Annotated in this window: 50 protein-coding genes, 1 pseudogene and 1 riboswitch (1 of these 52 running past the window's edge); of the genes and pseudogenes, 35 read left to right on the top strand and 16 right to left on the bottom strand. The window is 41.6% G+C overall.

Translation table 11 applies throughout. The features are described 5' to 3' along the window. Positions 1–715: the start of an MFS transporter gene (locus IEW69_RS13515; protein WP_188627402.1), read on the bottom strand. The gene continues 770 nt to the left of window position 1, outside the view; the window shows 715 of its 1,485 coding nt (coding positions 1–715); the start codon lies at positions 713–715; the stop codon falls past the left edge of the window. A gap of 248 nt (positions 716–963) precedes the next feature. Next, the gene (locus tag IEW69_RS13510; protein ID WP_188627401.1) at positions 964–2,205 is read right to left on the bottom strand and encodes a glycosyltransferase; all 1,242 of its coding nucleotides are present in this window, start codon (positions 2,203–2,205) and stop codon (positions 964–966) included. Between the two features lie 110 nt (positions 2,206–2,315). Here IEW69_RS13510 and IEW69_RS13505 point away from each other — a divergent pair, with 110 nt between their 5' ends. Beyond that, positions 2,316–2,897: a MiaE family protein gene (locus IEW69_RS13505; protein ID WP_188627400.1), complete on the top strand. Its 582-nt coding sequence runs from the start codon at positions 2,316–2,318 to the stop codon at positions 2,895–2,897. Positions 2,898–2,976: 79 nt separating this feature from the next. Continuing rightward, positions 2,977–4,659, top strand: a complete 1,683-nt coding sequence (locus IEW69_RS13500) for a patatin-like phospholipase family protein (RefSeq protein ID WP_188627399.1) — start codon at positions 2,977–2,979, stop codon at positions 4,657–4,659. Positions 4,660–4,681: 22 nt separating this feature from the next. Here IEW69_RS13500 and IEW69_RS13495 read toward each other — a convergent pair whose 3' ends face one another. The 4 genes from IEW69_RS13495 to IEW69_RS13480 form a co-directional block, all read right to left on the bottom strand. Next, complete coding sequence (locus tag IEW69_RS13495) at positions 4,682–5,053, bottom strand: hypothetical protein (protein WP_188627398.1); 372 nt, start codon at positions 5,051–5,053, stop codon at positions 4,682–4,684. Further along, positions 5,050–5,691: a SatD family protein gene (locus IEW69_RS13490; protein WP_188627397.1), complete on the bottom strand. Its 642-nt coding sequence runs from the start codon at positions 5,689–5,691 to the stop codon at positions 5,050–5,052. The genes IEW69_RS13495 and IEW69_RS13490 overlap by 4 nt, the downstream gene beginning before the upstream one ends. A gap of 93 nt (positions 5,692–5,784) precedes the next feature. Further along, entirely contained in the window at positions 5,785–6,207 is a 423-nt protein-coding gene (locus IEW69_RS13485; RefSeq protein WP_188627396.1) for a secondary thiamine-phosphate synthase enzyme YjbQ, read from the bottom strand. A 60-nt stretch (positions 6,208–6,267) separates the two neighbouring features. Beyond that, entirely contained in the window at positions 6,268–9,519 is a 3,252-nt protein-coding gene (locus IEW69_RS13480; protein ID WP_188627395.1) for an amidohydrolase family protein, read from the bottom strand. 70 nt (positions 9,520–9,589) lie between these two features. On the opposite strand from IEW69_RS13480, the gene IEW69_RS13475 reads away from it, so the two are divergent. The 8 genes from IEW69_RS13475 to rplT all read left to right on the top strand — a co-directional run bounded on the left by IEW69_RS13475 (position 9,590) and on the right by rplT (position 17,834). Then, complete coding sequence (locus IEW69_RS13475) at positions 9,590–11,482, top strand: RecQ family ATP-dependent DNA helicase (RefSeq protein WP_188627394.1); 1,893 nt, start codon at positions 9,590–9,592, stop codon at positions 11,480–11,482. Between the two features lie 49 nt (positions 11,483–11,531). After that, positions 11,532–12,263 (top strand): head GIN domain-containing protein, encoded by a 732-nt coding sequence (locus IEW69_RS13470; protein ID WP_229663625.1) that lies wholly within the window; start codon positions 11,532–11,534, stop codon positions 12,261–12,263. Beyond that, complete coding sequence (locus IEW69_RS13465; RefSeq protein WP_188627393.1) at positions 12,264–13,571, top strand: MFS transporter; 1,308 nt, start codon at positions 12,264–12,266, stop codon at positions 13,569–13,571. Beyond that, on the top strand, positions 13,568–14,305 hold the full coding sequence (locus IEW69_RS13460) for a (Fe-S)-binding protein (RefSeq protein ID WP_188627392.1): 738 nt from the start codon (positions 13,568–13,570) through the stop codon (positions 14,303–14,305). Before IEW69_RS13465 ends, IEW69_RS13460 begins: the two co-directional genes overlap by 4 nt. Before the next feature lie 372 nt (positions 14,306–14,677). Beyond that, positions 14,678–16,603: a threonine--tRNA ligase gene (gene thrS, locus IEW69_RS13455; RefSeq protein ID WP_188627391.1), complete on the top strand. Its 1,926-nt coding sequence runs from the start codon at positions 14,678–14,680 to the stop codon at positions 16,601–16,603. Positions 16,604–16,616: 13 nt separating this feature from the next. Further along, positions 16,617–17,186, top strand: a complete 570-nt coding sequence (gene infC, locus IEW69_RS13450) for a translation initiation factor IF-3 (protein WP_188627390.1) — start codon at positions 16,617–16,619, stop codon at positions 17,184–17,186. A 26-nt stretch (positions 17,187–17,212) separates the two neighbouring features. Further along, on the top strand, positions 17,213–17,413 hold the full coding sequence (rpmI, locus tag IEW69_RS13445; RefSeq protein ID WP_188627389.1) for a 50S ribosomal protein L35: 201 nt from the start codon (positions 17,213–17,215) through the stop codon (positions 17,411–17,413). A 76-nt stretch (positions 17,414–17,489) separates the two neighbouring features. Then, entirely contained in the window at positions 17,490–17,834 is a 345-nt protein-coding gene (gene rplT / locus IEW69_RS13440; protein WP_073229174.1) for a 50S ribosomal protein L20, read from the top strand. A 60-nt stretch (positions 17,835–17,894) separates the two neighbouring features. Here rplT and IEW69_RS13435 read toward each other — a convergent pair whose 3' ends face one another. Both IEW69_RS13435 and IEW69_RS13430 read right to left on the bottom strand, forming a co-directional pair. Continuing rightward, positions 17,895–18,317 carry a DUF4890 domain-containing protein gene (locus IEW69_RS13435; protein WP_188627388.1) on the bottom strand — a complete coding sequence of 141 codons (423 nt, stop codon included), beginning with the start codon at positions 18,315–18,317 and terminating at the stop codon, positions 17,895–17,897. Positions 18,318–18,400: 83 nt separating this feature from the next. Continuing rightward, positions 18,401–19,180: an XRE family transcriptional regulator gene (locus IEW69_RS13430; RefSeq protein WP_188627387.1), complete on the bottom strand. Its 780-nt coding sequence runs from the start codon at positions 19,178–19,180 to the stop codon at positions 18,401–18,403. Between the two features lie 134 nt (positions 19,181–19,314). On the opposite strand from IEW69_RS13430, the gene IEW69_RS13425 reads away from it, so the two are divergent. Next, complete coding sequence (locus IEW69_RS13425; protein WP_188627386.1) at positions 19,315–19,665, top strand: GIY-YIG nuclease family protein; 351 nt, start codon at positions 19,315–19,317, stop codon at positions 19,663–19,665. Between the two features lie 64 nt (positions 19,666–19,729). On the opposite strand, the gene IEW69_RS13420 is transcribed toward IEW69_RS13425, so the two are convergent. Continuing rightward, positions 19,730–22,861: a peptidase MA family metallohydrolase gene (locus tag IEW69_RS13420; RefSeq protein WP_188627385.1), complete on the bottom strand. Its 3,132-nt coding sequence runs from the start codon at positions 22,859–22,861 to the stop codon at positions 19,730–19,732. 13 nt (positions 22,862–22,874) lie between these two features. Continuing rightward, complete coding sequence (locus tag IEW69_RS13415; protein ID WP_188627384.1) at positions 22,875–25,331, bottom strand: penicillin-binding protein 1A; 2,457 nt, start codon at positions 25,329–25,331, stop codon at positions 22,875–22,877. 191 nt (positions 25,332–25,522) lie between these two features. After that, a riboswitch (cobalamin riboswitch) is annotated at positions 25,523–25,718 on the top strand. A 91-nt stretch (positions 25,719–25,809) separates the two neighbouring features. On the opposite strand from IEW69_RS13415, the gene IEW69_RS13410 reads away from it, so the two are divergent. From IEW69_RS13410 to IEW69_RS13400, 3 genes and pseudogenes are all read left to right on the top strand, one after another. Beyond that, positions 25,810–27,681: a TonB-dependent receptor plug domain-containing protein gene (locus IEW69_RS13410; RefSeq protein WP_188627383.1), complete on the top strand. Its 1,872-nt coding sequence runs from the start codon at positions 25,810–25,812 to the stop codon at positions 27,679–27,681. A 32-nt stretch (positions 27,682–27,713) separates the two neighbouring features. Then, positions 27,714–28,316 carry a DUF6580 family putative transport protein gene (locus tag IEW69_RS13405; RefSeq protein ID WP_188627382.1) on the top strand — a complete coding sequence of 201 codons (603 nt, stop codon included), beginning with the start codon at positions 27,714–27,716 and terminating at the stop codon, positions 28,314–28,316. A gap of 77 nt (positions 28,317–28,393) precedes the next feature. Then, positions 28,394–28,486: pseudogene (locus tag IEW69_RS13400) on the top strand (NAD-dependent deacylase); the annotation flags it as partial. A gap of 35 nt (positions 28,487–28,521) precedes the next feature. Here IEW69_RS13400 and IEW69_RS13395 read toward each other — a convergent pair. Beyond that, complete coding sequence (locus IEW69_RS13395; RefSeq protein WP_188627381.1) at positions 28,522–28,809, bottom strand: hypothetical protein; 288 nt, start codon at positions 28,807–28,809, stop codon at positions 28,522–28,524. Between the two features lie 111 nt (positions 28,810–28,920). Here IEW69_RS13395 and IEW69_RS13390 point away from each other — a divergent pair, with 111 nt between their 5' ends. The 4 genes from IEW69_RS13390 to IEW69_RS13375 all read left to right on the top strand — a co-directional run bounded on the left by IEW69_RS13390 (position 28,921) and on the right by IEW69_RS13375 (position 32,829). Further along, positions 28,921–29,481 (top strand): pyridoxamine 5'-phosphate oxidase family protein, encoded by a 561-nt coding sequence (locus tag IEW69_RS13390; protein ID WP_188627380.1) that lies wholly within the window; start codon positions 28,921–28,923, stop codon positions 29,479–29,481. 90 nt (positions 29,482–29,571) lie between these two features. Then, positions 29,572–30,732, top strand: a complete 1,161-nt coding sequence (gene egtB, locus IEW69_RS13385) for an ergothioneine biosynthesis protein EgtB (RefSeq protein WP_188627379.1) — start codon at positions 29,572–29,574, stop codon at positions 30,730–30,732. Next, on the top strand, positions 30,725–31,666 hold the full coding sequence (locus IEW69_RS13380) for an L-histidine N(alpha)-methyltransferase (protein WP_188627378.1): 942 nt from the start codon (positions 30,725–30,727) through the stop codon (positions 31,664–31,666). The genes egtB and IEW69_RS13380 overlap by 8 nt, the downstream gene beginning before the upstream one ends. Beyond that, a complete protein-coding gene (locus IEW69_RS13375; RefSeq protein ID WP_188627377.1) occupies positions 31,651–32,829 on the top strand; it encodes a lycopene cyclase family protein in 1,179 nt (392 codons plus the stop codon). Before IEW69_RS13380 ends, IEW69_RS13375 begins: the two co-directional genes overlap by 16 nt. 78 nt (positions 32,830–32,907) lie before the next feature. Here the strand turns inward: IEW69_RS13375 and IEW69_RS13370 are convergent, their stop codons facing one another. From IEW69_RS13370 to IEW69_RS13360, 3 genes are all read right to left on the bottom strand, one after another. Then, positions 32,908–34,239 carry an OmpA family protein gene (locus tag IEW69_RS13370; protein ID WP_188627376.1) on the bottom strand — a complete coding sequence of 444 codons (1,332 nt, stop codon included), beginning with the start codon at positions 34,237–34,239 and terminating at the stop codon, positions 32,908–32,910. A gap of 258 nt (positions 34,240–34,497) precedes the next feature. Beyond that, positions 34,498–35,892: an MBL fold metallo-hydrolase gene (locus tag IEW69_RS13365; RefSeq protein ID WP_188627375.1), complete on the bottom strand. Its 1,395-nt coding sequence runs from the start codon at positions 35,890–35,892 to the stop codon at positions 34,498–34,500. A gap of 147 nt (positions 35,893–36,039) precedes the next feature. Continuing rightward, positions 36,040–36,246, bottom strand: a complete 207-nt coding sequence (locus IEW69_RS13360; protein ID WP_188627374.1) for a cold-shock protein — start codon at positions 36,244–36,246, stop codon at positions 36,040–36,042. 96 nt (positions 36,247–36,342) lie between these two features. Here IEW69_RS13360 and IEW69_RS13355 point away from each other — a divergent pair, with 96 nt between their 5' ends. The 12 genes from IEW69_RS13355 (at position 36,343) to IEW69_RS13300 (ending at position 49,186) form a co-directional block, all read left to right on the top strand. Beyond that, the gene (locus IEW69_RS13355; RefSeq protein WP_188627373.1) at positions 36,343–36,600 is read left to right on the top strand and encodes a hypothetical protein; all 258 of its coding nucleotides are present in this window, start codon (positions 36,343–36,345) and stop codon (positions 36,598–36,600) included. A 57-nt stretch (positions 36,601–36,657) separates the two neighbouring features. Further along, a complete protein-coding gene (locus tag IEW69_RS13350; RefSeq protein ID WP_188627372.1) occupies positions 36,658–37,143 on the top strand; it encodes a YMGG-like glycine zipper-containing protein in 486 nt (161 codons plus the stop codon). A 703-nt stretch (positions 37,144–37,846) separates the two neighbouring features. Beyond that, complete coding sequence (locus tag IEW69_RS13345) at positions 37,847–38,233, top strand: response regulator (RefSeq protein WP_188627371.1); 387 nt, start codon at positions 37,847–37,849, stop codon at positions 38,231–38,233. Then, positions 38,230–39,300 (top strand): sugar transferase, encoded by a 1,071-nt coding sequence (locus IEW69_RS13340; RefSeq protein WP_188627370.1) that lies wholly within the window; start codon positions 38,230–38,232, stop codon positions 39,298–39,300. The genes IEW69_RS13345 and IEW69_RS13340 overlap by 4 nt, the downstream gene beginning before the upstream one ends. Before the next feature lie 46 nt (positions 39,301–39,346). After that, positions 39,347–40,027, top strand: a complete 681-nt coding sequence (locus tag IEW69_RS13335; protein ID WP_188627369.1) for a TolC family protein — start codon at positions 39,347–39,349, stop codon at positions 40,025–40,027. Positions 40,028–40,039: 12 nt separating this feature from the next. After that, the gene (locus IEW69_RS13330) at positions 40,040–42,184 is read left to right on the top strand and encodes an exopolysaccharide transport family protein (RefSeq protein ID WP_188627368.1); all 2,145 of its coding nucleotides are present in this window, start codon (positions 40,040–40,042) and stop codon (positions 42,182–42,184) included. A gap of 8 nt (positions 42,185–42,192) precedes the next feature. Further along, on the top strand, positions 42,193–43,455 hold the full coding sequence (locus tag IEW69_RS13325; RefSeq protein WP_188627367.1) for an O-antigen ligase family protein: 1,263 nt from the start codon (positions 42,193–42,195) through the stop codon (positions 43,453–43,455). 110 nt (positions 43,456–43,565) lie between these two features. Then, positions 43,566–44,180 (top strand): acyltransferase, encoded by a 615-nt coding sequence (locus tag IEW69_RS13320; protein ID WP_188627366.1) that lies wholly within the window; start codon positions 43,566–43,568, stop codon positions 44,178–44,180. Positions 44,181–44,253: 73 nt separating this feature from the next. Continuing rightward, positions 44,254–45,459 carry a glycosyltransferase gene (locus tag IEW69_RS13315; RefSeq protein WP_229663624.1) on the top strand — a complete coding sequence of 402 codons (1,206 nt, stop codon included), beginning with the start codon at positions 44,254–44,256 and terminating at the stop codon, positions 45,457–45,459. Positions 45,460–45,484: 25 nt separating this feature from the next. Beyond that, entirely contained in the window at positions 45,485–46,675 is a 1,191-nt protein-coding gene (locus IEW69_RS13310) for a glycosyltransferase (RefSeq protein ID WP_188627365.1), read from the top strand. Beyond that, positions 46,665–47,801, top strand: a complete 1,137-nt coding sequence (locus tag IEW69_RS13305; RefSeq protein ID WP_188627364.1) for a glycosyltransferase family 4 protein — start codon at positions 46,665–46,667, stop codon at positions 47,799–47,801. Before IEW69_RS13310 ends, IEW69_RS13305 begins: the two co-directional genes overlap by 11 nt. A 38-nt stretch (positions 47,802–47,839) precedes the next feature. After that, entirely contained in the window at positions 47,840–49,186 is a 1,347-nt protein-coding gene (locus IEW69_RS13300; RefSeq protein WP_262890783.1) for an oligosaccharide flippase family protein, read from the top strand. Positions 49,187–49,378: 192 nt separating this feature from the next. Here IEW69_RS13300 and IEW69_RS13295 read toward each other — a convergent pair whose 3' ends face one another. Continuing rightward, positions 49,379–50,692 carry a hypothetical protein gene (locus IEW69_RS13295; RefSeq protein WP_188627362.1) on the bottom strand — a complete coding sequence of 438 codons (1,314 nt, stop codon included), beginning with the start codon at positions 50,690–50,692 and terminating at the stop codon, positions 49,379–49,381. Between the two features lie 172 nt (positions 50,693–50,864). Between IEW69_RS13295 and IEW69_RS13290 the strand changes: the two genes are divergently transcribed. The 4 genes from IEW69_RS13290 to IEW69_RS13275 are packed head-to-tail and all read left to right on the top strand — an operon-like array spanning position 50,865 to position 55,250. Next, the gene (locus IEW69_RS13290; protein ID WP_188627361.1) at positions 50,865–51,449 is read left to right on the top strand and encodes a gluconate 2-dehydrogenase subunit 3 family protein; all 585 of its coding nucleotides are present in this window, start codon (positions 50,865–50,867) and stop codon (positions 51,447–51,449) included. Position 51,450: 1 nt separating this feature from the next. Continuing rightward, the gene (locus IEW69_RS13285) at positions 51,451–53,145 is read left to right on the top strand and encodes a GMC oxidoreductase (protein WP_188627360.1); all 1,695 of its coding nucleotides are present in this window, start codon (positions 51,451–51,453) and stop codon (positions 53,143–53,145) included. Positions 53,146–53,160: 15 nt separating this feature from the next. Further along, positions 53,161–54,075, top strand: coding sequence for a glycosyltransferase family 2 protein (locus IEW69_RS13280; RefSeq protein WP_188627359.1), 915 nt, complete (start codon positions 53,161–53,163; stop codon positions 54,073–54,075). A 2-nt stretch (positions 54,076–54,077) separates the two neighbouring features. After that, on the top strand, positions 54,078–55,250 hold the full coding sequence (locus tag IEW69_RS13275) for a glycosyltransferase family 2 protein (protein WP_188627358.1): 1,173 nt from the start codon (positions 54,078–54,080) through the stop codon (positions 55,248–55,250). Positions 55,251–55,266: 16 nt separating this feature from the next. Here IEW69_RS13275 and IEW69_RS13270 read toward each other — a convergent pair whose 3' ends face one another. Then, positions 55,267–56,466 carry a glycosyltransferase gene (locus tag IEW69_RS13270; protein WP_188627357.1) on the bottom strand — a complete coding sequence of 400 codons (1,200 nt, stop codon included), beginning with the start codon at positions 56,464–56,466 and terminating at the stop codon, positions 55,267–55,269. Between the two features lie 173 nt (positions 56,467–56,639). Here IEW69_RS13270 and IEW69_RS13265 point away from each other — a divergent pair, with 173 nt between their 5' ends. Then, complete coding sequence (locus tag IEW69_RS13265; RefSeq protein WP_188627356.1) at positions 56,640–57,599, top strand: hypothetical protein; 960 nt, start codon at positions 56,640–56,642, stop codon at positions 57,597–57,599. Positions 57,600–57,671 lie beyond the last annotated feature (72 nt).

Genomic DNA, 57,671 nt, shown 5'->3' with positions numbered 1-57,671 from the left:
ATACAAGAAGGTTCTTGAAGTTTTTATCTTTCAATGGCTTCTTGAATTGTTCAAGCACACTGTCTTGATTGGTAATCGGCGTGGGCTCTGGTGCCTTTGCAAGCCAATACACGCCAACCAGGCCAATGATTCCACCAAGTACAAATATGCTGTAATACATCAGCGTTAGAAATTCCGTGTAATTTCCTTTTACGTAATCAATTGAAATCGACATGGCCAGTCCTAGTGCAGCACTTAAGATGGTTATCAGTTTTGTGCGCTTTGAGAAAAAGCTTCCTAGTCTGTTTTCCGGGATTAAGTCCTTTACCCAGGAGTTCCAACTTGCACCTGCAATGGATCCGAAAACATAGTGGATGAAGAGGATGACCAACAACAACTGAAGGCTGACCTCTTTCGAAAAGAAGAAGGGAAGACATGCGGCGAACAACATCGGGAAGCGTCCTAGAATCGCACTAACGACTGTTATTGCACGACGATTATTGTACCGTTGTACCAGCCATATTGAAAATAGCTGGAAAATATTCGTCAGAATAGGGAGGCTTGCAAGTAGCCCGATCTGAAAGTTAGAGGCACCTAGATGTAGTGCCATAGCTGTAATGAATGCGCCTCCGGATAGATTTACCATAGCTTCACCGGCCAGGCTGTCTTTAAGAATTGATTTTTGCCCAGCATTGATTTGGCTATCGTTTAATGTTGGTGTGGTGTTTAAGTTCATTTTGCGTTTTTCTGTAGATCGTCTTTTGTAGTGTGGTTTATACGGGGTGGCGTATATTCCTCTAAAAGACGGGCGCAAAAGTACTGGTTTATCTGACTATTTTCATGAGGAGGAACAGAAAAGCAATAAGGGAATTGTCATATTTTAATGATGCAAGTGGCTTGTTCTGAGTAATATAGCACGTATTTAACGTGAACGATTTGCTTGGCTTGCCCTTACGCAAAGGAATTTCGCTAATGTTTATGGTCTTATTTAAGCTTGTTCTTTTCAGAGATCCACAGGGACATGTATTTGTTGCTATTCAGGCTGTGATGCTGAAGGATTTGGCCCATGAAATTTTTTCTGCGATGCTGAGAGAGATTGCCTTTTAAATACTGGAGCCTTTGCATAAAGCCTGGTATAAACAAGCCTTTGTCGTACTTTTCATTTAGTATTCGCAGGCCATTTTGCTGTGCCTGTAGCCATTTCCCACAATCTGCATATAAACGCGCCGCTGTGGATACGAATTCTGTAAGATCATCACATATCGCGCCGCCCCATAGGAGGTTGTCGTTCATGGCCTCGGCCCCGATGTTTGTTGTAATGCTTGGGGTACCGGTCTGCATGGCATCAATAAATTTCCCCTTTAATCCTGCGCCAAACTTTATGGGCGCTAGTAGAAGTCGGTGTTTGGACATGACTTCAGTGGCACTATCTGCTCTGCCGTGTACCAGAAAGTGCTCCGCTACATTCTGGAGTTGGGAAACCTTTGCGCTTGCGTAAGCACCATAGATGTGCATCTTAACGCCGGGCAGTCGCTTTCTTAAAAGTGGCCAAATGGTGGTTTTTAAAGTCTGCAGTGTATTCCAATTGGGTTCATGCAGGTAATTTCCAATGAACATAAATCCTTCACGTGCGTCATAAGGCTGCCAGCTATCCACCGCAGCCGGTGTGAGCGGCGTTTCTAAAAAGGGCAGGAAATATAGAAGATCCCGGTTCACACCGTATTCCTGAACAAGGAGCTCTACTTCAGCTTGTGAAATAATCAAGGAAAGATCCGAGCGTAGAATGGCGGCTATTTCCCGCTTGGCGATGTCGTTGAACAAATCCAGCTGGCTCAGCTCGGTATGGTTTTTAATTGCAGCTTGCCTTGCCGCCCTCAGGCAATGTAGGTCTTCCGTATCCAATAGGGTAAGCGCTGTTGGACATTCTTGTCTTACCCGCCAGCCGTACTGCTCTTCTATCATGTACCGATCGAACATCACCATTTCAGGCTGTAGGCTGCGCACGAACACATTAAAACTGTCGACGTTAAGCTTTATGGGAACTTCATTTACGCCCAGGCTTGTCAGGTCTGCACTGAACTCTCCTTTGGCTGCAGCAGAAGCAAAAACAACGGTATACTGCTCTTCTAGAAACATATTCAGGAGTTGTACCATCCTGGTACCTGCCGCAGAGGATTTGGGTTCTGGCCAGACCAGTCCTATAATTAAGATTGTTTTTTCTTGCATCACTTCGTTGTGCAAAGTAAGCAGTTTTCAGGCATCCGTACCGTAGTTTTCTGCCATGCGCTTTAAAAGGAGCTTATTATACTTACTTTTGTTGCGCTAAATAAATACAAATGCTGGGATTAAAATTACTTACCGACCCTCGATGGGCGAATATTGCGGAGTCTAACCTGGAGGAGATCTTAACGGATCATGCCTGGTGTGAGCAGAAAGCTGCCAGCAATGCCATCAGCTTAATAGCGAACAATTCCGAACACATGGATCTTGTTGAAGAATTAACTGCAATCGCCATCGAAGAGATGCAACATTTCCAGATGGTGATCGAAATCATCAAGCAGCGTGGTTATACTTTAGGCCGTGAACGCAAGGATGACTATGTGGGCAAGCTTATAAAGTTTAGCAAGAAGGATGGAAGTAGAAATACCGCTTTCATTGACAGGCTCTTATTTGCTGCAATGATTGAAGCGCGTAGCTGTGAACGTTTTCGCGTGCTTTCTCAGAATATTAAAGATCCGGATCTGGCCAAGTTCTACTATGATCTGATGGTTTCTGAGGCCAACCATTATACAACCTTCCTCAACTTCGCCCGCAAGTATACCATCGATGTGGACGTAGACAAGCGTTGGAAGCAATGGCTCGAGTTTGAAGGTGAGCTCATCCAGAGTTTTGGTACAAAAGAAGCCATCCACGGCTAATATTTCAACCCGGCTTTTACCGGGTTTTTTTATTTCCTAAATTAGGGATGGTTACCCTGCCCAATGTGACCACGCTCCTATGGAAAAGACACCGATACCCGCAGAACCTTTTGGAAAGATTGCTTTGAGTTGTTCTGGCGGAGGATACCGCGCCGCCTCTTTCCACCTGGGGTCTATGTCGTACCTCCATAGACTTGATTTCGGTGGAACACCGCTTATGGAGCATGTAAAGCTTATCTCTACAGTTTCCGGCGGATCCATCACGGGGGTGGTCTACGCTATGATGAAGCAGCAAGAGCATACCTTCAAAGAGATCTATGATTTTCTGCTGCAGACCTTACTCAATACTGATCTTCTGAAGTCTGGTATTGAAAACCTGAATCCTGATGCGCCCTGGCCGCATACACATAAACGGAAAAACCTGATTAACGTCTTCGCCGCTCAGTATGATGCGCAGTTTACCCGCGGTGCGCTGATGAACGTCTTTGATAAGATGACCTGTCATTTGGAAGCGGTTGTATTTAATTGCACAGACTTTCAGCATGCCCTGAACTTTCGTTTTCGCAACCCGGGCAGTAGCTATGCGGGAAACTACTACAACCGCATTCCGCTGAAGCAACTCCGTGAAGTGAAGTTGGCAGATGTTATGGCGGCATCCTCCTGTTTCCCTGGCGGCTTTGAGCCGATGTGCTGGCCCGATGATTTCGTGCATGAACAATCACCCAACCTACTGGATTTGGCAACTCAGAATGCCGCTGCTGCGATAAACCCGCTGGGGATTATGGATGGTGGCATTTACGACAACCAGGGGGTTGACAGCATCCTGCGCTACAAGGAAGGATCAGCGCTGCCGTATTTCGATCTGATTATCCTCTCTGATGTAGCCTCACCCGATATGAAGGCCTTCGTGCCCTTCAAAGAACAGCCAAAGAAAGGCTTTCGTGCACTTACAATTAAGGCCGTGAAAACCCGCATTGCTACTGTAGACAAAGCAGTGGGTTGGGGGCTGTGGTTAATAGCAGCATTAGGGGTTCTGCTCCCTTTTATCTTCAACATGCAGGCAAACTGGTTGGCAGGCATATGTTGGACCTTTACCGGCTTTGCACTTGCATCCTTAGGGGTGCGCTTTTGGGTGAAGCAGCAGCTTCATCTGTTGCTTTTTCGGATGTTTTTAAAAGTCCGTGATAATCTGGCACCCTTCTACCTTCGAAGACTTTCGCTGTTTGATATCGAAGAACTTTCCGTCCACAGAGCCGAGCCATTGATTATGGATCGGATCAATTCATTGATGATACTCCTTACCAGTGTATTCCTGAAGGTTGTGCGTCGGCTGAACTACAATCGCCTGTATGAGGATGACGTTTACCAGTTCCGACGACTTTCCACATTAATTAAGTGCCTTAGCCGCGACAACCTCGTGAAGGCGACCAGCGATAGAAAAAAGCCTGGGTTCTTCAGCGGAGACTATGATACTGATATTGGTCCAGCCATTCAGGGGGTTGTGGAGCAAGCGGTCGCCTTTGGGACAACTTTATGGTTCACCGAACAGCAGCTGCTAGATGATGTGTTGAAGAAGTTAGTGGCTACAGGGCAGGTTACCATGTGCTACAATATGATTCTTTACATAGAGCAATTGAAGAACAGTAGTGGTGATCAGTATGATAAGCTTGATGCGCAAGTGCGTGCGAAAGTAGATGCCTTATATGCGCAGTGTACATCCGATTGGGTATTGTTCCGCCAGGATCCGATGCATCTGGTTTAATGGCTAGCCCTCCCTAATAGCCCTATCTAGAAAATAATCTCTCCAGTGCAGCATCAATGTCGCTCGCATGGTTCCAGAGATACAAATAAAATAAAGACATGCTCACAGAGATCAGGTTCCCGATTAAGTAGTAGTTGTTGAAACGCTGTGTTTCTCCCTGTCGTTCTTCATGCTTCAGGCGCGTGGCGATCTTCAGCGCACTGAAGACAGTTAAAGCATGTGGCAGGTCATTATATAGAAACAATGCCAGGAAGAGGCGCTCCAGGCAACCTTTGAACAAGGATTCTAAGTCTATCTCTGTCTTTTTGTAGTAGAACTTTGCGACCACAGAGAAGATGAACCAAAGCAGAATTTCACTAACAACCATAATGGCTATTGTAATTAATAATCTCATACCTGATCAGCTATGTATTGCGTTACCTGTTTTATCGCAAAGTACGGTTCTATTTTTAAATTCTTGTGCCTTTTCCAAATTTGAGATCTCGTTTTCCCTAAAGCTTCTGCAACTTGCTTATAGTCCTTTAAATCAAGAAACTTGCAAATAAGCGCATGGTCTTTTTCTAATTTCCAGTCGTCTGTTATGTTCTGGTAAATACTCATGCTGGCGGTCAATGCCGCAGCCGCTTCTTGCTTATGTATGTGTATGGCGTACCTGCTGTTCGTTGCCTTGCTGCTTTCCAGCGCTTCACGCGCTTTTGTAAGGCCTTCACCGAGCATGCCATATGCAATCTCTTCATTTATGGGCGTATCGATTGGCCCTTGATACACAACATACCTTAACTTAAATCCTGCATTCTCCACGATTAACCTTTCTTCAAGCTGTAGAATGATGGATATTGCTTTTGAGGTATTTTTAACCACGCACTGGAATTCATCTCCCAGGGTGATGGTTATCGGGGATCGTAGCCAACGTTTATTTCGCTTATTTACATCTTCTGTTAACCGCTTAAAGGTTCTCATCAGTGCATTCTGATCGCTTTTACGGCTATCTATGATGTCTGCCATTAAGATGATGGGGTCTTTTCTGGTCATGTTCCTGAGATCTTTATGTCAAAAATAGTGAAATAAAGTAGTTTATGTCATTAAAAGTGAAACAAAAGGTTTTATGTCATTAAAAGTGAAACGCTATATGCCCCATGCGGTGATTACAAGATTGCGGCGGCCACCTTGATTTCGATGTTCACAGAGGTAAATACCCTGCCAGATGCCTAATGCGAGCCGACCTCGGGTTATGGGAATGGTTAAGCTGATGTCTAGTAATGCACTTTTTAGGTGTGCTGGCATGTCATCTGCGCCTTCGTCATCGTGCTTGTAATCGGGGTCTTCTTCCGGTACAACCTTATCAAAGTACATCTTGAAATCCGTTCTTACAGTTGGATCAGCGTTTTCATTGATGGTTAGGGAGGCGGAGGTATGCTGTATAAAAACCTGGCAAATACCGGTTTGTATTTCTTTCAGCTGGGGCAGTGCCTGTAATACCTCGGCTGTAATCAGGTGAAAACCGCGAGGATAGGAGCGCAGCGTAATGGTGTTCTGGAACATCTTCATATAAAACAAAATTGGCTTTAAGAACAATTCTTAAAGCCAATTCGTTTGATCGTTATTTGCTTAATCGCAATGTGGTACCGTATAGGTCCAGGTTTCAGACGTTCCGGTAGGGAGGGAGTAGCTGCTGCCACTACCCATTTCAAACCACATCTTACCGCGGATTTTTTCTCTTGAAATCAACTCATTCATGGTCATGCTGTCATAAAGCCTTCCATTGATCATCACGTACTTGATTTTCTCTGAGTTACGGATGTCTTCAAGTGGGTTGGCATCCATAATGACAAGATCTGCAAGTTTACCCACTTCAAGGGAACCGATTTCCTTATCCATACCCAGGTAGTTTGCACCATTGAGGGTCGCTGCGCGAATTGCTTGCAATGGCGACATACCGCCTTGTGCAAGCATCCACAACTCCCAGTGTGCACCAAGTCCTTGGATCTGCCCGTGTGCGCCAAGATTCACCTTTACGCCTGCATCTGCAAGTTGCTTCGCAGCTTTAGAAACATCAATATGGTTGTAATCTCCGTACTCTGAAGTGGTCCTTCTTCTGGCACGCTCATCAATGATAGATCGTGGGGTAAAGGCTAGTAGTCTTTCATTTTCCCAAACATTGGTACGGTCGTACCAGTAGTTCTCACCCCACTGACCGCCATAAGCAACAATCAGGGTAGGTGTATAGCCCACCTGTGTATTTTTCCACAGGCTTACAACATCTTTGTAAACTGGTGAAACCGGTAAGCTGTGTTCAAGGCCCGTATGTCCATCTATAACCATGTTCAGGTTCGTGTAAAAGGTGGAACCACCTTCAGGCACTACTTCCATTTTAAGTTGCCTTGCAGCCTCCAGAATTTGCTGGCGCTGTTCACGTCGTGGCTGATTGTAAGACTTCACGGAGAAAGCACCTACCGCTTTCAGCCTGCGCAAGCTGGAAAGTGCATCATCCAGGCTGTTCACCACGACTTTCATGTCTGCATCGGCGCCGTATAAGATGGAACCCGTAGAGTAGAGTCTAGGGCCAATCATTCTGCCAGCTTTCAACATTTCCGCCTGACTGAAAACCATCTCTGTGTTACTTGATGGATCATGTGCGGTTGTGACGCCAAAAGACAAATTGGCAAGATATGACCAATCTGTTTGCGGACTAATACCATCCGGGCTGGTCCGCAAATGCGCATGCACATCGACCATTCCAGGCATAATGGTTTTACCATTCAGATCCACAACTTTCGCCTGTTCCGGCACTTTCACATCGGCAGCTTTGCCGATGCTTACAATTTTGTTGTTCTCTATAAGTACAGATCCATTTTCAATTACCTCATCACCCTTCATGGTAATGATGCGGGCACCAGTTAGTGCAATAATGCCAGATGGTGCATCAGCCTTAAGTTTAAGCCCAATAGACAAACTGTCGGGCGCAACTTCGCGACTGCTTTGTGCAGCACCATCAACAAATGGGAAAGCATTTTTTACATCCTGAGCGTAGTACTGCTCACCAAGCGTCCAGAAAAGACGTTTGCTATCGTTGCTCCAATGGATGTAAGATCCCGCATCTTTCGTAAGGCGGGTAAGGGGGATAGATTTATTACCTGATGATAGATCCTGTGCAGAACCGGTCAGCATCATCGGTGTAATATAAACATTGAAAAACTCCGTGAAAGCCATCCATCGGCCATCCGGGCTCGGTTCAAACTGTGTAGCATAGCCAGATGTATAGTGCGTTACTTCTCCGCCACCATTCACATTAACGCTTTTGTAAGCTTTCTTTCCATTCTCCGAAGACTGGAAGAAAATACGACTGTCATCGGCATTAAACTTCGGCTTGATGCCATTATCTGTAACCAAGGTTTTAGAACCGCCGTTTGCCGACATCACGTAAATGCCACCGCCTTTTCCATATGTCTGCCCAAGCACGTCATTTCCACGACCTTTTCTAAAGACAATACGATCGCCTTTGCTGGAATATGAAGGTGAGTAATAAAACCCTTTCTCATCGGTTAGCGTCGAAAATCTGCCCGAACGCACATCCGCTCTTTTGACAGAGCCTTTAAACTCATCACTCCAGGTAGTATAAACCACGTATTTACCGTCAGGACTAAAAGAAGGCTCAAACTCGAAATCCATACCGTTAGTCAGACGTTCCGGTGTACCGTTCGGCAGTTCTTTTTTATACAAGAATCCCGCAGTGTTGAAAACCACCATCTTCCCATCAGGGGATGTGGTTAGCTGGCGAATCATCTTAGCATTAAAATCAGGCGTGAAGACCTGCTGTGGAAAATGTAAGGATTGCTGCACCGTCTGGTTGGTTGTAACCTGGAACGGGATTTCAGCGACCGACAAAGATGCCAGATCCACCTTCTTAATTTTACCTTTTGCATAAAATACAAGGCCTCTTGAATCCGGTGTCCATGCAAAGTTTGGATACACGCCGAATATTGCCCATGTTTCCTGTTGGTCTTTGCTTAAATCATCAAAAACCGGCGACTCTTCACCAGTCTGCAGGTTCTGAATGTAAAGCACAGATTTCAATCTAACCCTTTTCACAAAGGCCATCAACTTGCCATCAGGTGAAATTTGCGGCCTTGCAGCACCACCTTGTTGGCGGATCAGGTCTGTCGTTTTACCAGTACTTAAATCCAGTTGCTTAATCGCGTAAATGGTGCCATTTGGATCTTTACTGTATTCGAAAGTCGGACCAGGGGTCACATCTTCGCTGTAGTATAAGAATTTGCCATTGGGCGATATGTTGGGCTCGCCAGAATCCTGCTGGTCATTTTTCCTTTTGGTGAGCTGAACACCGTCACCACCATTGATGTTATACATCCACATTTCACCTGCACCCAATGAGCGTGTGCCCGTGAAATGCTTCCTGGCAACAATATATTCACTGTTCGGCATCCAGGTTGCGTTATTCAGCAGTCTAAAATTCTCTTTTGTAATCTGGCGTTTGCCAGACCCATCGCGGTTCATCATCCAGATGTTATCGCCTCCGGATTTGTCGCTCGTGTAGGAAATGTATTTTCCATTGGGACTGAATCGGGGTTGCACATCGAATGCTGCACCGCCAGTAAGCAGCTTAGCCGTACCGCCAGAAATTGGCATAATGTATATGTCGCCCAAGATATCAAACACAATGTCTTTACCATCTGGGCTAACATCCAGGTTCATCCAGGTGCCTTCATCAGTGTTAATCGTGAAATTCTTTGTGGTTCCCCGGAACTTTTCAACGTCCCACTTCGGCGCATCTTTCTTGTCCTGCGAAAATACAGGCTGAGCAGCAGCTAAAATTAAAACACTTAGTAAGGTCTTACGCATATTTAAAACGATTTATGAACCGGCAATTTAATAATATCGGAACGTTTTTATAGTTTTGATCGGGACCTTTATGAATAAAACCGAGCTTTTAAAGCAATATTGGGGCTTCGATACCTTCAGACCACTTCAGGAAGACATTATCGACGCTGTATTGAACGGACAAGATGCATTGGCGCTACTGCCAACCGGCGGAGGAAAGTCCTTATGCTTTCAACTGCCAGCATTGCTGCAAGAAGGAATATGCATCGTCGTTTCTCCACTTATTGCCTTAATGAAGGATCAGGTTGAAAACCTTAAAGCCAAGGGGATCCAAGCCATCGCCATCTACGCGGGGATGGGTAAACGCGAGATCGACATTCTGCTCGACAACTGCATCTATGGGAACATCAAGTTCCTTTATCTATCTCCAGAAAGATTGCTCTCGCCCCTGGTAAAGGAACGTTTAGCCTACATGAAGGTTAACCTCTTTGCCATTGACGAGGCACACTGTATTTCGCAGTGGGGTTACGATTTCAGACCACCTTACCTGTTGCTGAAAGATTTACGTGAAATACACCCCGAAGTACCAATCATCGCGCTTACCGCAACCGCAACTAAATTTGTTCGGCAGGACATCGTTGAAAAATTAGAGCTCAAAGCGCCTAAGATTTTTGTAAAAAGCTTTGCCAGAAGAAATCTAAGCTATGTGGTGATGGATCTGGAGGATAAATATGGAAAACTGCTGGATGTACTGAAGAACGTTAAGGGCAGCGGTTTGATTTACGTTCGCAATCGCAGGGAAACGACAGAAGTTGCACTCTTCTTGAAACGCAACCGTATTGCCGCTGATTTTTATCATGCAGGTTTGGAAAAAAACGAAAGGAGCCTTAAACAGGAATCCTGGAAGCAAAACAAAATCAGGGTAATGGTTGCCACAAATGCTTTTGGGATGGGTATTGACAAACCTGATGTTCGATTTGTCATTCACCTTGATCTTCCTGAAAGCCTGGAAGCATACTACCAGGAAGCCGGGCGCGCAGGTCGCGATGAACTAAAAGCCTTCGCCGTGCTACTCGCGAACAAGTCAGACCGACTGGCGTTAGAAGTTAAATACAAGGACAATTTCCCCAATGTAGAAGAGATCAAAAAGACTTACCATTATCTCGGTAGCTATTATCAACTTGCGTATGGAGCGGGCCAGGGGATAAGCTTTCCTTTTGATCTGGCCGACTTCTGTAAACGTTTTAAACTGAGTGTTCTCAAAACCATTGCTGCGCTAAAGTTTTTGGAACATGATGGCTACCTGACTTTATCCGAGAACATCTTCCTGCAATCCAGGTTGATGTTTATGCAAAGCCATGAGGATGTTTACCGCTTTCAGATTGAAAACTCAGGCTACGATGCCCTTATCAAAACTGTGCTACGTGCTTATGGGGGCTCATTCGATCAATATGTTAAAGTGAATGAGAACGAGATCGCCGGCCGCCTGAAAATATCTTATCAAACGGTAGTGGATATGCTGCGGAAGCTGGAAGCACAGGAAATTATATCTTATCTGCCACAGACCGACAAGCCCCAACTACAATTTGTTGTTCCACGTGTTGACCAACTGCACATGGATATTGATGTGCGCTATATTGAACTAAGAAAGAAAATTCAGGAAGAACAGGTTGCAGCAGTGCTGGCCTATGCCGCTACACCCATTTGTCGCAGCATACAATTACTTGCTTACTTTGATGAGCCTGCAGCAGATAAATGCGGACTTTGCGATATCTGTGTTGCCGAGAAAAAACAAGCTGATCTTGATGAACTGGATGAGAAAGTCTCATTTGAAATCGCAACTTTGCTGCAGTCGGCACCACATACATTGGACGAGCTGGTGCTTGCCGTAAAAACCGGAACAGAGGTGCAGCGGGTGGCTCAACTCCGATTGCTCCTGGATGCCGGAAAAATCAAAACTGACGGCAAGAACTATTACTTATAACCATTCGATTGAAACTGTTGTTAATAGTGAAAGACCCATTAAACATAAAATGATGATTAAACATTTTCTCCTAAATCACAAGCTGACTTTGATCCTGGTGGCCGCGATTTCTTTCGCGGGATGTTCCACAAAATGTATAGAGGATTCTGGCAACCACATTGTAAAAGATTTGACAGTGACGCCCTTTGACGAGATAGAAATTACCGGCCCGGTGAAACTGGTACTTCGCCAGGATAGCTCATTTAAGATCAGCCTTTCTGCCGATTCAAGTATCATAGACAAGATCAAAACTTCTGTTAGTGGAGACAAGTTCAAGGTCTCATTAGACCCAATGCAGTACTGCGGTACAGATTCCATCGTGATCCATGCGGGTATTGGTGCATTAACAGAAATTAAGGCCGCAGGAGCAAGTAAAGTTTACAGCGAAGGTGCCCTGCATGTAGGGGACATTGCTATGGAGCTTTCGGGTGCTACTGAACTTAACCTGAATCTTTTTGCCGGCAAGGTAAAGACCAACAGTGATGGCGCTGCAAGATTAACATTGAGCGGTCAGGCCGGTACACATGATCTGAATAGTAAAGGGGTACTGGAGCTGAACGCGTTCGACTTTGTTGTTGCAGAGTATGATATCGACATTCAGGGCACTGGTAAATCGAATATTAATGTGCTTAATGATCTTGATGTAAAATCTACCGGATCGAGCGCTATTTATTATAAAGGCAATCCCAAGAAAGTTTCTGATAAAAAATCAGGCACCTCCAAACTGGAAAAAGTAAACTAGGTGGTTATAAAGAATAACAAAAAGGTTATACGGGCATGGGCAATGTTCGATTGGGCAAATTCTGCTTATAACCTGGTGATTACTTCAACGATTTTCCCCGCGTATTTTACCGCGATTACAACGACCGAGGCAAACGGCGATAAGGTTACTTTCTTCGGAAGGAGCTTCGTCAACACGGCCCTAAGCAATTATGCACTTGCTTTTGCTTATCTGGTGATCGTGCTAATCTCACCCTTACTGAGTTCCATTGCGGATTATCGTGGAAACAAGAAGATATACATGCAGTTGTTTACCTGGCTGGGGGCAATTGCATGTTGTCTGCTCTTTTTCTTTAAGCCGGAAACGCTTGAACTTGGCATCATCTGTTTCGCACTGGCGGCTATCGGCTATGCCGGTGGTTTCGTATTCTACAATTCCTACTTGCCGGAAATTGCGACAGAAGACCAGCAAGATGCAGTAAGCGCAAAAGGCTTTTCTTACGGCTACGTGGGTAGTGTGCTTTTACAGATCATCTGCCTGCTGTTTGTCCTTAAACCAGATTGGTTCGGCATCGCCGACGAGAGCTTTCCGCCACGGTTGTCCTTTTTACTCGTAGGACTCTGGTGGATTGTTTTTGCACAAATACCTTTTTATATACTACCAAAAGGCAGTCCGAATTTTAAGGTAGATGTACAACGGAAAGTATCCAGCGGCTTTGCGGAGCTCGGAAAAGTATGGCAACAACTTAAGCAGATGGCACAACTGAAGAAGTTCCTTATCGCCTTTTTTTTCTACTCCATGGGCGTGCAAACGACCATGCTTGCTGCTGCTGGCTTTGGTGCTAAAGTATTACAACTGCCAACCTCAAGTTTGATCATTACCATCCTGATCATTCAGCTGGTTGCTATTGCAGGTGCGAATCTGATGTCGCGGTTGTCTCGTGTATACGGCAATGTGCAGGTACTGCTGTTCGTGGTTGCGGTATGGATCGGCATCTGCATTGCAGCATATTATGTGCATACCATTACAATGTTTTATCTACTCGCTGCGGTAGTCGGCCTGGTAATGGGGGGCATCCAATCGCTCTCACGCTCAACGTATTCGAAGTTTCTACCTGAAAATACGCCAGACACCGCATCCTTTTTCAGCTTTTACGACGTTACTGAAAAGCTGGCTATTGTTGCAGGATTGGCATCTTTCGCTTACATTGAACAGCTAACCGGTAACATGCGGAACTCAATAATTGCATTAACCCTGTTTTTTGCTTTGGGACTAATATTTTTGTTCTCCCTTAAAAAAGCATCAGAACATTTACATACATCGAAATGAAAGTAGAATTATTTGTGCCCTGTTTTATTGACCAACTATATCCGGAAACGGCCTTTAACACGGTTAAAGTTCTGGAGAAAGCAGGGTGTGAAGTGAGCTATAACGCCAATCAGACCTGCTGCGGGCAGCCTGCATATAACGCGGGCTACTGGGAAGAGGCCAAGGTAATTGGGAACAAGTTTTTAAACGATTTCTCGGATACGAAATATATCGTATCTCCATCTGCGTCTTGCGTGGGTATGGTGAAGACCGGGTTTAATGATCTTTTTACGAATTCAAACGTACACAACAGGTGTAGAAATATACAGGGTAACATCTTCGAACTATCGGACTTCCTGATCAATGTAGCGAAACGCGACTACTTCGGGGCAGAACTGGAAGGCAGAGCGGTTTACCATGACTCTTGTAGCGGCTTAAGAGAGTGCAAGATTAAAGAGGAACCACGCCGATTGCTATCCAAAGTAATTGGACTTGAAATGGTGGAAATGCGTGACACGGATATGTGTTGCGGTTTCGGTGGAACATTCTCGGTAAAGTTCGATGCTATTTCTTCGGCCATGGCCGAACAGAAGGTTAACAATGCCCTGGAGCAGGATGTGGATTACATCATCTCCACAGATCATTCCTGTTTGCTTCACCTGAAAAGCTATATTGAAAAGCACAATATTCCATTGAAGACCATGCATCTGGCAGACGTGCTTGCCAATGGTTGGTTGGAAAGCACAGAATACTAGTCTACAACATTCTTATTTCTAAAGCCCCGGTTTCTTAGCCGGGGCTTTATTGTTTCGGAGCAGGGTTTCTAGCCTTTAACTGTACCCGGCCAATACGCCAGAAACTGGAGAACAAGTACCCAGTTTACAAGGGGTCGACAGGGGGTTTACAGGGGGCATACAGGGGGTTAACAGGGCTTTGGCCCTGTAAGGGGCTTGTAGGGTCCTTGTGGCCTGCGCGTGGCCCCTTTGTTATCGGATAAATTGCCTCCGCTGTGCTGGAAATTTGGATCGGTGGAGACAGATATTAAATAATAAGCTAACTTTGTTATTCAAAATCACGGCGTAGGTGATTTAATAAATACATTTTAAACCTTAAAATCATAGTTGTAGATGATTAACATTACACTCCCGGATGGTTCTGTCCGGTTTTATGAAAGTGGCGTAACCGCTCACGACATCGCCCTCTCCATTTCTGAAGGATTAGCCCGTAACGTACTAGCAGCCGAAGTAAACGGCGAAGTTTGGGATTCTTCCCGACGTATTGAAAGTGACTCTAGTGTAAAACTGCTTACCTGGAATGATAATGCTGGTAAATCGACGTTTTGGCATTCCTCAGCCCACCTTATGGCTGAAGCGCTTGAAGCACTTTATCCGGGCACGAAGTTCGGTATCGGTCCGGCAATCGAAACCGGTTTCTATTATGATGTAGACTTCGGCGATAGGGAATTTTCTTCTGATGACTTCAAAGCCATAGAAAGCAAAATGCTTGAGCTTGCTAAACAAAAGGAAGTATTTGAACGTACCGCGGTTTCCAAAGATGACGCTTTGGCCTATTTTGAAGAAAAAGGGGATGAGTACAAACTGGACCTTTTAGAAGGTCTTGAAGACGGAAAGATTACCTTTTACAAGCAAGGTGCTTTTACCGACTTATGTAGAGGTCCACACATCCCGCATACTGGTTTCATCAAAGCGGTTAAGCTGATGAATGTTGCTGGTGCATACTGGAGAGGTGATGAGACTAAAAAACAGTTAACCAGGATTTATGGTGTTACTTATCCAAAGCAAAGTGAGCTAACGGAATATCTTCACATGATTGAAGAGGCCAAAAAGCGTGATCACCGTAAGCTTGGTAAAGAACTTGAGCTGTTTGCTTTCTCTGAGAAAGTAGGCGCAGGCCTGCCATTGTGGTTACCGAAAGGTACTGCATTGCGGGAACGTCTGGTTCAATTCTTGACAAAAGCACAATCTAAATCTGGCTATGAGCAGGTAATTACGCCGCACATCGGTCATAAAAACCTATATATCACGTCAGGCCACTGGGACAAGTATGGTAAAGATGCTTTCCAGTCCATCAAGACGCCACAAGAGGGTGAGGAGTTCTTATTAAAACCAATGAACTGTCCACACCACTGTGAAATTTATAAAGTTAAGCCGCGTTCGTATAAAGATCTTCCACTGCGATTTGCAGAATTCGGAACGGTATATAGATACGAGCAAAGTGGGGAGCTACACGGTTTAACCCGGGTAAGAGGCTTTACACAGGATGATGCGCACCTTTTCTGCAGACCAGATCAGGTGAAGGAAGAGTTCAAAAAGGTGATTGACCTGGTTTTGTATGTTTTCAAATCTTTAGGTTTCAACGACTACATCGCTCAGGTTTCGCTTAGAGATCCAGAGAATAAAACCAAGTACATCGGTTCTGATGAGAACTGGAAGCTAGCTGAATCTGCGATTATTGAAGCTGCAGATGAAAAAGGCTTGCCTACTGTTGTAGAATATGGCGAGGCTGCGTTTTATGGCCCGAAACTTGATTTCATGGTGAAAGATGCCCTAGGTAGAAAATGGCAGCTTGGAACGATTCAGGTAGACTACAATTTGCCGGAGCGTTTTGAACTTGAATATACCGGCAGCGATAATCAAAAACACAGACCAGTGATGATCCACCGTGCACCATTTGGTTCACTGGAGCGATTTGTTGCTGTACTGATTGAACATTGCGCTGGTAACTTCCCACTTTGGCTATCACCTGAGCAGTTTATCATTCTTCCTATTTCAGAAAAATATGAAGATTATGCGAAAAAAGTTTTAGATGAGCTAAATAATTCGGATATTCGCGGATTGATTGATTTTCGTGATGAAAAGATCGGAAGAAAGATCAGAGATGCTGAGGTTAAAAAGCTGCCTTATATGCTGATTATCGGAGAGAAAGAAATGGCGGATGGGAAATTAGCAGTAAGAAAGCATGGCGCCGGTGATTTAGGCGAGATGACCATTCAGGAATTTGGTGAATTATTAATAAAAGAAATAACAATTTAAACAAGATACACATTTGGCATTAGGCAGACCAGGATTTAATAGGGGACCACGTCCTCCTTTTAAGAAAAAAGAAGCAGAACATAATATTAATCAGTATATCAGAGCGCAGGAGGTTAGATTAGCTGGAGATAATGTTGAACCAGGGATTTATCCTCTGTCGAAAGCTTTGGCCTTAGCTGATGAATTAGAGCTGGATCTTGTGGAGATATCTCCAAATGCAGTACCTCCTGTATGCAGAATTATCGATTACAGCAAGTTTGTTTACGAGCAAAAGAAAAAGCAAAAGGAGATTAAATCCAATGCAAAGCAGACTGTAATTAAGGAGATCCGTTTCGGACCAAATACCAATGATCATGATTTTCAGTTTAAACTGAAGCATGCCATTAGCTTTCTTGAAAACGGTGAGAAGGTACGTGCATACGTTCACTTCAAAGGAAGAGCTATTGTTTACAAAGAGCAGGGAGAGATTTTATTGCTTAAGTTTGCACAAGCACTTGAAGATATCGGTAAAGTGGAGTTGCTACCTAAGTTAGAAGGTAAGCGTATGTTCCTGACACTAGCGCCGAAAGTTGCTAAGAAATAATAATTAACATAAATAATAAACAGGTTATGCCAAAAATGAAGACCAATTCCAGTGCTAAAAAGCGTTTCTCGCTTACTGGAACAGGTAAAATCGCAAGAAAGAATGCATTTAAAAGCCACATCTTAACCAAGATGTCAACTAAGCGTAAGCGCAATCTAAGCCACACCAGTATGGTATCGGCAGCAGATATGGGCAACGTTAAGAGAATGCTTGCAATCGGTAAATAATAATTTTTTTTAACCAGGTACCCGGTAGTAAGTTTGCTGAAATACGCAACACCGCTTATCAAAACACAACACAACTATGCCACGTTCGGTAAACGCAGTAGCTTCGAGAAGAAGAAGGAAAAAAGTCCTTAATATGGCCAAAGGCTATTGGGGATCTAGAAGTAAAGTATTCACAATCGCTAAAAATACGGTTGAAAAAGGTTTGCAATATGCATACCGTGACCGTAAAGTTAAGAAAAGAGAATTCCGTGGATTATGGATTCAGCGTATCAATGCTGGTGCTCGTCAACATGGAATTTCTTACTCTCAATTGATCGGTAAATTAGCGACTAAAAATATCGGTTTAAACCGTAAAGTATTGGCTGATTTAGCAATGAATCACCCAGAAGCTTTCAAAGCTGTTATTGATGCAGTAAAATAGTTTAAATCTATTTCATAAAAAAAGGGGAGCAAATTTGCTCCCCTTTTTTTATGCCTGATATTAGGTGTTCTGTGTAGATGTTGTTTTTCTTTCCATCGGTCTGCGACCTTTTCTTGGCTGGCGATCTTTCATCTTTTCTTTACGCTCTGCCTTCATCGACTCATACTTTGCTTTCTGGTCGGCAGTTAGGACTTTAGCAAGTTTCTCTTCGCTCGCCTGCATTTCTGCCTTTCGAGCTTCTGAAACCTTCTTCATTTCCTTGCTGCGTTCTTTACGCCAATCCGCTTGCTTCTTCAGCTTTTCAACCTCAATTTTGTAAACCTCTGCTTTCTGTGTATCCGTTAGCGATAGCTTCTGCTGAAGTTGACTGGCTACACGCTCAGCGCGTTGTGCTGGATCTACTGGTTTTCTGTCTGTGGTTTGTGCGTAGCCGGCAGTAATTGCGCTTACTGCTATGGCTAATGATAATATGATCTTTTTCATTTGTAAGTTGTTTAAAGGAATAGATCATAAATGCTCGGATAAGTTTAATGCTTATATGTTAAAATATGTTAACGCTTGATCGGTCAGTTATTCTTGTTTAGGTTTTGAAGTGACTTTTGCATTTGTGCCATCATCTGGGTAAGGGTCTCAATCGACGGATCTGCACTGGCTTCTGGTAAGCTGGTTGTGAAATAAGCTTTAGCTTTCCAGATTTCAAGAATGTCATCAGATGCGATGAAATATGGATCGTACATTTTATTGTCAGATACCAGCTTCAGCTCTTTATTCTCCTTGAACTTGTTACCCGCGCGTTTGTAGACAACGCCTTCATTTTTACTGATGACGATGTAGGTTTCTCCCGGCTTGATCTCTGACCAGTTCTCCAGGTATTCTCCAACCACGATACTGCCGGGTTGGATAGGTAACATCGAATCACCCATAATCTCGAACCCGCGGAATGTGCCTTGCTTTAGGGTTGGTAGGGGAAGCTGAAACTTCGGCAAATCCTTGATGTATTCCGGGTCTGAAAAGCCATTCAAATATCCAGCACTTGCCTTTACTGGTACAAGTTCAATGTTCTCATTATCGTCTCTATCCACTGAAATACTAAGCACCCTCAGGTTTGATCCTTGTGCTTGTGTCTTCGGTTTCCACTTATCATTGATTGTATCGTTGATAAACTCATCAATGGTTAATTCGTAGAAGTCTGCTATTTTCTTTAGTAACTCATATTTCGGTTCTGCACGGTCTTCTTCGTATGCTCCGACCAGCGAACGCTTAATCCCCAAGGCATCAGCGAATTGCTGCTGGGTCATTCCTTTTTTCTTTCTTAAGTATTTCAGGTTGGACGAAATATTCGACATAAAATAAAAGTTTATAAAATGTTTGTTTGTACTAAAATAGTTAGTATTATTGTACCAATAAAGTTAGTAATATTTATTTGCAAAGCAAAGTTGTATACTAATTTAATTAGTTGTAACCCTAAACCCTTAATAAGATGAAAAAATTTGTTTACATCGTAACCGACAGAAACAGAACCAGTCTTCATGTTGGAATGAGTGCTGACTTAATTAAGACGCTTGACTTTTACAAGACGATGCCGAGTTTGTTTTTCGACAGTGGTATGCAGCTGACCAGGTTGGTCTATTTCGAAGAGTTTAAGACGGAAGAACAAGCGTTAAGCAGATTTAAGGTTGTTAGCCGTTTCACGAGAATGCAAAAGGAGCGACTGGTAAGATCCTGCAATCCTGATTGGATAGATTTGACTATCGGTTTAGATTTCGAACACATCATGATAAATAAGCCCTTGAGCATGCAGGTGAAACTGCCACTAGGAAGCCTGTCATAAAAAATGCGAATCCCTTGTGGAATTCGCATTGAATAGAAATGGAGCTGTAACCTGTGTATGGCTGCTACCAGCCTGGCGCGAAAGTTAATCCGAACACGCCGGCTTTAACATCTTTACGCTGGAATGGGAAAGCGTAATATGGTTCCAATACAAAGTAGCCAAACATGTTTACCCTAAGGGAAACGCCCGCACTTAAAGCTGGAACACGTTCTCTTGGACGGCCACTTTCAAGAAGCTCACCGCTTGGTTGTCCTTTAAATTTGACTGTCGAGTATTCGTCCCATGCAAGCCCGGCATCAAAAAATAGGTTGAGGTCGGAGATCAGGAACCTTGATGGAATTTGAGCCAACTGCTTAGGTCCGGTGAAAGGTAGTCGCACTTCAAAGTTGAATACCGCCATCTTACTACCGGAAAGCTGGTTGATGTCGAAAGTTCCGACTTGTGCACTGTTGCTGTTGTAGAATGAATTTGCTTCATAGCCACGAATCAAATACGGGTAGCCAACATATAGCGGGTAGAGGTTTTCTCCATCTTCACCAAGGCGCATATAGGAGAATGCTCTAGCAGCAAAGGTAACCGGCTTAGCACGTACATACTTGCGTAAGTCGATGTTTACTGCGCTGAACTGATAGTCTCCAAAGTACTGTTCACCCGATACACGGTAGCGGAAGCCGTCCAATGGAGCTGTAAGTCCCATGACGGAGTTATCTCCAACAAAACCGGCATTTACCTGAAAAATATTAAATGAACGCAGCGTGATGCCTAGCTCACGGCTTGCTTGCTCAGTCGGTATTTTCTTACGGTCTGAACCTAGATAACCGCCCACATAGCCATCAATATTCTGATAGTAATTGCTCCATCGGTCTACACGATAGCTGTACTGCGAAACCGCACTTCCTGCTTCAAACCTGTGCACTTTACTAAATGGATAAGCTGCAAATACCTGCGCTTGGTTCTCGAAGGTCCGGATGATGTTCGTTCTTTCATTATAGACAGGTACGGTTGTATTTGGATCGTTGGTCGGTAGTTCCTCCATAGCGATATCCCGGAAACCGGTGAGGTAGGGGATGTGCGAAAGTGCAAAGCCCCAGTTTATCCGGTTCGCCTGATTGATATAACCCGCCAGACCTCCGAAGTCCTGAATCTCTCCATTTATGGAAACATTGGCTATGATCTGATTTCTGCCCAGAATATCACTGAACATACCGACAACACCACCTTGAACACCCGTTCCAAAGCGACTTGTGGAAACACCTACACCGCTGTTCGCAAGGTAATCCAGCTTGAATTTTGGCTTATATGGAATGGTCCGTAATGAATCCTGAAGCACTTGCTCGTAGTTACTAAAATTCTGCAGGTTATTGTTTACCATGGTTGAACCCGTGTTCTCAAATGGCGGCAACACTGCAGCACTGAAATTTACATCGTTGGCATCAACAGCCTTGGAATTGAAGTTACTTAGGGAAGCATTGTACAGGGTATAACGCTGCGCTCTGTAGTAGCTGTAAATGATTTCATCATTCCTGGAAACGGTAATGGCTGGAGAGAACTCCGTAATACCACTTATCCCGGTGAAGTAGTCCGTCAGTTGGTTCAGACCACCTGAATCTAGATTATATTCATACAAGTTTCTAAATCCATCCCTGTTGGACAGGAAGAATATTCTTTTGCTATCCCCTGAAAATACTGCGTTTAAGTTGTTTGCACCCTCAAAAACAGGTATGTTTCTAACGGCTTTAGTACTTAGATCTAGTATCGCTAGATTCAATGGGTATGTAGCTGCTTTTAAACCTTTGGAAACTCCGGCACGGTCGGAGGAGAAAACAAGGTGTTTTCCATCTGGCGAGTAGTTCGGTGCATAATCCGAATATTCATTATTTGTTAGTTGCGCTACATTCTTGCTGTCCAGGTTGTAGGCGAAAATATCACTCTGACCTTCAACCATACCTGAGAATGCTATTGTCGTTCCATCCGGTGACCAGGTTAGGTTTCCAAATTGTTCTACATCACCCATGCCGGTTTGTAGCAATGTTTTTCCTTTGCTCACATCGACAATCATGAGCTGATTTCGTCCCTGACTGAATATACTAAAGGCGAATTTCTTACTGTCTGGCGACCAGGCGCCTGCAGATTCAAGAAAGTTGAAGTCATCAATGTGAGAGTTCGTAGCCTGGCTGCTTAGCTTCCTGATAATCTTACCTGTCTTTGCATCTGCAAGGAACAAGTCAATGCCAAACAAATCCTTCTCCGACAAGAACGCCAGGTATTTGCCGTCGGGCGAAATGGCCGGTGCAACGTTCATGTTTCCACCGTTCTTGTTGTCGACGATTTTAGTGCCCCTGATTTTAACCTGGCTACTATCTGTCTTCAACATCGGACGATAATGCGCTTCGATGGCCTGCTTCCACAAGCCGGAAAGTGACTTATCATCAAAGCCCAGGGTAAAGCGAAGTGCGTTTTCGTACCCGTATTTGGCTGTGTTTTTCAACAAGGGCACAATCGTGCTATCACCGTAAGTAGACCCTACGAAGGTCCAGAAGGCCTGGCCATAGCGGTAGGGGAAGTATCGGTTTGAATTCGTAAGATCTTTTAGCGAGGGAATGTCACGGTTCAGCAATGCATCACGCATCCACATGGATGTGAATGCATCCGTTTTTCCGATAGACATATATTCTGCCATACCTTCCACCATCCAAAGTGGAACCTGGCTAACATTCTCCAGGCTCAATGAGTCAGTTTCCAGGAGCGTGTGGTACTGGAAAGCGTGGACCAACTCGTGACCAAGTACGTGACGTGTCTGGTTGCCAAGCTCCATTACGGGCATGATTACCCGGTTTTTCAAGGCTTCCGTTACCCCGCCCGTACCTATGCTTACCTCGCCATTGAGTGCTGTTGTTTGCTGGAAGTCCGGGTGGTTGTTGTAAAGGATAATTGGGTTTTTCTTTTGAAAGGTATCCAGAAATATGGATTGATGCATTTTGTACCAGGTCTCGGCATCTTGCGCATATCTCTTGATAAATTTCTCATTTTTCAGGTAGTAATAAATTTCGAAGTTCGGTGTTTGTAGCACCTTGAAGTCCTCGTTTTTATACCTGACGCGGTTCTGTCCAAAGCTTTGTGCTTTGATGCTGGAAGCGGTAAATGTAATGATTGCTGCAGTAGCCGCAATCTTGAATAAAGTACCTGTTTTTCTCATACAAGCTCAAGTATTATGTATCTCCCTGGTTATTCTTTTTGGCATCTTTTTCCTGCTGGCGCTGTTTTCTTCTGAGTTCCCGTTCTTCTTTGCGCGTCAATGGAGCTTCAGAAGTGTTGGGTCTCTGCTGGGCAGGGTCTGAATTTCTTCTTGCTTCCGTCCTCACCGTTTCTTCCACCGGTTCACTTACCGGCTCTTCGATAGGCATTGGCTCAAGGTCAACGGAATCTACAACTGTCGTGTCTGTCGCTGTTGTATCAGGTACGTATCTCGGAGTCGGACAGTTGTATTGTTTCGTGATTTCTACAGTAGGCTTCGGAAACTGTCCGAAGGTGTATCCGGAGTTAGGATCCTTGTAAACCTTTTCCATGAACTTCGCGAAGATCGGAAGTGCAGTCCGAGATCCTTCACCGGTTTCGCCGTTCTTGAAGTGCGCAGTACGCTCATCGCAGCCCACCCATACACCTGTCACAAGATCTTTGGTAATGCCCATGTACCAGGCATCAACATAGTCGGATGAAGTACCAGTTTTACCACCAATCTGGTTGTTTTTCTTCCATAGATCCCATTCCCAAAGTGCCTGAGAGGTTCCCCCTGGCTCTTCCATACCACCACGGAACATGTATAACATCAGCCATGCAATCTCTTCAGACAATACACGCTTCGTTTTAGGTTTAAAATCTTCGATCAGGTTATCATCCAGGTCTGTGATCTTTTCTATTAAAATAGGATCCGTTTTCACACCCTTGTTTAGGAAGGTACCATAAGCACGGACCATCTCGAAAACGCTAACATCGTTTGGACCGAGACTCACCGAGGGTACTGACTGCAATGGGCTTTCAATCCCGCATTCATGCGCCCACTTCACTACATTGTCCCAGCCTACGTCTTCCGTTACCTGTGCGGTAATGGTATTTACCGACCTCGCCATCGCAAGTCTTAGCGACATAGTTTGATACGTTGAACCCCAGCTTGCGTTCCTCGGCTCCCAGGTTTCTTTCTTCCCATGTTCATCATAACTGATCTTTACAGGCTTATCTACGTAGGTGTCGCAAGGGGTCATGCCACTTTGCAAAGCAGCCAGATAGGCGAAAGGCTTGAAGGTAGATCCCGCCTGACGTTTCGCCTGGTTCACGTGGTCGTATTTAAAGAAACGGTGATTGATACCACCAACCCAAACTTTGATCTTTCCGTTGAAAGGATCCAGCGTCATCATACCCGTATTTAAGATCTTACCGTAGTATCGGATAGAGTCCAATGTTGAAAACGTCGTATCTCTCGTGCCGTTCCAGGAGAAGACTTTCATCTTCTTCTTTTTGTTGAAATAAGCAGTCACAGAATCAGGGTCATTGGGAAACTTCTTTTGAAGCATCGCATAAATCTTTAGGTTCCGCATGGCACGGTCCGGGTAATCCACTTTCTTTTTCTCGGAGTCATACCAGGGATCTTCCTTGCCCCAGACATTGTAGAACCGCTTTTGCAGTATCTTCATCTGATCCGCAACAGCTTCTTCAGCGTATTGCTGTAAGCGGGAATCAATTGTTGTATAGATCTTTAAACCATCTTCATGTAGGTCGTAGTCATTTTCCTCGCACCACTTCTCGAGGTATTTGGCCGCAGCAGTACGCAGGTATGAGTCACCATCACTGCTTTCTTCAATGTCACCAGCCTTAAGCTGCACAGGTGTTTCTTTGAAAGACTGAAATTCCGCTTGTGTGATGTAGTTGTACTTCGCCATCTGCGCTAGCGCAACATTCCTTCTATCTAGTGCATTCTTCGGATTACGGATGGGATTATACAGCGTGGTACCCTTTAGCATACCTACCAGCATCGCTGATTCGGGCACAGTAAGCTGATCTGTTTCCCGGTCAAAGTAAGTTCTGGCTGCAGTCTTAATTCCGTACGCATTGTTACCAAATGAAACGGTATTTAGGTACATGGTTAAAATGTCGTTTTTCGTATAATTAGATTCTAATTTAACAGCAGTCATCCATTCCTTCAGCTTTGAAACGATGGTTCTTACCAATGGGATTTTACCCGTAAAGCCTTGTGACTTATTATATCTTGTGCGGTAAAGATTCTTCGCAAGTTGCTGTGTAATTGTACTTCCGCCGCGTTTATCTCCAGTTGCGGTAGAGATTCCGCTGGATAATAATGAACGGAAGTCAATACCCATATGATCATAGAAGCGAACATCTTCAGTTGCAATGAGCGCATTCACAACGCTCGGTGCAATTTCCTTGAAGTCTACTGGTGTGCGGTTTTCCTTGAAGTAACGCCCGATGAGTTTTCCGTCTGCGGTATAAAGTTCAGATCCAACACGCTGGGTTGGTGCTTTGATGTCGGTGTAAGAAGGGGAGTATCCGAACAACCATAAGAAATTCACTTGTAAGGCGCAGAAGAAGATGATGACAGCAAAAATAAATATTAGTGTATAACGTATGAATTTATTCCCGATTTCTCTAAACATAGGTTTAAGGTCAGTATATGATGGTTGTAGGTTATATATGGTTGCAAATTAACGTAATTAAATTACTAAAATTTTAGGGAAGAACTAAATATTAGCGCGTTCACCTACATCGCGCGGCCATTTAAATCCCCGCACACAGGAAAACCTCGCGTATAGGTGGTTGAGATCTTTGCTTCACACTGGAATATTTATACATTTGCGTCGATTTTGGTTCTCCATAGATCGTCAGCTTTATGGAGATTAAAAGGGAATACGGTGAAATTCCGTAACTGTCCCGCAGCTGTAAGCTCTATTAACGAAACATTCATCCAGGCCACTGTTTAATAAAATGGGAAGGCGTTTGTTTCGGGAGTAAGTCAGAAGACCTGCCACAAGTATTTATTTCATAGCTTTCGGGGATTGAAGCTGGAGATGGGTTCGTAGTGTACAGACTGCTCATTTCTTTTATTCTACTGCTTGCTGTGCTTAAACCACAGAGATGAACAAAAAACAGAAAATCTATGCCATTGCAGGCTTTGGGCTTGCACAATTCCTTTCCTTAACTCCAGCTTTCGCGCAGGACAGCAAATCACTTGATGAAGTGGTGATCATGACCACAAAGAACGATCAGAAACAAAGTCAAACCGGTAAAGTCGTGAACATCATTACCCGGGAACAGCTCGAACGCAGCGCGGGTAAAACGCTGCCTGAACTATTAAGTGAGCAGGCAGGTGTCATTGTAGGTGGTGCCACAAGTAATCAAGGCTTAAACAAAGGCCTGTTTATAAGAGGTGCTGGAAGCGCCTATGCGGTTGTGCTCATCGATGGAATTCCGGTAGCCAATCCTTCCGGTGCGGGTTCGGCATTCGACCTCCGGATGTTTGGTATCGACCAGATCGATCACATTGAGATCATTAAAGGTGGGCAGTCAACCATTTACGGCTCAGACGCAGTCGCTGGTGTAATCAACATCATCACCAAAAAAGGAAAAACCGATGTTAGCAGTGTGTTTGGAAATGCTACTGCCGGATCATACGACAGCTATAAAGGTACCATCGGCATCAACAGTAACGTGTCTGGTTTCTCTTATAACATCGGGTACACGCAAGCTAAAACAGCAGGTATCTCTGAAGCTGCAGATTCAACCGGTACAGCTGCACCACTCGAAAAAGATGGTAACCGCACCGCTGCTTTAAACGCCAACTTTTCATTACAGGCCACCGAAGCTTTGAGCATTAGCCCTTTCTTCAGGTACTTTTATGGCAGGTATGACTTCGACGGCGGATCGTTCGTTGATAACCCAACCAACCAATACAAGACCAAGCACTACAACACAGGCCTTAACACACAGTATAAGTTTGCCACAGGTAAGATCAATCTTAATTATAGCTACGAAAGCACCTGGAATGATACCAAAAACCAATATGGTGTGAGCCAATCGGAGGGCAAGATGAACCTCATAGATCTCTATTACAGTCAGCAACTTGGAAGTCACCTTACCTTACTTGTTGGCCTGGATAACAGGTTAACCAAGCTGGAGGGCAGCTATACCGCTAAGGCAAACCTCTTCAGTACTTACGGCTCCCTATTATTACATGACCTCAAAGGATTTAATCTGGAAGTTGGCGGCCGCTACAATAACCATGACGAGTATGGTGATAATTACACCTATAGTGTTACGCCGTCATATGATATTGCCAGCTTTATCAAGGTATTTGGAACGGTTTCCACAAACTTCAAAGCACCGACGTTAGACATGTTGTTCGGCTTGTATGGTGCCAACCTAGCATTGAAACCAGAGCACTCTCAAAACTACGAAGCAGGATTCGCACTGAAGTCGAATAATAATAACATAAGCTTACGACTTAGTGCTTTTCAGCGTGATTTAACGGATGCTATTGTATACGGTAATATGGGGTACGTGAATCAACTTAGCCAGAAAGCGAAAGGATTTGAGCTCGAACCAAGGGTAAAGTACAAGCAATTTACAGCAACAGGCTTTTATGCCTACGTTGAAGGAACGGAATTCAACTTTGTGAACAATCAAACAGAGAACACGCTGTTCAGAAGACCAAAGCACACCGTAGGCGTGAACCTGGGCCTTCAGGCAACAAGAAGTCTCTTTCTGAGCACCAACTTCAAACATCTCGGTAAACGTACCGATGGAGATTTCGACTTTAACAATCCACACGTGGTAACCATGCCGGCATTCAGCTTAGTAGATATCTATGGCGAATACAAAGTGTATAAGTCTCAACTTAGATTGTTCGTCGACCTAAAGAACATATTCGATAAACAGTACAACGAATATTATGGCTACAATGCTATGGGCTTCAACATGAATGCAGGGCTTGCTTTTAATTTCAGATAAAATTGATAATTTTGTATAAACAATAAATTCAAATGGCAAATATCAAATTCAATCCACGTACACTTACCTTAATCCTGTTTATTGTGATTATTGGTTTGTCCAGAGTGTTACTTCCGATGTTCGGCGATCTAGGCGCAATAGCAAACTACTCGGCTGTAGGTGCATTGGCAATCTTTGGTGGCGCTTATTTCAATAACAACTTGAAATCCTTCAGCTTACCTATACTTACATTGCTTCTGAGTGATGTTTTATTATCACTAACAGTATATAAATCTTCCAGTAACCAATTTCTATATGAAGGCTGGTATTGGGTTTATGGTGCATTTGCACTGATGGTTTTAGCTGGTAAGCTGATTATGAACAAAGTAAATGTGCTCAGCTTCCTTACGGCGACACTTGCATCAGTAATGATTCACTGGATTCTAACTGATTTTGGTATCTGGTATGGTTCTGCAACGTATCCTCAAACCCTTGCAGGTTTCTGGACAGTGCTGGCAGCTGCTATCCCTTTCGAGTTCCGCTTTATGTACGGTACGCTGGGTTACGGTATTGTGATGTTCGGCCTGTTTGAAGTACTGAAGATGAAATTCCCAGTTTTGAATTACAACAAGAACAAGCAAGCTTTAACAGCTTAACAATCATACAAAATAGAAAGCCCCTTTTGTTCGTTCAAAAGGGGCTTTCTATTTTTAAGAGAATTATAAATTTTGCTATGAAGAAGAGAATTGTTGTATTAACCGGCGCAGGCATAAGCGCTGAAAGTGGGCTTAAAATCTTTAGAGATGCAGATGGACTATGGGAAGGCCAGTTCAGTAAGCTGCTGGATCTTCTAAAACTATCTTAACCTGCTGTCTGTAAAACTTCGTCGATGGCCGCGCCAGCTTCTTTCGCGAAGGCATCATCCAGCGTAATCGCAATGTGATCGCTATCGGCCACAGGAATGTAGTAGGGCAGGTCTCCAGCGGCTATATCGTCCTTTTCCAAGAGTTTCCAGTCGCCCTGCGCATTTTTCTCCACGGCACTTAGCACCGCTGCATAGTAGATAATCTTGTAATATCCTTCATCCGTAGGGAGCACGGTGAGACTCACTTGCTCCGGTGCCTTTATTCTTATGTTAAATGGATCCATGCAGCATAAACCCTGCGGGACAAAGAATGTTTTTCCCAGCGACACTGCAAAATTAGGCTGGTGATAAACAATCCTATGGGTAGGGTGTTAATATCGTTAAAACATTTACACATGGAAAATACGCAAAACTCAAGGGATAGTTCAAACAATACCCAACCAACTGAAGAGCATATTAAAACGTTGCAAGGCAATGAGGCACTTGAAAAGATGAAGTCCCTTGCTACCAAAGCGGAGAATTGCTTTTTCTGTACAAACATCAAAACCGGGCTGCCTGCATCCATTCGCCCAATGAACGTACTTCAAGTAGATGATGAAGGGAGTCTTTGGTTTATGAGTATGAAAGACAGCAAGAAGAATAACGAAATCTCTAGTGATCCTTTCACGCACGTGCTATTTCAGGAAAACACCAATTCCGGATTTCTCAATGTATATGGCATCACCGAGATCAGCACAGATCAGGCTAAAATCGATGAGCTTTGGAAGCCATTGTTGAAGGTTTGGTTCCAGGGTGGTAAAGATGATCCGAACATCACTTTATTGAAAGTAGTACCTACAAATGTTTATTATTGGGATAATAAACACGGTGATGTAGTTGCTTTCGCTAAAATGGCTGCTTCAGTAATTACCGGAAAGACAATGGACGATTCTATCGAGGGTAACCTTGACTTCTAGTCCTCTTGACATACAAAGCACAACAATCAGGCATATCGTTGTTTCATTCAAGCAACGATATGCCTATATTTATTTGATCTCTAATATATAATGAATACGATTTCTACGCAATACCTACAAACAAGAGCCAGGAGTGTTGATATCTGTTCAAGATTAGAGAAGGAGGACTACGTTGTACAACCCGTTGTTGATGTAAGTCCACCCAAATGGCACCTCGGCCATACCACCTGGTTTTTCGAAACCTTCATACTCCTCCCACATTTTCAAGACTATAAGGTGTTTCATCCGGAGTATCACTTCGTGTTTAACAGCTATTACGAAGCGCTTGGTGCACGCGTGATCAGAACAGATCGGGGAAACCTAAGCCGACCTACGGTAGATGATGTTTACCGCTACAGGGCATATGTAGACGAGGCCATGCTTCGTTTCCTGGAATCAGTCGTAGAATCCACGCCCTTATATGTCCTTATGGAATTGGGACTGAATCATGAGGCACAACATCAGGAATTACTATGGTACGACATCAAGTATATTTTGGGTCATAATCCTTTGTTCCCGGCATACGCAACGCAAAATATTGAGCAAGGCATTACCTCAACCGATAGCGATTGGATTCACATAGAAGCAGGCGTTTACGAAATTGGCTATGAAGGAAACGCATTCCACTTTGATAATGAGAGCGGGAAACATCGTGTATTCCTTGAAGCCTATGCAATCGCGACGGATCTGATCTCCAACAAAGAATATCTGGAGTTTATTGAAGATGGCGGGTATCAACGCTTTGAATTTTGGCATGCAGAAGGCTGGGAGTGGGTACAAACCAACAAGATTACCGCCCCATTATATTGGCATAACATAGATGGAAACTGGCAACGATATGGGTTAGGGGGATTACAACCTTTAGTAATTCAGGAACCTGTGATGCATATTTCATATTATGAAGCCTGGGCTTTCTCGCAGTGGAAGGGTATGAGACTACCGACCGAGTTTGAATGGGAGGTCGCCGCTGCCAAATTTAACTGGGGGAAACTATGGGAATGGACAGAAAGTGCTTACTTACCGTATCCAGGGTTTAAGCGCGTGCCTGGCCCCGAAGGTGAGTACAATGGCAAGTTTATGGTGAACCAGAAAGTGCTTAGAGGTGCCTCCATCGCCACGTCACCAGATCATAGTCGCCCCACTTACCGGAATTTTTTCCATCCGCATCTCCGCTGGATGTTCAGCGGAATCAGACTAGCAAAACATGAATGAACAATTTCTAAATGACGTCGTAACTGGACTAAGTGCAAAAACTAAGAAGCTAAACTCCAAATACTTCTACGACGATGAAGGCGACGTGCTCTTCCAAAAGATCATGCAATCCGAAGAGTATTACCTCACAGATTGTGAGTATGAGATATTCAAGGGGAAATCGCCAGCCCTTGCAGGGGTCTTCATAGACCAGCTAAAATCATTTGAACTGCTGGAGTTGGGTGCAGGTGATGCTTCCAAAACCAAGTTTCTCCTTGAAGCATTGGTAAACCGAAAGGCAGATTTCACCTATATGCCTATCGATATCTCCGGTTCAATGATCACTTACCTGGAGGACAATTTGCCTTCAAAAATCCCCGGATTAAAGGTCACCGGTCTAAACGGCGAGTATTTCCCAATGCTGGAAAAGGTGAAAACCATATCTTCCCGGAAGAAGGCTGTTTTATTTCTCGGCGGAAACATCGGGAATATGGATCCGGATGATGCCCTTGCGTTCTGCAAACAACTGCATGCATCCTTAAACCCAGGCGATTACGTCCTTATGGGCTTTGACCTCAGGAAGAATCCGCATGCCATTTTCAATGCCTACAACGACAAGGCCGGATATACCAAAGCTTTCAATCTGAATCTCCTTAAACGTATCAACAATGAGCTTGGTGCTGACTTTCAGTTGGCAGATTTCGAGCATTATAACAGTTACGACCCCTTAACAGGCGCATGTCGCAGTTTTCTGGTTAGCCTCAAAGCGCAGCAGGTCAATTTAGATGGACAAGCCTTTCATTTCAAAGCGAATGAAGTCATAGACATGGAGATTTCTCAAAAATATTCTATGGAAGAAATTTACGATCTCGGAAATCAGGCTAACTTTGAAGTGGTGGAAACCTTCTTTGATTCAAAAGAATGGTTCCTCGACATGCTATGGAAGGTAACCTAAAACAGGCGCTAAGTTGTGATATTCTAATTTGTGGAGCAGGACTTGCCGGACTCAGTCTGGCATACCGCGGCATCGAATCTGGTAAGTGGCTTAACGAAAAGATTTTTATTGTAGACCCTTCCATCAAAGCAGAAAACGATAAGACCTGGTCCTTCTGGAAAAAAGAAAAGGGGCCATTTGATGATTTGATTTTTAAATCATGGACGAACTTGTCCGTTTTTTCCAACGCCGGGGAGAAGATTAACCTTGAGACCGGAAATTATACCTACAACTCCATTCGGAGTGTGGATTTCTATCACCATACACGAACTTATCTGAAAGCGCAACCGAATGTGACTTTTATCCACGAGGCCGTACAGCGTTTGCATACAAATGCGGATGGCTGTCTGGCAGAAACCGATCAATATGAGATCAAGGCCAGGTATGCCTTTAACTCGATCTACGAAAAGCCAGTCTTAAAATCCTCCACGCAGTATTTTCTTCAGCACTTTAAAGGTGTCATCATTAAATGCCCTGAAATTCAGATGGCGGAGCATGAAGCCTTTTTGATGGATTACAGAACCGATCAAACTAACGGAACGACTTTCCTCTACACACTTCCGCTAGGGAATAACGAGCTCTTTGTAGAATATACCTTGTTCTCCAAGCAGCTGCTTGAACAATCCGCGTACGATGATGCAATAGAGAAGTATCTGAAATCCATTCTGAAGCTGACAAAATATGAAATCCTGCATAAGGAATACGGGGTAATACCTATGACGGACCACGATTTCAATAGATTTGATGGTCACATAGTAAACATTGGTACGATGGGGGGCGATACCCGAGGTGCAACAGGTTATACCTTTGCTAATGTTCAGAAAACAATAACCAACATCCTGGCAGCATGGTCGGGGAGTGGGGATTTAAACCTATGGAAAGAGAACATAAGTGCCAAACACAAACTGTACGACGCCATTATGTTGAACGTCTTGAATGATGGAAACTATGCGGGGCATGAGCTTTTTCGCGATCTCTTCAAGAATGCTAAAGCGCATTACATCTTCAAATTCCTGGATGCTGAAACCGGCATCAGTGAAGATTTAAGCATCATCACCAGCCTAAAACCAATGCCCTTTTTAAAAGCACTATCGAAAGTACTGCGTTCCAAAATCAGTAACTAAAAACATCAATAAAAATATCGGTAAATAGAAAAAGGCCACTCACTGAGCGGCCTTTTTTTATTCGAGTGTTTCAGTTGATTAAAACAAGCTGAATTCTACACGTCTGTTTTGTTGACGACCTTCCGCTGTTGCGTTAGATGCAATTGGCTGGTTTGGTCCGTAACCTGTAGCTTCGATTCTTGATGCATTTGCACCTTTAGAAACTAAGTAAGCTTTAACCGCTTCTGCACGATCTTTAGATAGTCTTAAGTTCAATGCCATTGAACCAGTATTATCTGTGTGACCTGCAAGTTTAAGACTGAAGTTTTTCTCTACCAACAGTGCTGCAACGCGATCAAGAGTAGAGTATGATTTAGATGCAATAGTTGCTTTACCTAATTCGAACTCTAAGTTTTTAATTGCTTCGTTAACCACTTTACGATCTGCTTCAGTCACGATTACACGTTCTCTAACAACAGTAGTAGGGCCTTTCAAAGGACAACCAGATCCATCAACTACAGTTCCTGCAGTAGTACCTGCACATTTATCAAATTTGTTAGCTACACCATCATTATCATCATCACCAAGCTCTTGCATTAAAGCTTCTCTGTCTCTGGCTGCATTTTGTTCTGCTGTAGATAATGCTCTTCTTAGTTCAGCGCTTTCTGCTGCTGATGCTTCACGAAGTGCTGCTACTGCGCTGTAGTTTGCTAATTGAGAAGTTCCTTTTTTACCAAGTGCAATTTCGATACCTGCATGTGCATAAGAGAAATTGTCATTTCTGTTTCCAGATACATAACCATCGAAGTTATCATCCTTAACAAAGTTCACGGTGTATCCAAGGTCTAAGTTTACTGCTTTTGTTAAGCCAAATTTTAAACCTGCACCGATTGGAACGAACCAATCTTCAGTATAACCTTTACCACCACCAACGATTCCGGTAGTTTCAGCGTTTGAAGACATGTAACCAATACCACCAGTTACATATGGTGAAAGTACGCTACGTTTCTGGTTCATGCTAAGGTTAGCAATGGTGAAGTTACCACTTACACTAGCTGCCCATTCTACATGTGATTTGAATCTTGAATCTGCAAGCTCAGTTCCTGTACCTGCAGTTGTTGATGGGGTAGTTGCCCTAAGGCCTTCTACATTACCAGCAAGGAAGTCTGCCTGAATACCGAAAGATGGAATGATCTGCTTTTTAATATAACCACCATAGCCCCAGTTTTCAGTTGGTGTACTAAAGTCGTTGTTCTTACCGCGGAAAACCGTATGTGGCGTTAACATACCACCGTGTAATCCGATAGACCAGGTACGAAAATCTTTTTTAGAGAATCTGTCTGCTGCAGATGTTGAGTCTTGGGCAAATAATCCGGATGATAATCCTACTAAGGATAAGATCATGGCCGATTTGGTAATTTTTGAATTCATGTTTAAACAGTTAGATGTGTATTTATAATCTTTACTGCTCAGGTGTATGTAATAACCCTGCCAAATAAAATAAATGTTTTTTTAATATTTTAAACAGCTATTAAACAATGAATTATGCGCTTTAATGCAGAAAATGCGGATGCAAATTGATTTTAACTGGCATCCGGAAAAGTGTATAAATTTTAGTACAAATGACAAATATATTTTGATTTATCAGGTATATTGCTTATTAAAAGATAGCCCAAATTAACTGAGGACTTAAAGCGTGTACTTGTAACCCTTAATGGCGATATCACATTTATAGTTAAGTTCTGTTAAAGCGGATTGTAGGGACTCCATGCTTTTACGCTCACCATGTACCAGGAAGATGTTTTTCAGTTGCTCTGGTGATTGCGTGGTTACGGTGTTGAGCAAATCCTGATGATCTCCGTGGCCGCTGAGTAAGTCTGTCTGCTTAATGCTTGCATAGACCATCAGGTCCCTGCCTCTTAAGCGAACAATCGGGTCGCCCCTTAAAAGTCGGTTGCCCAATGTACCCGGTGCGCAATACCCTATAAACAGGATTGTACAGTAGTAATTCTGGATGTTGTGAAAAAGATGGTCCTGAATCCGTCCACCTTCAAGCATACCTGCTGATGAAATGATGATACAAGGCTCATGGTAATTGGAGATGGAGATACTCTCTTTTTTATCCGTTACATAGGAAAGCGACTCGAAGTCGAACTCATCACCTTCACGGTTATAGAAGTCTTTAGCTTCATCATTCACGAGGTCATGATGTTTGCGGTAGATATCCGTTGCATAATTTGCCATTGGGCTATCCACAAAAATCTGAACTCTTGGTAGCAGGCCTTTGCTGAAAATCTTGTTCAGCGAAAAAACGAGTGCCTGGGTTCTGCCTATGCTGAAGGCTGGAATGATGAGTCGTCCGGGATACTTGATGCAAGCCTCCTCAATGCTTTTCACTAGTTTGTCTTCTAGCGACTCCTCCTTTGTGTGCATCTTACCACCATATGTGGATTCCAATACCAAGTAGTCGACCGGCGGCAAAGGTTCTGGATCTACAAGAACCGGGTAGTTTTTTCTACCGATGTCCCCGGAGAAAGCAATCTTCTTTGTTGTACCCTGATCTTCCACTTCAATGATGGCCGCTGCCGCACCAAGAAGATGGCCCACCGGTATAAAGGTGATCGCCGCTTTTTCATGGAACTGGAACCGTTTATGAAACCCGATGGTAACAAAGCGCTCTACGGTGTCGTTCACATGTTTCTGCAGGTACAATGGGGGAGGTCCAGAGGATTGTTGCCGGCGCCCTCTGCCTCTTCCACTTTTCTTTTGCTTGGAGAGAAAGATGTTCACAGCATCCATCAGCAGTATTTCCGTAAGATCAGCCGTTGCAGGCGTACATAGCACCTGACCTTGGAAGCCCATCCGCACCAGTGTCGGCAAGTTACCTGTATGATCTATATGTGCATGGGTAAGCACAACGAGGTCTAACGTAGTGGGATCGAAGGGGAAGTTTTGATTTTCTTCCTGGTAGGTATCTCTTTCGTAATCCAACCCACAATCGATCAGTATTTTATAGTTATCAAATTCCAGCAGGTGCATGCTTCCCGTCACTTGTTCTGCTGCACCCCAAACCGTTAATTCCATATCGTCGTTATATCAGCCGAAGCTGTATGATGTAAACGCATTGAAGGGCTAAATAGCATCTTCATGCGCAAAATGATGGCATTTCTATTAAACCAAAAAAGGGTATGCTTACGCAAACCCTTTAAGATCTTGGATGTGTTTAACAGGTTAGAGTACTGTTACATTAGAGGCTTCCGGGCCTTTTTTTCCGTCATTTAATTCAAATTCAACGCTATCACCTTCATTTAGTTCTCTGAATGAATCACCTGCGATTGCTGAAAAATGTACGAAAATATCTTTGCCTCCTTGTTCTGGAGTGATAAATCCAAAGCCTTTCGCTGAATTAAACCATTTTACTTTTCCTGTTGTACGCATATTGTATTATCTATATTTCCGGTGAAAATAGAGATTTGACATCAGTAATGCAAACCTAGCATTGGAAAGATTGTTCTGTTTATTAAAATGTTGATTATGGAAACATCAAATTCAAACGAAAACATGGCGCAAAATCCTTCAGCAGGTGAAAGCCTTATACCGGATCCAAAACCGGAATTGCAGCATGACGAACAAGACAACCTGGGCCTGGATGCAGATCGTTCTTCAGACAACCAGACCTTGTCCCGCAGGTATAACATCGATAATGATGTGATCTCCGGAAATCCGGACGGTGAGGACGATCGTCGCGATTCCGATGAAACCCGTGGTTCTTCTCCGTTAATGGATAAGTAAGAAATATTTTGGCACTATATTTTCTATAATGTCGTACGACACAACAAAATTAGAATTATGAAAAATTTATTTGCCATATTGTTTATTGCCCTGGCGATGTCTTCTTGTTCAAACAAAGAAAAAGAAGAGGCCGCAAAACAAGCTGCAATCGCTGCAGTGAAGGACAGCATTAGGTTAGACAGCTTCAGACGCGCTGACGCTGAGAACAAGGCTAAACTAGCAGAAGCTGAAACTAAAAGAGCAGAAGCTGTGCAAAAACAAGCGGAAGAAAAACGATTGATGATGTTGGCTGAAGAGCGTAGCGCAGCTAATGCACCGGCAGTTACATCGACCAGTTCTTCAACTACAACGACTTCTACTCAGAAGAAAGGCTGGAGTTCGGCTGCTAAAGGTACTGCAATTGGTGCGGGTGCCGGTGCGCTAGGTGGTGCCTTGATCGATAAGAAAAAGGGTAGAGGTGCTATTATTGGTGGTGTAGTTGGTGCAGGTACTGGTTACATTATTGGTAGAGATAAGGATAAAAAATCCGGAAGAGCAGATTAGCATATTGGATATTTCCTGATGAAGGGAGTATGATTTAACAGCTCAGTCTATCTTAGGCTGAGCTGTTTTTGCTACACAGTATTATACATATTGTTGCATATAGGGGCTTTTTAAAGGCCCCTTTTTTATGGGGGTTATTTTGCGGTGGTATTTAGATTTTTGGAGGTAGGGGTGTTAGAGGGGCAGGTTTTGTGTGGGACTTCGAGTATTTCTCCAACTGTTGTTTTTACGGTTGTGGTTTAAAGTGAATTGGTTCTGCAACTGTATAGGTGTATTAGGGAAAAGGTTGCCCGGTGTATAGTAATCATCGGGGTTAAGGATATGCAATATGTGTTTGATGTCGGAAGGAGGGTTTCTGAATAGAATTGAGGCAAGCGCACAAGAGACGCACACCTAACGCACACCAGACGCACACCTAGCGCACAAATTACGTGTGATCAGTGTGCGTTTGATGTGCGTCTCATCTTTGGTTTAGGTCAATTCAGAAAGGAATCCTAGGTGCATTGCATGGTAACAAAGGTCTTCACGCCGAGATTTATGATTCAGAAGCAGAATATCCCAAACCTTGGTTCAGATGTATAATAGCTTTGGGTATTTTCACATATTTTCATTTTTTATACACAGTGTATAAAACAGCGAAAAAATATTCCTAAGTTTGTGAAATATTGGTGTTTAACTCTATAACGCTTTTTTATAATCATCCATGGAGAGTAGTGCAAAAACGAGAAAGGTAATTCTTATAATTGATGATGAACCTAGTATACTTAAGCTACTAAATTTCATCCTCTCCTCAACTTACGACCTTACAATCAAGACCAGTGGGATAGAGGCAATCGCCTGGTTAGAAGAGGGGAACGACCCTGATCTGATCATTTCCGATCTTATGATGCCGTATTTCGACGGCAGTTTATTGATAAAGAATTTAAAAGTCAGTGGCTTATATAGAAATACTCCTGTAATCCTATTGTCTGGTGCAGATGACCTTGCTGAAAAGGTTGACGCTATGCCATTCACTGTAGACAGCTTTTTACAAAAACCTTTTAATCCGACAGCATTAAAGGCATCCATCTCAGAATTACTCACCTCATGATTTCAACTGAAACTATTCCTAAAATTACCGCCAGAATTGTTTATTATGGCAATTTGTTGAAGAGCACTATTTTTGAAGATGCGGCAAATTATAGTCTTGAACACTTCGACCATCCTTTGAAGTTCAAAGTGTACCTTGATAATAGATCCCTATTGTCGCTGCCTGATATTTTGATTATAGAGGTGGACGATAATAAAGATTGTTTTGAGCAGGTTAAGTACATTAAGAGTAATCCTTTATTACAGGGATTAATCGTAGTGCTTGCGGGTATAAAAGAGGATAAAAACTGGAGGAACAAAGCGCTGCAGTTTAAGGTTAATGATTATTATACCTATCCATTTCCTCTGGAAGACTTCTTTGAGCGCCTTAATTTTCTGATTAAGTTTAAGTTGATCAAGCCTAAGTTGCTGGAGCTCTCTAAGCAAATGGATGTGGAATATCAGGTACCATTGATGAAACGGGCATTTGATGTCGTTGCTTCTGGTATGGGACTGTTGGTGCTGTCACCACTTCTCTTACTTACCGCATTATGTGTAAGGTTAGAATCCCCTGGGCCGATAATTTATAAGAGTAAGCGTGTGGGTGCAGGCTACAAGATCTTTGATTTCTATAAATTCAGATCCATGCGTAACGATGCGGATAAGATGATAGATGCCATCTCAGATTTGAATCAATATGGCGGTGATGATGCGCAATCTAAATCTGCTTTCGTGAAGTTTAAGAACGATCCACGCGTTACAAAGGTTGGAAAGTTCTTACGTAAAACCAGTATTGATGAGCTTCCGCAATTGCTTAATGTATTTATGGGCGATATGTCGCTTGTTGGAAACCGACCATTGCCCCTTTATGAAGCTGAGCAGTTAACGACAAACGAATGGTCTACGCGATTCTTGGGTCCTGCAGGTTTGACTGGTCTGTGGCAGATTAGTAAGCGTGGCCAGAAGGAAATGTCGGATCAGGAGCGTAAGGAGTTAGATAACTACTATGCGGCTAATTACTCCGTTTTTCTGGATCTTAAGATTATTTTAAAGACTATCCCTGCTTTGATTCAGAAGGAAAGTGTATAATACCATTAACCTCATTTCGCTCAATTAATCAACTCAAATAACGTTCATGAAAAAGATTTTCCCAATCTCATTCTTCCTTTTATTACTTACGACTTTTATCAGTCATGCACAAGAGTCTATCTTAAAAGACATTAACTATTCAGACCTTCAGAAATATATAGATCTGGCGAGGGTGAACTTTCCTCAAATGAAAATTGCCGAAGCAAAGAAGGAACTTGTTAAAACAGGAATTCCAATTGCGCAAGCGTCTTATCTAGATATTTTGAATGCATCTTACTTCTATCGTCCGGAAAATAAGTCTGTATTAGACCCTGTAAATCCTTATAATTTTAACGGATTTCAGTTCGGAGTAAGTGTCAATGTTGGGAATTTGCTTCAAATACCTTTCGAGGTGAAACGAGCAAAAGCCGATTATAAAGTTGCTGTTCTTGAAGCTCAGCAAAATGACAAAGCCGTTGAAATGGAGGTCAAAAGAAGGTACTATGACTATATTAGGCAGATAAGCCAGCTTAAAATTGCGACTAAAAGTGCACAAGACAATAAAGGTGTAAGTGAAAGCCTTCGCAATAAATTCGAAAAGGGCGAGATTACACTTGATGCCTATAACCAATCAAGACTAAATCAATCAACATCAGATTCTGATAAGGTAGAAGCGGAAGTAAATTACTTGAAGGCCAAGGATTTACTTGAAGAAATAATAGGTGTAAAGCTCACTGATATTAAATAAAGGTAATAATTGATGGACATAAAACTATTTTTAAAATTAGTAAATAGATACAAATGGCTGCTGATGATTGTTCCAGTAATAGCTGCCACTGTAACCTACTTCTTAACAAAAAATTTACCGAAAAAGTATCGTTCGGAAGCACAGCTTTCGACGGGAATACTTGATCCTTCAAAAAAACTCGTTTCTAGTGGAGCAACAGACTTCTTTGCTGTAAGTCAACAGTTTAGCGGAATAATTGAAAAACTAAAGGCTAAAAAGATTTTGGATTTACTATCTTATCATCTAATGATCCATGATCTTCAGAATTCGTCACGCCCATTTAGAAGCTATAGTAAGCAGCTGGATTCTTTGAACGAAGAACAGAAAATTGACCTGCTGAACACAATCAAGGCTAGACTTTCAAAAAAATCGATTCTTACTTTGGCGGATAACAAAGGCAAGTATAGGTTGTATGATATTATCAACAATATGGGCTATGGAGAAGAAGACCTTGCCGACAAAATTGAAATATCCCATGTTGAAAATAGTGATTTCATTGACATAGGTTTTGTTTCAGAAAATCCAGACTTGTCTGCTTACGTTGTGAATACCCTCGCCGCCGAGTTCATTCATAACTATAGTTCGGATATAAATACTAATCAAAATGTATCGCTTGGAGTACTTGATTCTTTGTTGAAACAAAAAGAGGCGGTTATGAACGAGAAGAATCGTGCACTTTCAGAATTCAAGAGAACGAAAGGGGTGTTGAACTTAGATGAGCAGTCAGCAACAGTATATGCGCAAATCTCCCGGTATGAAGTTGAAAGGACCCAAGCCTTAAGAGAAATTCAATCTAGTCGTGGAGCGATCGCGGTGATTGAAGGGAAACTAAGAGGTAGTGACCCTTATGTAAGAGGAAGTAGCAGAAATGATAATCAAGAAATCATAAGGTTAAAGAGGCAATTAGAAAATGCGAATGCCAGTTATATTGATAACAATTTTAACGCAAGGGATCAAAAGAAAGTGGATTCTTTGACTAGAATAATTAGTGAAAAGAGTGCACGAAACATAGATGAAAATGTATTAGACCCGAGAACATCAAAACAAGGCTTAGTACAGCAAAAATTATCGTTGGAAATTGCGCTCCAGCAGGCCAAAAGCAGCATTAAGACCTTGGATAATCAACTTTCAATATTGCGTGGAAGGTATAAGAACATGGTTCCATTTGATGCCGATATACAAAATTATCAAAGAGAAGCTGATCTTGCGACTAAAGAATACATGGCAGCGCTGGATATTTACAATACTAATAGTGCAAAACAAAAATTAGGTCTACAATTACAGATAGAGCAATACGGTCTATCAGGCAATCCAGAACCCTCAAAGGAGGTCTTGTATATTGCCGGAGCAGGTCTCTCAAGTGTGTTTCTATGTTTTTCATTTTTGTTGGTCTTATTTGTTTCAGATAAGTCTATCACTACGGTCAGCCAACTTGAGCAAGTTACTGGCTCAAAGGCTATAGGTGTGATTAACCTAATTGAAGGAAATGATCGTGAGGTTAGAAGTATTTGGGCTAATAAAAACAAGAACATCAATTATCAAAATTTTAAAGACTTGTTGAGGTCACTTCGTTTCGAAATCAATAGTCGGCTGGATGAACGAGAAACTAAGATTCTAGGTATAACGAGTCTTGTTGATGGAGAAGGAAAGACCTTTCTTGCTTATAGCCTAGCTTATGCATTTGCGATGACTGGAAAGAAAATCTTATTAATTGCAGATGACCAACCATTACCAACAACGGGAGGTAAAGATCTTTCTATTAGTCAAAATTTCCAGAAGTTTTTGATAAAGAAGGAAGTACATGTTGAAGACTTAATAACGGTAATGAATAAGACCACGGAAAAAAACTCACTTTTTGAAATTCAAAATATCAAAAACTTAAAATCGGGATTTGATGTTCTTCGTCGTGAATTCGACCTTATCATTATTGATATCAATAGCTTAGGTGAGATGAACATCACTAAAGAATGGCTTTTGTTCACTGAACAAACTGTTTGTGTCTACGAGTCGGGAAGAGCTTTAACTAATGCAGATAAGAAGTTTATTGAGGTAATAAATAGTCATCCTGGTTTTATTGGTTGGATACTAAACAAGTATAAGAGTGATGAAGTTGCCTAGCTTGTGACATGAGGATCGTGCTTATATTTACCCTGCTTGTTTATTGTTTTGTCTTCGGAATCCTAGATAGGGAAATTGGAGGATTTCAATATGGGTTGATGATTGAAGGGTTGATTTTGACCGTGGTGGCAGCGGTGTTGGTGAAAACTTCCGCCAAAGAGTATACCGAAATTAACAAGGACTTGTTCTATTTGCTTTTAGTATGGTTTGTAATTAGTTTACTACAAGTGCTAAATCCCGGTGCTTCTTTAATGGGATGGGTATCAGAGATTCGCTCAACCGCTTTATATCCATTATTAATGGTGATGTTGGGATTGTTGATATTCAATCAACGTCGCCATCTAGATTTGTTTTTGGTGTTGATTATTGGACTGTCCACGTTAGCATCACTGAATGGTATTAAACAATTGTATTTTGGCCCTTCATCAGGAGAACAAGCTTTTTTAAATGGAGGCGGGGCAATTACTCACATTTTATTTGGACGCTTACGAGTGTTTTCATTCTACAGTGATGCTGGACAGTTTGGGGCTTCTCAAGCACAATTAGGTCTTATTGCTTTAATTTTAGGATTTGGCCCATTTAGGAAATGGACAAAATGTATCTTCCTAAGTTGCTCCGGGTTAATGCTATATGGCATGTTAATTTCAGGAACACGCGGTGCACTGTTCGCGTTAGTTATCGGTGGATTTGTTGCGCTTGTACTAAGTAAGAATCTAAAAGTGCTCCTTTTAGGAGGGCTTGTCGGAATTTTATTTTTATCGTTCTTGAAGTTCACTTATATCGGGAACAGCAACTACCAAATTTATAGATTAAGATCAGCTGTAAACCCGAATGATCCTTCATTAAACGTGAGATTTAATACCCAAAAACTTTTACGTGAGTATATGAGCAGTCGCCCTTTTGGAGGAGGATTAGGTGTTATTGGACACAACGGCATATTATATAACTCAGACAAATTTTTGTCAACTGTTCCTCCTGACAGTTATTTCGTTAAAGTCTGGGCGATGTATGGCATTGTAGGATTCACAATTTGGCTCGCAATAATGTTATATGTCTTTGGTAAGTGCTGTGGTATAGTATGGCGCTTGGAAGATAAGGAGATAAAGATTAAAATGATTGCATTGACGTCCGGCTTTGCAGGTATACTTTTTTGCAGTTATGGTAATGAGGTCATTAATTCCATGCCTTCATCAATCGTTGTATACTTTTCATGGGTTTTCATTTATAAAAGTCCTCAACTACAAGGAACCGGACAGAGTTTTATTATATAGATCTAGTCATGCCATTTGAAATATTTGCTTTGCCCGTGTTAATCTCCTTTATCATTGGTCTGAAAAACGGCCTCAAGAGATAATCTTGTTATTAATCAATCAGAAAAGAAATGTCGATCGTATCAAAAATTAAGGCTAATCCAACTTTAAAGAGGCTTGCTTTACGGCTATTAATTCCGGCAAATCAACACCAGCCTAGGCTATGGGTAAAGTTGATTTTAAATCCGTTTAGTCACAAAAAAGGTAGAAACTCGGTTGTTAGAGCTAGATCTAGAATGGATGTGTTTCCTTTTAATGGATTTATATTGGGAGCAAAATCAATCATAGAGGATTTTGCTACTATTAACAATGGTGTGGGCGCTGTGATGATTGGCCAGAACACCATAATTGGAATTGGATGTGTCATTATCGGTCCTGTTAGTGTGGGGAATGATGTAATGTTGGCTCAGAATATAGTGGTATCTGGCTTGAACCATGGATATGAAGACGTTAACATTGCCACTTCTAAGCAGGCCGTTACATGCAAAGAAATTATTATCGAAGACGAGGTTTGGATAGGTGCCAATAGCGTAATAACAGCCGGGGTGAGGCTGGGGCGTCATTGCGTAATTGGTGCTGGAAGTATTGTCACGAAAGATGTTCCTGAATTTTCTGTCGCTGTCGGCAATCCTGCAAAGGTGATTAAGAAATACGATTTTAAGGAAAATAGGTGGCGATCAGTTTAGGCTTTCTGTTGAGATGAAGGTTTCAGATGTGTCGTTTTTGATGCCTTGTTTTAGTAATTGTTTTTTTTAAATTATGATGGAACTTATTTCCGACCTGGATATTTTAATAATTGGTCAGCAAGCTTGGGACACTGGGATTGGAAGCAATTGCAAGAATATCGCAGTTGAACTAAGTAAGACAAATCGAGTCTTGTATGTCAATTCACCTTTAGATCGAATAACAAGACTCAAAGCAAGAGGCGATGTTGACGTAATTAAGCGACTCGATGTGATTAAACATAAAGAAAGTGGGCTTGTAGAAGTGCAGCATAATCTCTGGATATTTTATCCTGATTGTATGGTAGAATCTATCAACTGGATTAACAACACAGCCGTTTTTGACTTTTTTAATAAAAGAAATAATAAAAAGTTTTCAGAATCGATATTGCGTGCATTGAAGATGCTGAATTTTGAAAAGTACATTCTATTTAATGATGGTGAGATTTTCAAGGGGTTTTATGCAGGCCACTTTCTCCATCCATTGTTACGTATATACTATGTTCGGGATTTTCTAACCGGCGTCCCTTATTGGAGAAAACATGGAAGTCGCCTTGAACCGTTATTAATTCGGAATTCTGATTTGTGCCTTTGCAATTCTCAGTATTTGACGCTCTACTGTAGAGAGTATAATCCAAACTCGTTCAATATTGGACAAGGAGTGGATATTGACGATCTTGTTGACATTAGAGCCACTAAGCCCGAGGATCTTGAACCTATTAAGGGAAAAATAATCGGTTATGTGGGAGCGTTAAGTAGTGCGAGGTTAGATATTGAAATTTTGGTTCATATTGCCTTAAATTTTCCCACATACTCCTTAGTACTTATAGGTTATGAGGATAATGAATTCAGATTTAGTAAGCTCCATAATATGTCAAATGTATACTTTTTGGGACAAAAGCCGACAACCGTTATTTCTTCCTATATTAGTAACTTCGATGTCTGCATAAACCCGCAATTAGTAAATAATATTACCCTCGGTAACTATCCCCGGAAAATAGATGAGTATCTGCTTTTTGGTAAGCCTGTGGTAGCGACCAAGACTGTTTCCATGGAAATTTTCAAGGACTACGTGCACCTAGCTGAAACGAAGGACGAGTATATAGAATTTATATCTAATGCACTGCAGTCGGACAATAAAGATTTACAAAAGTGGCGGATAGACTTTGCTAAGACACATACTTGGGCGAAATCAGTAGGTGAAATGTTCCAACATATTCAACAAACTTTATCTCATCATTAATTTCATTTGTTAAATCGAGTTCAAAATGAGTATCTTTTTTATCATCCTATTTTGCATTAACCTAATCGTAGTTGTCTTTTGTAGCTATCCGGCCATATTAAGTCTTTTAGTTTATTTAAGGTCTAAGAGCTCTCGAGAACACAAAGGTCCTATCTTCGAGCCAGATTATGCCGTGATTGTTACTGCCTATGAACAAGTTCAACTAATTCCAGAAGTTGTTGACTCCATTTTACGGTGCAATTATCCTAACCTCTGCATTTATGTTGTCGCTGACAATTGTGACGTTTCAACTCTGGTTTTTGGGGATCCAAGAGTTGTAATACTTCGACCTGAAATAAAGCTAGCAAATAATATTAAGTCCCACTTCCATGCTATTGAAAATTTCAAACGGAATCATGAGAGAATTACCATCATAGACAGCGACAATCTTGTTGACGTAGATTATTTTATTGAATTGAATAAAGTATTTGACTTAGGGTTTGAGGCAGTACAAGGTGTAAGAAAGGCCAAGAATTTAAACTCCGAAATAGCATGTCTCGACGAAGCTGGTGACATCTATTACCGTTATATAGACAGGTTTTTACTTTTTCATGTCGGTTCTTCAGCATCCCTCGCTGGTTCCGGAATGGCATTTTCTTCTAAATTGTATGTGGAGGCTCTAAAAGGGCAGAAAATGAGTGGTGCAGGGTTTGATAAACTACTACAATTTCAACTCGTTAGTGCAGAAATTAGAATTGCCTTCGCTGAGAATGCGTTAGTCTACGACACCAAAACTAGTAAGTCAAAGCAATTAGTAGAACAGCGAGCACGTTGGATAAATACTTGGTTTAAATATGTAACATGGGGAGTTAAAATGATGTTTTCCGGTATTGCAAATTTAAGTTGGAATAAGTTTGTTTTTAGTATAATGTTACAGCGGCCCCCACTGTTCTTGCTAATATTACTCGGGTTATTTTTAGGTGTTATAGATGTACTCTACTTTCCTGAATTACTTTTAGGTTTGGTAATAGCTGCAATTCTTTTTCTGCTTATATTCTTTAGATCCTTGTATGTTTTTTCAGCTGATAGACGAATTTTTAGATCATTGAGAACTATACCTAAGTTTATCTTACTGCAACTATATGCTTTAATAAATGCCAAGAGGGCCAATATACTTTCCGTGGCTACAAAGCATGAACATGGCACCCTTATAAAAAATACGAATAATGACAGATAAAATTCGAGTTCTACATACAATTAGACAAGGTAAAATTGGAGGTGGTGAAACGCATGTTATTAATTTAATTGAGCAACTAGATCAAAATCATTTCGAAAGCCTCCTGTTAGCGTTTACTGATGGTCCCATGGTAGATAAGATGCGCGCAAGGGGTATAAAGACTTTTGTGGTTAAAACAGAAAAGCCATTTAATTTTACAAAGTGGAGTGATGTAGAGAAAATCATAAAAGAAAATAAAATTGATATTGTTCATGCACACGGTACTCGTGCCAATTCAAACTCCTTCTATGCTGCCAAAAAGTTTAATATTCCCCTGGTATATACGGTACATGGTTGGTCGTTCCATCCAGACCAGAGTTTTATAATCAAGAAAATACGTCTAATCAGTGAATCTCAGTTAATAAAAAGATCGGATTTAACTATATGTGTATCAAACAACAATTTGTTAGATGGGAGAAGTCACTTCAATATCGAAAGAGCTACAGTGATTAGATCTGGAATTGATCTTGAAAAGTATAACTTTAACTCAGGTCTTTCAGAATTGAGAAAAGAATTCCATATTGACGAGACTAACATAGTTGTAGGGTACATTGTGAGGATTACCAAGCAAAAGGATCCTTTTACATTAGTGCGAGCTATAAAGCTAATACCGGAGAACCTTAACTTAAAGTTCTTGTTCGTAGGTGAAGGAGATTTAAAGGAAGATACAATTGCGTTGGCAAAACAATTAAAAGTTTACCACAGAATTATTTTCCAGGATTTTAGAGAAGATGTACCTGACGTACTGAGAACAATAGACATCTACTCTCTACCCTCACTTTGGGAAGGTTTACCGATCGGACTGCTTGAAGCTATGGCCATGAAGAAAGCTGTTATAGCTACCGCAATTGATGGCACGAAAGAAGTAATAGAGCATATGCAAAATGGGATTTTAGTTCCAGTTTCTTGCCCTCAAGCTTTAGCCGATGCTATTATTATGCTTGCAAATGATCACAAACTCCGTAAGAGTTTAGGCGAAAATGCGCTTAAAACTATTGAAAAAGAGTATAATAATGAGCGAATGACGAAGCAAATAGAAGATATCTATTACAAACTAAGTCAAGGTCGTGATCCTTTAGGCAAATAGCTTAGGGTGGTTAAATACTGAACATACCAAAATCATACATGCGGGTAATAAACAAGGTTCTCTCGTCCCTAAAAAATATACATCTTCAATCATTACTCGGAAATGGGGTCATGGCAGCATTTGGTATGCTTACTATGGCGCTACTTTACCGTGCTTTATCTCTTAAGGATATTGGACTTTATGTATTTTTTATGGCTATTTTCGGTTTGATTGATACTTTGAGGTCGGGGTTTTTAACCACATCATTCATCAAATTCTATTCTGGAACAAATGATTTCAGGGCACGCGAGGTTGCGGGTTCTGCTTGGGCAATAGCCCTGTTTATAACAGCAATACTAGTGTTGGTTAATGCCGTTATATACATACTGCCACTTACAATAACAGATCAGGGTATATTGTTATTGGTTAACTATTTTTCTTTTATTTCTATTGCAACCCTGCCGACATTTATGTCAAGTTTAGTATTACAAGCAGATAGAAGATTTGATAGATATCTTTGGGTACGACTAATAAATCAAGTGTTGTTCACAGGTACGGTAGTGGTTTTAATGACCATGAATTCAGCTAATTTACAAACAGTAATTATCAGTTATACACTTTGCAATTTGATCACGAGTATTATTATAATGGTATTTGGATGGTCTCGGATTAAGTCGTTAAGATATACAACCAAACAAGCGATTAAACAACTGTTTGATTTTGGAAAGTACAGCGTTGGCACGTATGTCAGTTCAAATCTTTTTAAGGTTATAGATACCTTTTTTATTAGTTATTTTTTAGGGCCGGCTGCCCTGGCCATTTATAATCTATCTGGAAAACTCATACAGTTAGTGGAAATGCCTTTACTTAGTTTTGCATCTTCAGGCATGCCTAGTTTGTCCGGATACTATAATAATAATGAAAAGGACAACATGATGTATGTGATGAAAAAGATGATAGGAATAGTATCAATAATGATTCTGATTATAGCTTTGCTGTCCATTGTCTTCGCTGAACCTATCATATTGTTGATAGGTGGAGAGAAATATCTAGAAACAGAGGCAGTAAATCTTTTACGGATTTTTATGATCATGACTGTTTTGTATCCAGCAGATAGATATTTCGGGTTAACACTTGATGTAATCCATATGCCTAAGATAAATTTCTATAAAATATTATGTATGCTTGCTGTAAATTTGATAGCTGATTATATTGGAATATTATTATTTAAGTCTGTCTATGCGATTGGGATTGCAAATATATTCCCATTAGTGTTGTCTATCTTAATAGCTTATGTGCCATTGAATAAATATAACTCTTTCAATTTTTGGAATATGTATGTTATTGGATACACAGAAATGAAGTTCATTTTGAAAAGGAGCTATAACTCTCTTTTTTTTAATTAGGTTGATATATCTCACATTGTGGGCTTATGTGTCAGGCCCTGAAATTCTAAGACTTAAGTATTGTCGTACACTTCGATGTAAATAATGCAAAACTTAGTCGAGACGATAACGTAATAATCATCGGTCAGTTCAGGCTTGCTCTAGGTTGAATATTCTGGTAGTAAGCCCACTCGTAATTACTTACAATCTTAATCAGAAAGCTCCAATACCAGCTATCTTTGATTTGAAATTAGTATCGTCATAAACAGCATCATTTCTGTTATTAAAATATTGATTATTGTTATCTACTGACAGCTTTTTGCCACCTATATTATGTATCATGTTAGATGGCTGTGTTGTGTTGCTGAATAATTCAAATCCTAGATTGTTATAGTACTCCACGCTACCGCTGATATTATATAAATCTAGTACCTGTCCCTCCCAATCTTTGGACGTGTTCATTTTGCCGACAGTATTATTAAATATCCTCATATTCACCCTGGTAGTCTTACCAGGCATTATATTTCTATCAAATTCCTGAAGTTCAAATGCACCGTACTTCCTTGTATTGTAGCAAACATTATTGTAAATCGAGTTTGTTGTAGGGACAGTTCCTCGAGCGTAAAGCCACATTCTGATCGCGTTACCTTGATAATTTGTGAGCTTGTTGTGGTGGAAGTTACCATTACCCTCCATAGAGAAAATACCGTTGTGATTATTGTTTGTGGGATTAACATTGTTAACAACGTTGTGATGTATGTTGTAGTTTTGCACATTAGTAAACCAGCATACACTACCAGCATCTGTGTTTTGAAAGGTATTATATGCGATTTCAACATCTTGGAAAAGTCCAGTATCTTCCTGTTTGTCTTTATTGAAGTTCCCTCCAAAAACAATGGAGCCTGTATTATCAAACAGACAATTAAGAATTTTAAATGTTCGTGTTTTTGTTTCGATTGTTCCTAGGTTAGCAAAATCTTTTCCATTGCTTCGTTCACCTGCTATAACATAGTTGTTGACGTTCTTGAATGTAATGTTTTTGAGGGTCACGCCGCAAAGACCTCCGTTCATCTGTATAGCTCGGTAACTAATATTTTCGAATTTTATGGCATGGCTTACATCTCCGTTGAGTTCCCCAGATATTGTAACATCCTTCAGGTTATCTGTGTACATCGCCTCTAATACTCTAACCACTCCCGTGCTCTTAATGTAAATTCTTTTTTCTGTATCTGCAATTAGGTTCTTTAGAGTAATGGTTTTGTAAGAACCTTCTTTAATTCTAACAAGTACATTCCCTCTAAGGTTCATTAATCGCCCATCGAGAGTTAAGCTACCGGAGCCCGCTCCGATATTCACCAATGTAGCATCAGCAGGAATACTGTCGCTAGAAATTTGCTTTACATTGTGAGGAATCTCAGTTAACGGTATGAGCTTAGGTTCAAGAGTGATTTGATCCTTTCGACATGATGTGCATGAGATGAATAATATAATGTAGAGAAAAAAATACGGCTTTAACGCGGGTACCATGACTTCCTGAAATTTAAGTTAAATGAATAATTTACAGATTCCTCCCCTAGTAGGAGTTGTTTAATATAACAAAAATAGCTTAATTCACATTATTTCACAAAAATGGGTATTAATATACAATTTTATGTAATACTTAATTGCTCATGATTATCTTTGACTAAAGTTACGTTCGATGGATAGAAGGAATTATTTAAAATCAGTCTTGGCACTGATAGGCTTAGGTATTGGTTCCTTTTCGCTGGTCAAATGGTTCAAACAAACTACACCTAAATTTGTAGTGACAAACCGGGATTGGGAAAAAAGACGTTCTTTAATAACTGAACTTGCCGAAGTTATTATTCCAACTACTGAAACACCAGGTGCGAAAGAGGCGGGTGTGGGAAATTATATCATTTCAGTAATGAGTAAGTGCTACGATCAATCACAACAAAGTGCTTTTATTTCCGGTCTTGATGATGTAGATCACTTTACCAAAAGTCAGTTTGGAAGATTATTTATGGATTGTGACGCGTCATCAAGATACGATGCTGTTCAGCATTTTTCATACAGTCTGGTTGAATCGTCCCCTTTGCTCTTGAAAATTAAGAATAAATTATTCGGAAAATCCTTTTTCTTTATGCTTCGCGAACTTACTGTTGAAGGATACTGTACCTCTCAGCTTGGTTCTACAAGGGCCCTTACATATGATCCAGTACCTGGAGCGTATGAAGCATGCATATCTCTCTCCGAACATCAAACATCTTGGGCTACAAAATAACATGTACATCATTAAAAGAAATGAACAGCATACGTATGATGCTATAGTTGTTGGATCAGGCATCAGCGGGGGCTGGGCTGCTATGGAACTCTGCAAAAAGGGCTTGAAAACTTTGCTTCTTGAGAGAGGGAGAGATGTTACACACATAGAGGATTACCCCACAGCACATATGAACCCGTGGGATTTTAAATTCGGCTTAAATAATACATTAGAAGACCGCCTTGCAAATCCTGTTCAAAGTAATGTCTATAGTCCAGCAGACAAACACTACTACGTCAATGATTACGAGCATCCCTATATTCAAGAGCAGCCGTTTAATTGGTTTAGAGGCTACCAAGTTGGCGGAAGGTCTTTGACTTGGGGGCGGCAGTGCTACCGCTTGAGCGACTTAGACTTCGAAGCAAATTCCAAGGATGGTAATGGTGTGGATTGGCCCATAAGGTACAAGGATGTGGAGAAATGGTATGATTATGTAGAATCATTTGTTGGCGTAAGTGGACGTAAGGAAAACTTGAAACATTTGCCTGACGGGCAATTTCTTAACCCTATGGAACTCAACTGTATTGAAAAACATCTTGGTGAAAGTGTCAATCGATACGACACTTCTAGGATATTAACAATCGCCAGAATTGCGAACCTAACTAGAGGATGGCATAGTCGCGGTCCCTGTTTGAGCCGTAATCTTTGTTCTAGAGGATGTCCCTATGGTGGATATTTTAGTAGTAACAGTTCTACAATACCCGCAGCGGCTGCTACAGGGAACTTAACGATCAAGCCATATTCGATTGTGACCGAATTGCTTCTTGACGAAAATTCACGAAAGGCAAAAGGCGTGAGAGTTATAGACACAATTAGTAATGAAGTTTTTGAATTCCGTTCAAAAATCATCTTTGTAAATGCCTCAACCATAGCCACGGCAGGAATATTATTAAATTCCAAATCCACAAGATTTCCGAATGGTTTTGGTAATGATAGTGGCGAGGTAGGCCACAATCTAATGGATCATCATTCGTCTGCTGGCGCTCAGGGACAACATGAGTACTTTAGTAATCTGTACTACAAAGGCCGTCGCCCCTGCGGATTTCTAATACCAAGATTTAGGAACCTGAGTGCTGACGAGAATCATGGTTTTATTAGAGGTTACAATATCCAGGGACGAGGTGAGCGTTTGGAATGGATTGATAAGTCGAGAAGCGTTCATGGTTTTGGAAAAGACTTCAAAGAACAAGTTATCACGCCCGGTCCATGGAGTGTTTGGATGGGTGGTTGGGGCGAGTGTTTACCTTACCATGAGAATAAAGTTATTCTTGATCCTTTGTTGAAGGATAAATGGGGCCAGCCACAATTAAGGATTGACTTTTCCTTTAAAAAAAATGAAAAGACAATGATGAATGATATCAGAGAAACCTCAGGAGAAATGTTGGAACGTGCAGGATTCAAAGATATACGAACCTTTATTTATGATAAACCCGGGGGATCTACCATACATGAGATGGGTACAGCACGGATGGGAGCAGACCCAAAAACTTCGGTGTTAAACAAGTATAATCAAATACATAGTGTAAAGAACGTTTTTATCACTGATGGAAGTTGCATGACGTCTTCTGCTTGCCAAAGTCCATCATTAACCTACATGGCTTTAACGGCACGTGCTTGTGAATACGCATTTTTAGAGCTTAAAAGAGGAAATCTATAATTCTACAGAAGCACCATGATCAAAACTTCTATTATAACTGTTAATTATAATCAACCAGCGGTCACAATTGATTTCCTTAAGTCAGTCGCAGCAAACACTAAGCAAGATGAGGTTGAAATTATTCTCGTCGACAATGGGTGTGATGAAGATCATAGCCTAGCTTTTAAGGCTATCTACCCCGAAATGATTTATCTTCGTTCTTCAAAAAATCTCGGGTTTGCCGGAGGGAACAATCTTGCTGTTAAGGTCGCACAAGGAGAATTTTTATTGTTTCTTAACAACGATACGGAAATTGGTCCAAATTTATTAGAAACACTGATTGCGGAACTTGAAGCCAATACTGACATCGGCTTGATTTCTCCATTAATCACCTATTTTGATGATCCTGAAGTCATACAATATGCCGGCTTTACACCGATGAATTATTTCACTTGTCGTAATGAGGGGATTGGGAACATGGCAAAAAATATTGGACAATACGATAACGACAGTAGAGAAACTGGGTTCTGTCACGGAGCAGCTATGATGTGTCGGCGAGACACCTTAGCTCAAGTGGGTTTGATGGAAGACTCATTTTTCTTGTATTATGAGGAGTTAGACTGGTGTGAGAAATTTAGAAAGAAGGGCAAAAATATCTGGTTTACCGGAAAGGCAGTTGTATTTCATAAAGAGTCTCAGAGCGTGGGGAAAGAGAGTGCGATCAAGACGTACTTTATGACCCGTAACAGGATGCTGTTTATTAGAAGGAATACCAGCCTTATAACAACTTGCTTGTTTAGTATTTACTATATTTTGTTTGTCTTAACTACCAAGGTAGCTTCCTACTTAGTTCGGGGGCGAATTGATTTAGCTAAACAAGTTATAGCAGGAGTCTTATGGAACTTTAAAAACCGGAAAGACAGCGAATATATTGGTTTTAAAAAAATATAAGTATGATCATAGCATTTTGGGTTGGCCTTTTTATAATTGTGTATACATACATTGGATATGGTATTATGCTATATGTACTCGTGAAGGTAAAACGATTGCTCAAGAAAAGGATTCCTCTTTATAAGGATAAACATTTCCCAACCGTATCTATCCTGATTGCAGCTTACAATGAAGAAGATTTGATCAGCGAGAAGATAGCTAACACCCTAGCTCTCTATTATCCGAAGGAGAAAATCCAACTTATCGTCATTACGGATGGTTCAACAGACTTGACGGTTAAGAAGGTAAGTGAATTTCCGGATGTTGTACATCTCCATAAAGATCAACGAGGGGGCAAAATGGCTGCGATCAAACGTGCAATCCCCTATATTACGGGTGAGGTGTTGTTATTTACCGACGCAAATACATTTTTGAATAAATCAGCTGTGAGCGAACTAGTGAGGCATTACCAGAATAAGCGCGTGGGTGCGGTTGCAGGTGAGAAGCGCATTATGGTTGAGGAAACAGCAGATGCGAGTTCGGCTGGCGAAGGCTTTTATTGGAAGTACGAATCGTTCCTGAAGAAATGTGATTACGAACTGTATTCTAATGTTGGAGCTGCCGGAGAATTGTTTAGTATTCGGACTAAACTCTATGAGCCCGTGGAGGCCGACACGATCATTGATGATCACATGATTGCTATGCGGATTGCCGAAAAAGGATTTATCATTGCTTATGAACCCAATGCCTACGCCTTAGAAACAGCATCTGCCAATGTAAAAGAGGAACTAAAGCGAAAGGTAAGAATCGCTGCTGGTGGAATCCAATCTATTTTGCGCCTGAGGAAAGCAGCCAACCCATTTAGGAATCCCATATTAACCTTTCAATATATAAGCCACCGAGTTCTAAGATGGACGCTCACACCAATTTTACTTCCACCAGTTTTTATATTGAATGGAATGATTGTTTATAGTGGTGGATCGTTGCTCTATAGGGTTCTATTTCTGGTTCAGTGTGCCTTTTATATATTAGCCTACATAGGATTTTACTTTGAGAGAAAGAACATTAGAGTAAAGGCGCTTTTCATTCCATTTTACTTTTGCATGATGAACTATGCGGTAATTGCTGGCATCGTACGGTATTCTAGAAAAGCGCAAAGTGCAGCTTGGGAAAAATCAGTGCGAAAATCAGCTTAGGCGACCCGGGACAATATCATTTAAGGTGCGAATTAAGAATCTCGGCAAATTGAGATGCTCGTACCTCCCAAGTATTCTTTTGTGCCAGTTGCCTGCGCCGCTGTTTTTCTGCCTCACTGTCTTTTTGCAACATATCGTTTAACGCGTAGCTGAAGTTGGTAGCGGTTCTGCAATATGCTACACAGTCCTCGGTATAGTCTTTTAGATCTTCGTTGAAGTCTGTTGCAACCACCGGTTTACCAGCACTAAGGTATTCGAATAATTTAATCGGAAAAATGGTTTTGCTTACATCGTCTTTCTTAAAAGGTATAATTGCCACATCAAAACTGGATATCATTTGTTCAACATCTTGATGCGAAATAGTGCCTAAAAAGCGGACATTTTGAAGCTTGTATAATTCCTCGGGCACAAACCCCTCCGATACTGGACCAGCAAATACAAACGACTTATCAGGATTGAGCATGATTACCTCAGTGATCAGCTCGAAATTAATTCTTCGTTCTATTGTTCCTAAATAACCAATTACTGGCCTGGGTATACTCTTTAGCTTGTCATGGCGGTCGAAGGTTACATTCCCTATACCTTTGGGGTTTAAATCGGTTCCATTTGGAATAAAGAAAGTATTGCTATTTTGCGTCGATTTCTCAAGGTAGAGCGCTTTGCTTGTACAGATTACGAGATCACTCTTTGCTACAAGTTGCTTTTCAGAATATATGCCATGTTTCATGTCGTAAGGAACTATCATAGGGTCCACACATTGATACACACTCAACGATGGGTTTATTCTTTCGGCAATATCAGGATAATGAAAGTTGAAAGCATTCACGTAGATAAATTCAGAAACCTTTTCCGCTCTTAGTACTTTCTTTACCCTTCGTGCAATTATTTCTTGATTAAAATTCAACAAACGACGGAAAATAGTGCCCTCCGGCATGAAATTTATTGGGAGCACAGGCGGGGTAACAATAATTTCTAAGTTTTTAATTTTAGTCCGCAGCCGGCCGTCTGAAAACAAGGAAAATTTGCGTCTTCGTAGCTTTAACTCCTTTGTGTCGAAAGAAGTCGTGAAACAGTCTTTGAGAGTAAAAGGGTAGTCAATGAAGAAAACTTTGTTGTGTTTAGCAAGGTTTTGAGCAATAAAGAAGGATGTGGACTTAATATTTCCGTCGAAACGTGCATTCCCAAGAAATATTATTGTTTTGTTTTTTAAGAGCATTTTATAAGACGGTAGATAGTACTTCAGAAAAATATGATGCATCTAAGATAATATAAATAAATCGATCTAAACAAAAGGACACCTTCTCACACTTAAATGTGAGTAAAAGTTCGCATGTTTGTATAGTTTGTTGAGAATTCTTGGTATCTTTCTCAAAATTCTAGCGCAACTACATGCCTTCTACATTCATTAATAAACTGTTTAGTTTATACACCAAAATAAAGCATCCAGGTGTTCCTCCTGAACTTAGATACTTTTATAGAGACACTTATTCTTCTAAATTGGCTCAGGTGAAATACCTAGTGAAGGACTACTTGTATAAAGAAAAGTATAAAGACATACGATTCAATGGGGAGTTTGGTCCTGAACTACAATTTGTGTTGCCGTTTGCGTACTGGCATTATAAAAATGGAACATTGCGCAGCACAGTGTCCTCTAAATTCACTCGTGAATTTTATTTTTTTTCAGAAAATCATTCCGAGAATTTTGATAACAGAACTAACGAAGGCAATTACAATTTTGAGGTACCGAGAATTTTATACAGCCAAGATTATAACATGAGTAAATGGCTGGCCGTTCCTCTAAAAGAAAAATACAAAAATGATGTCTATGTTTTTGAAAAGCCACTGCTTATCATAGCTAATCGATACAACATGGAATGGAATGGACCTCCGATTAGTTACTTTGATATTCCTACTTTGGATTATATTGTGGGAAATCTTAAGAATCACTTTACAATAGTATACAATCGACCAAGACCGGAGAATATAACTGAGGACAACAGTGAGACGTATGACCTCAATGAGTTTAATTGGCTGAAAGAAACCCACCCGGAAGTCTTGTTTATGCAAGACCTTTATGAGCAGAACAAGGGTAATGCGAATAACTTCAATCATCTTCAATTGATGGTATACGCAAACGCAAATCACTTTGTTTCAATACATGGCGGAACCTCCGTACTTGCCAGCTATTTTGAAGGGATTAATGTAATTCTATCCAAGCAAGGGCCTGAACATCATTTTAATTGCTATAATACACTGTATCCGAAACTTTCGGGTGCTACAATCTTACACGCCAAAAACAACGAAGAAGTAAGACACTATATTTCCGAGAACTTTTTACCTAAGAAATAGGAACTGGAATTGCAACAATAAAATAGACATTTAGTTAAGCTGCAATATTCCGTTTGTTTAAGTTTCTTTCAA

Origin of the sequence: Pedobacter quisquiliarum, assembly GCF_014642175.1 — a bacterium.
In the GTDB taxonomy this organism is placed as follows: domain Bacteria; phylum Bacteroidota; class Bacteroidia; order Sphingobacteriales; family Sphingobacteriaceae; genus Pedobacter; species Pedobacter quisquiliarum.
The sequence above is the reverse complement of the archived record's forward strand: the minus strand, read 5'-3'. Positions and strand labels throughout refer to the sequence as shown.

Coding starts and splice junctions, on each gene's coding strand:
- IEW69_RS13510 (WP_188627401.1), bottom strand. CDS start 2,205: ATGCAAGAAAAAACAATCTTAATTATAGGACTGGTCTGGCCAGAACCC.
- IEW69_RS13505 (WP_188627400.1), top strand. CDS start 2,316: ATGCTGGGATTAAAATTACTTACCGACCCTCGATGGGCGAATATTGCG.
- IEW69_RS13500 (WP_188627399.1), top strand. CDS start 2,977: ATGGAAAAGACACCGATACCCGCAGAACCTTTTGGAAAGATTGCTTTG.
- IEW69_RS13495 (WP_188627398.1), bottom strand. CDS start 5,053: ATGAGATTATTAATTACAATAGCCATTATGGTTGTTAGTGAAATTCTG.
- IEW69_RS13490 (WP_188627397.1), bottom strand. CDS start 5,691: ATGACCAGAAAAGACCCCATCATCTTAATGGCAGACATCATAGATAGC.
- IEW69_RS13485 (WP_188627396.1), bottom strand. CDS start 6,207: ATGAAGATGTTCCAGAACACCATTACGCTGCGCTCCTATCCTCGCGGT.
- IEW69_RS13480 (WP_188627395.1), bottom strand. CDS start 9,519: ATGCGTAAGACCTTACTAAGTGTTTTAATTTTAGCTGCTGCTCAGCCT.
- IEW69_RS13475 (WP_188627394.1), top strand. CDS start 9,590: ATGAATAAAACCGAGCTTTTAAAGCAATATTGGGGCTTCGATACCTTC.
- IEW69_RS13470 (WP_229663625.1), top strand. CDS start 11,532: ATGATGATTAAACATTTTCTCCTAAATCACAAGCTGACTTTGATCCTG.
- IEW69_RS13460 (WP_188627392.1), top strand. CDS start 13,568: ATGAAAGTAGAATTATTTGTGCCCTGTTTTATTGACCAACTATATCCG.
- thrS (WP_188627391.1), top strand. CDS start 14,678: ATGATTAACATTACACTCCCGGATGGTTCTGTCCGGTTTTATGAAAGT.
- rpmI (WP_188627389.1), top strand. CDS start 17,213: ATGCCAAAAATGAAGACCAATTCCAGTGCTAAAAAGCGTTTCTCGCTT.
- rplT (WP_073229174.1), top strand. CDS start 17,490: ATGCCACGTTCGGTAAACGCAGTAGCTTCGAGAAGAAGAAGGAAAAAA.
- IEW69_RS13435 (WP_188627388.1), bottom strand. CDS start 18,317: ATGAAAAAGATCATATTATCATTAGCCATAGCAGTAAGCGCAATTACT.
- IEW69_RS13430 (WP_188627387.1), bottom strand. CDS start 19,180: ATGTCGAATATTTCGTCCAACCTGAAATACTTAAGAAAGAAAAAAGGA.
- IEW69_RS13425 (WP_188627386.1), top strand. CDS start 19,315: ATGAAAAAATTTGTTTACATCGTAACCGACAGAAACAGAACCAGTCTT.
- IEW69_RS13420 (WP_188627385.1), bottom strand. CDS start 22,861: ATGAGAAAAACAGGTACTTTATTCAAGATTGCGGCTACTGCAGCAATC.
- IEW69_RS13415 (WP_188627384.1), bottom strand. CDS start 25,331: ATGTTTAGAGAAATCGGGAATAAATTCATACGTTATACACTAATATTT.
- IEW69_RS13410 (WP_188627383.1), top strand. CDS start 25,810: ATGAACAAAAAACAGAAAATCTATGCCATTGCAGGCTTTGGGCTTGCA.
- IEW69_RS13405 (WP_188627382.1), top strand. CDS start 27,714: ATGGCAAATATCAAATTCAATCCACGTACACTTACCTTAATCCTGTTT.
- IEW69_RS13395 (WP_188627381.1), bottom strand. CDS start 28,809: ATGGATCCATTTAACATAAGAATAAAGGCACCGGAGCAAGTGAGTCTC.
- IEW69_RS13390 (WP_188627380.1), top strand. CDS start 28,921: ATGGAAAATACGCAAAACTCAAGGGATAGTTCAAACAATACCCAACCA.
- egtB (WP_188627379.1), top strand. CDS start 29,572: ATGAATACGATTTCTACGCAATACCTACAAACAAGAGCCAGGAGTGTT.
- IEW69_RS13380 (WP_188627378.1), top strand. CDS start 30,725: ATGAATGAACAATTTCTAAATGACGTCGTAACTGGACTAAGTGCAAAA.
- IEW69_RS13375 (WP_188627377.1), top strand. CDS start 31,651: ATGGAAGGTAACCTAAAACAGGCGCTAAGTTGTGATATTCTAATTTGT.
- IEW69_RS13370 (WP_188627376.1), bottom strand. CDS start 34,239: ATGAATTCAAAAATTACCAAATCGGCCATGATCTTATCCTTAGTAGGA.
- IEW69_RS13365 (WP_188627375.1), bottom strand. CDS start 35,892: ATGGAATTAACGGTTTGGGGTGCAGCAGAACAAGTGACGGGAAGCATG.
- IEW69_RS13360 (WP_188627374.1), bottom strand. CDS start 36,246: ATGCGTACAACAGGAAAAGTAAAATGGTTTAATTCAGCGAAAGGCTTT.
- IEW69_RS13355 (WP_188627373.1), top strand. CDS start 36,343: ATGGAAACATCAAATTCAAACGAAAACATGGCGCAAAATCCTTCAGCA.
- IEW69_RS13350 (WP_188627372.1), top strand. CDS start 36,658: ATGAAAAATTTATTTGCCATATTGTTTATTGCCCTGGCGATGTCTTCT.
- IEW69_RS13345 (WP_188627371.1), top strand. CDS start 37,847: ATGGAGAGTAGTGCAAAAACGAGAAAGGTAATTCTTATAATTGATGAT.
- IEW69_RS13340 (WP_188627370.1), top strand. CDS start 38,230: ATGATTTCAACTGAAACTATTCCTAAAATTACCGCCAGAATTGTTTAT.
- IEW69_RS13335 (WP_188627369.1), top strand. CDS start 39,347: ATGAAAAAGATTTTCCCAATCTCATTCTTCCTTTTATTACTTACGACT.
- IEW69_RS13330 (WP_188627368.1), top strand. CDS start 40,040: ATGGACATAAAACTATTTTTAAAATTAGTAAATAGATACAAATGGCTG.
- IEW69_RS13325 (WP_188627367.1), top strand. CDS start 42,193: ATGAGGATCGTGCTTATATTTACCCTGCTTGTTTATTGTTTTGTCTTC.
- IEW69_RS13320 (WP_188627366.1), top strand. CDS start 43,566: ATGTCGATCGTATCAAAAATTAAGGCTAATCCAACTTTAAAGAGGCTT.
- IEW69_RS13315 (WP_229663624.1), top strand. CDS start 44,254: ATGATGGAACTTATTTCCGACCTGGATATTTTAATAATTGGTCAGCAA.
- IEW69_RS13310 (WP_188627365.1), top strand. CDS start 45,485: ATGAGTATCTTTTTTATCATCCTATTTTGCATTAACCTAATCGTAGTT.
- IEW69_RS13305 (WP_188627364.1), top strand. CDS start 46,665: ATGACAGATAAAATTCGAGTTCTACATACAATTAGACAAGGTAAAATT.
- IEW69_RS13300 (WP_262890783.1), top strand. CDS start 47,840: ATGCGGGTAATAAACAAGGTTCTCTCGTCCCTAAAAAATATACATCTT.
- IEW69_RS13295 (WP_188627362.1), bottom strand. CDS start 50,692: ATGGTACCCGCGTTAAAGCCGTATTTTTTTCTCTACATTATATTATTC.
- IEW69_RS13290 (WP_188627361.1), top strand. CDS start 50,865: ATGGATAGAAGGAATTATTTAAAATCAGTCTTGGCACTGATAGGCTTA.
- IEW69_RS13285 (WP_188627360.1), top strand. CDS start 51,451: ATGTACATCATTAAAAGAAATGAACAGCATACGTATGATGCTATAGTT.
- IEW69_RS13280 (WP_188627359.1), top strand. CDS start 53,161: ATGATCAAAACTTCTATTATAACTGTTAATTATAATCAACCAGCGGTC.
- IEW69_RS13275 (WP_188627358.1), top strand. CDS start 54,078: ATGATCATAGCATTTTGGGTTGGCCTTTTTATAATTGTGTATACATAC.
- IEW69_RS13270 (WP_188627357.1), bottom strand. CDS start 56,466: ATGCTCTTAAAAAACAAAACAATAATATTTCTTGGGAATGCACGTTTC.
- IEW69_RS13265 (WP_188627356.1), top strand. CDS start 56,640: ATGCCTTCTACATTCATTAATAAACTGTTTAGTTTATACACCAAAATA.